The organism is Actinacidiphila acididurans, from assembly GCF_016918855.1.
GTDB lineage: Bacteria > Actinomycetota > Actinomycetes > Streptomycetales > Streptomycetaceae > Actinacidiphila > Actinacidiphila acididurans.
The window spans coordinates 57672-112744 of sequence record NZ_JADKYB010000007.1; the positions used below are offsets into that span (position 1 = coordinate 57672).

At 73.6% G+C, this 55073-nt stretch carries 52 protein-coding genes, 1 tRNA gene and 1 pseudogene (1 of these 54 only partly in view); 26 read left to right on the forward strand and 28 right to left on the reverse strand.

Annotation, left to right across the window (positions count from 1 at the left end; translation table 11 throughout):
* Window positions 1-20 precede the first annotated feature (20 nt).
* From ITX44_RS14600 to ITX44_RS14630, 7 genes are all read right to left on the reverse strand, one after another.
* On the reverse strand, window positions 21-848 hold the full coding sequence (locus ITX44_RS14600) for a DUF3152 domain-containing protein (RefSeq protein WP_205357640.1): 828 nt from the start codon (window positions 846-848) through the stop codon (window positions 21-23).
* A gap of 440 nt (window positions 849-1288) precedes the next feature.
* Window positions 1289-1702 (reverse strand): DUF3151 domain-containing protein, encoded by a 414-nt coding sequence (locus ITX44_RS14605; RefSeq protein WP_205357641.1) that lies wholly within the window; start codon window positions 1700-1702, stop codon window positions 1289-1291.
* A 278-nt stretch (window positions 1703-1980) separates the two neighbouring features.
* On the reverse strand, window positions 1981-3003 hold the full coding sequence (gene fbaA, locus ITX44_RS14610) for a class II fructose-bisphosphate aldolase (RefSeq protein WP_205357642.1): 1023 nt from the start codon (window positions 3001-3003) through the stop codon (window positions 1981-1983).
* A gap of 236 nt (window positions 3004-3239) precedes the next feature.
* On the reverse strand, window positions 3240-3782 hold the full coding sequence (gene pyrE, locus ITX44_RS14615) for an orotate phosphoribosyltransferase (RefSeq protein ID WP_205357643.1): 543 nt from the start codon (window positions 3780-3782) through the stop codon (window positions 3240-3242).
* Window positions 3783-3855: 73 nt separating this feature from the next.
* A complete protein-coding gene (locus ITX44_RS14620) occupies window positions 3856-4653 on the reverse strand; it encodes an aldose epimerase family protein (protein WP_205357644.1) in 798 nt (265 codons plus the stop codon).
* Window positions 4654-4672: 19 nt separating this feature from the next.
* Window positions 4673-5770 (reverse strand): SRPBCC domain-containing protein, encoded by a 1098-nt coding sequence (locus ITX44_RS14625; protein WP_205357645.1) that lies wholly within the window; start codon window positions 5768-5770, stop codon window positions 4673-4675.
* Between the two features lie 139 nt (window positions 5771-5909).
* On the reverse strand, window positions 5910-6884 hold the full coding sequence (locus tag ITX44_RS14630; RefSeq protein ID WP_205357646.1) for an aldo/keto reductase: 975 nt from the start codon (window positions 6882-6884) through the stop codon (window positions 5910-5912).
* Between the two features lie 228 nt (window positions 6885-7112).
* Between ITX44_RS14630 and ITX44_RS14635 the strand changes: the two genes are divergently transcribed.
* Complete coding sequence (locus tag ITX44_RS14635) at window positions 7113-7754, forward strand: class I SAM-dependent methyltransferase (protein ID WP_205357647.1); 642 nt, start codon at window positions 7113-7115, stop codon at window positions 7752-7754.
* Between the two features lie 127 nt (window positions 7755-7881).
* On the opposite strand, the gene ITX44_RS14640 is transcribed toward ITX44_RS14635, so the two are convergent.
* Both ITX44_RS14640 and ITX44_RS14645 read right to left on the reverse strand, forming a co-directional pair.
* Window positions 7882-9498: a sensor histidine kinase gene (locus ITX44_RS14640; protein ID WP_307795277.1), complete on the reverse strand. Its 1617-nt coding sequence runs from the start codon at window positions 9496-9498 to the stop codon at window positions 7882-7884.
* A complete protein-coding gene (locus tag ITX44_RS14645; protein ID WP_205357648.1) occupies window positions 9495-10163 on the reverse strand; it encodes a response regulator transcription factor in 669 nt (222 codons plus the stop codon). The genes ITX44_RS14640 and ITX44_RS14645 overlap by 4 nt, the downstream gene beginning before the upstream one ends.
* 92 nt (window positions 10164-10255) lie before the next feature.
* Between ITX44_RS14645 and ITX44_RS14650 the strand changes: the two genes are divergently transcribed.
* Window positions 10256-11056, forward strand: coding sequence for a COG4705 family protein (locus tag ITX44_RS14650; RefSeq protein ID WP_205357649.1), 801 nt, complete (start codon window positions 10256-10258; stop codon window positions 11054-11056).
* A 114-nt stretch (window positions 11057-11170) separates the two neighbouring features.
* Here ITX44_RS14650 and ITX44_RS14655 read toward each other — a convergent pair whose 3' ends face one another.
* Window positions 11171-15133, reverse strand: coding sequence for a S8 family serine peptidase (locus tag ITX44_RS14655; RefSeq protein WP_205357650.1), 3963 nt, complete (start codon window positions 15131-15133; stop codon window positions 11171-11173).
* Between the two features lie 521 nt (window positions 15134-15654).
* On the opposite strand from ITX44_RS14655, the gene ITX44_RS14660 reads away from it, so the two are divergent.
* On the forward strand, window positions 15655-16641 hold the full coding sequence (locus ITX44_RS14660; RefSeq protein WP_205357651.1) for a helix-turn-helix domain-containing protein: 987 nt from the start codon (window positions 15655-15657) through the stop codon (window positions 16639-16641).
* A 47-nt stretch (window positions 16642-16688) separates the two neighbouring features.
* On the opposite strand, the gene ITX44_RS14665 is transcribed toward ITX44_RS14660, so the two are convergent.
* Both ITX44_RS14665 and ITX44_RS14670 read right to left on the reverse strand, forming a co-directional pair.
* Complete coding sequence (locus tag ITX44_RS14665; RefSeq protein ID WP_307795278.1) at window positions 16689-18371, reverse strand: adenosine deaminase family protein; 1683 nt, start codon at window positions 18369-18371, stop codon at window positions 16689-16691.
* 211 nt (window positions 18372-18582) lie between these two features.
* Window positions 18583-19137, reverse strand: a complete 555-nt coding sequence (locus tag ITX44_RS14670) for a dihydrofolate reductase family protein (protein ID WP_205357652.1) — start codon at window positions 19135-19137, stop codon at window positions 18583-18585.
* Between the two features lie 212 nt (window positions 19138-19349).
* On the opposite strand from ITX44_RS14670, the gene ITX44_RS14675 reads away from it, so the two are divergent.
* Window positions 19350-19862, forward strand: coding sequence for a MarR family winged helix-turn-helix transcriptional regulator (locus ITX44_RS14675; protein WP_205357653.1), 513 nt, complete (start codon window positions 19350-19352; stop codon window positions 19860-19862).
* Window positions 19863-19952: 90 nt separating this feature from the next.
* On the opposite strand, the gene ITX44_RS14680 is transcribed toward ITX44_RS14675, so the two are convergent.
* The 5 genes from ITX44_RS14680 to ITX44_RS14700 form a co-directional block, all read right to left on the reverse strand.
* Window positions 19953-20360: a rodlin gene (locus ITX44_RS14680; protein WP_205357654.1), complete on the reverse strand. Its 408-nt coding sequence runs from the start codon at window positions 20358-20360 to the stop codon at window positions 19953-19955.
* 155 nt (window positions 20361-20515) lie between these two features.
* Window positions 20516-20860 (reverse strand): hypothetical protein, encoded by a 345-nt coding sequence (locus ITX44_RS14685; protein ID WP_205357655.1) that lies wholly within the window; start codon window positions 20858-20860, stop codon window positions 20516-20518.
* A gap of 132 nt (window positions 20861-20992) precedes the next feature.
* Window positions 20993-21928 carry a chaplin gene (locus ITX44_RS42610; protein WP_205357656.1) on the reverse strand — a complete coding sequence of 312 codons (936 nt, stop codon included), beginning with the start codon at window positions 21926-21928 and terminating at the stop codon, window positions 20993-20995.
* Window positions 21929-22082: 154 nt separating this feature from the next.
* Complete coding sequence (locus ITX44_RS14695; RefSeq protein ID WP_205357657.1) at window positions 22083-22328, reverse strand: chaplin; 246 nt, start codon at window positions 22326-22328, stop codon at window positions 22083-22085.
* Between the two features lie 456 nt (window positions 22329-22784).
* On the reverse strand, window positions 22785-23195 hold the full coding sequence (locus ITX44_RS14700) for a rodlin (RefSeq protein WP_205357658.1): 411 nt from the start codon (window positions 23193-23195) through the stop codon (window positions 22785-22787).
* Between the two features lie 247 nt (window positions 23196-23442).
* Between ITX44_RS14700 and ITX44_RS14705 the strand changes: the two genes are divergently transcribed.
* From ITX44_RS14705 to ITX44_RS14740, 8 genes are read left to right on the forward strand one after another with little or no spacing between them, the layout of a single operon-like run.
* Entirely contained in the window at window positions 23443-24816 is a 1374-nt protein-coding gene (locus ITX44_RS14705; RefSeq protein ID WP_205357901.1) for a glycosyltransferase, read from the forward strand.
* Complete coding sequence (locus ITX44_RS14710) at window positions 24813-26465, forward strand: sugar transferase (protein ID WP_205357659.1); 1653 nt, start codon at window positions 24813-24815, stop codon at window positions 26463-26465. The genes ITX44_RS14705 and ITX44_RS14710 overlap by 4 nt, the downstream gene beginning before the upstream one ends.
* Window positions 26465-27904, forward strand: a complete 1440-nt coding sequence (locus ITX44_RS14715) for an O-antigen ligase family protein (protein ID WP_236060612.1) — start codon at window positions 26465-26467, stop codon at window positions 27902-27904. Before ITX44_RS14710 ends, ITX44_RS14715 begins: the two co-directional genes overlap by 1 nt.
* The gene (locus tag ITX44_RS14720; RefSeq protein ID WP_205357660.1) at window positions 27901-29577 is read left to right on the forward strand and encodes a lipid II flippase MurJ; all 1677 of its coding nucleotides are present in this window, start codon (window positions 27901-27903) and stop codon (window positions 29575-29577) included. The genes ITX44_RS14715 and ITX44_RS14720 overlap by 4 nt, the downstream gene beginning before the upstream one ends.
* Window positions 29574-30365: a polysaccharide deacetylase family protein gene (locus tag ITX44_RS14725; protein WP_236060613.1), complete on the forward strand. Its 792-nt coding sequence runs from the start codon at window positions 29574-29576 to the stop codon at window positions 30363-30365. Before ITX44_RS14720 ends, ITX44_RS14725 begins: the two co-directional genes overlap by 4 nt.
* Window positions 30362-31591 (forward strand): glycosyltransferase, encoded by a 1230-nt coding sequence (locus ITX44_RS14730; RefSeq protein ID WP_205357661.1) that lies wholly within the window; start codon window positions 30362-30364, stop codon window positions 31589-31591. The genes ITX44_RS14725 and ITX44_RS14730 overlap by 4 nt, the downstream gene beginning before the upstream one ends.
* A 17-nt stretch (window positions 31592-31608) precedes the next feature.
* On the forward strand, window positions 31609-32403 hold the full coding sequence (locus ITX44_RS14735; protein ID WP_236060614.1) for a YveK family protein: 795 nt from the start codon (window positions 31609-31611) through the stop codon (window positions 32401-32403).
* Window positions 32404-32405: 2 nt separating this feature from the next.
* Window positions 32406-33605, forward strand: coding sequence for a GNAT family N-acetyltransferase (locus tag ITX44_RS14740; RefSeq protein ID WP_205357905.1), 1200 nt, complete (start codon window positions 32406-32408; stop codon window positions 33603-33605).
* 36 nt (window positions 33606-33641) lie between these two features.
* On the opposite strand, the gene ITX44_RS14745 is transcribed toward ITX44_RS14740, so the two are convergent.
* Window positions 33642-34712: a glycoside hydrolase family 26 protein gene (locus ITX44_RS14745; protein ID WP_205357662.1), complete on the reverse strand. Its 1071-nt coding sequence runs from the start codon at window positions 34710-34712 to the stop codon at window positions 33642-33644.
* Between the two features lie 430 nt (window positions 34713-35142).
* Here ITX44_RS14745 and ITX44_RS14750 point away from each other — a divergent pair, with 430 nt between their 5' ends.
* Together ITX44_RS14750 and ITX44_RS14755 are read left to right on the forward strand one after the other, a co-directional pair.
* On the forward strand, window positions 35143-35520 hold the full coding sequence (locus tag ITX44_RS14750) for a tyrosinase family oxidase copper chaperone (RefSeq protein WP_236060615.1): 378 nt from the start codon (window positions 35143-35145) through the stop codon (window positions 35518-35520).
* 172 nt (window positions 35521-35692) lie between these two features.
* Window positions 35693-36556 carry a tyrosinase family protein gene (locus ITX44_RS14755; RefSeq protein ID WP_205357664.1) on the forward strand — a complete coding sequence of 288 codons (864 nt, stop codon included), beginning with the start codon at window positions 35693-35695 and terminating at the stop codon, window positions 36554-36556.
* 87 nt (window positions 36557-36643) lie between these two features.
* Here the strand turns inward: ITX44_RS14755 and ITX44_RS14760 are convergent, their stop codons facing one another.
* Entirely contained in the window at window positions 36644-36892 is a 249-nt protein-coding gene (locus ITX44_RS14760) for a chaplin (protein WP_205357665.1), read from the reverse strand.
* Window positions 36893-37053: 161 nt separating this feature from the next.
* On the reverse strand, window positions 37054-37968 hold the full coding sequence (locus tag ITX44_RS14765) for a hypothetical protein (RefSeq protein ID WP_205357666.1): 915 nt from the start codon (window positions 37966-37968) through the stop codon (window positions 37054-37056).
* A 296-nt stretch (window positions 37969-38264) separates the two neighbouring features.
* On the opposite strand from ITX44_RS14765, the gene ITX44_RS14770 reads away from it, so the two are divergent.
* The gene (locus ITX44_RS14770; RefSeq protein ID WP_205357667.1) at window positions 38265-38765 is read left to right on the forward strand and encodes a DUF5949 family protein; all 501 of its coding nucleotides are present in this window, start codon (window positions 38265-38267) and stop codon (window positions 38763-38765) included.
* A 130-nt stretch (window positions 38766-38895) separates the two neighbouring features.
* Here the strand turns inward: ITX44_RS14770 and ITX44_RS14775 are convergent, their stop codons facing one another.
* On the reverse strand, window positions 38896-39159 hold the full coding sequence (locus tag ITX44_RS14775) for a hypothetical protein (RefSeq protein WP_205357668.1): 264 nt from the start codon (window positions 39157-39159) through the stop codon (window positions 38896-38898).
* 280 nt (window positions 39160-39439) lie between these two features.
* On the opposite strand from ITX44_RS14775, the gene ITX44_RS14780 reads away from it, so the two are divergent.
* Window positions 39440-40564, forward strand: a complete 1125-nt coding sequence (locus ITX44_RS14780) for a TolB-like translocation protein (RefSeq protein ID WP_236060616.1) — start codon at window positions 39440-39442, stop codon at window positions 40562-40564.
* On the opposite strand, the gene ITX44_RS14785 is transcribed toward ITX44_RS14780, so the two are convergent.
* A complete protein-coding gene (locus tag ITX44_RS14785; RefSeq protein ID WP_205357669.1) occupies window positions 40549-41139 on the reverse strand; it encodes a hypothetical protein in 591 nt (196 codons plus the stop codon). The two genes, ITX44_RS14780 and ITX44_RS14785, sit on opposite strands and share 16 nt — an antisense overlap.
* Before the next feature lie 106 nt (window positions 41140-41245).
* A pseudogene (locus tag ITX44_RS14790) lies at window positions 41246-41638 on the reverse strand (DnaJ family domain-containing protein); the annotation flags it as partial.
* A gap of 241 nt (window positions 41639-41879) precedes the next feature.
* Here ITX44_RS14790 and ITX44_RS14795 point away from each other — a divergent pair.
* Window positions 41880-42176 carry a type II toxin-antitoxin system VapB family antitoxin gene (locus tag ITX44_RS14795; protein WP_093712089.1) on the forward strand — a complete coding sequence of 99 codons (297 nt, stop codon included), beginning with the start codon at window positions 41880-41882 and terminating at the stop codon, window positions 42174-42176.
* Window positions 42177-42197: 21 nt separating this feature from the next.
* Window positions 42198-42875, forward strand: a complete 678-nt coding sequence (locus tag ITX44_RS14800) for a LytR C-terminal domain-containing protein (RefSeq protein ID WP_205357671.1) — start codon at window positions 42198-42200, stop codon at window positions 42873-42875.
* A 142-nt stretch (window positions 42876-43017) separates the two neighbouring features.
* Here ITX44_RS14800 and upp read toward each other — a convergent pair whose 3' ends face one another.
* Window positions 43018-43653: a uracil phosphoribosyltransferase gene (gene upp / locus ITX44_RS14805; protein WP_205357672.1), complete on the reverse strand. Its 636-nt coding sequence runs from the start codon at window positions 43651-43653 to the stop codon at window positions 43018-43020.
* A gap of 474 nt (window positions 43654-44127) precedes the next feature.
* On the opposite strand from upp, the gene ITX44_RS14810 reads away from it, so the two are divergent.
* From ITX44_RS14810 to ITX44_RS14835, 6 genes are all read left to right on the forward strand, one after another.
* Window positions 44128-44670 carry a tRNA adenosine deaminase-associated protein gene (locus ITX44_RS14810; RefSeq protein ID WP_205357673.1) on the forward strand — a complete coding sequence of 181 codons (543 nt, stop codon included), beginning with the start codon at window positions 44128-44130 and terminating at the stop codon, window positions 44668-44670.
* Between the two features lie 80 nt (window positions 44671-44750).
* Complete coding sequence (locus tag ITX44_RS14815; protein WP_205357674.1) at window positions 44751-45221, forward strand: nucleoside deaminase; 471 nt, start codon at window positions 44751-44753, stop codon at window positions 45219-45221.
* Window positions 45222-45259: 38 nt separating this feature from the next.
* Window positions 45260-45346: transfer RNA gene (locus ITX44_RS14820), tRNA-Ser, on the forward strand.
* Between the two features lie 316 nt (window positions 45347-45662).
* Window positions 45663-45827, forward strand: coding sequence for a hypothetical protein (locus ITX44_RS14825; protein WP_205357675.1), 165 nt, complete (start codon window positions 45663-45665; stop codon window positions 45825-45827).
* A gap of 197 nt (window positions 45828-46024) precedes the next feature.
* Window positions 46025-46882, forward strand: coding sequence for an RNA polymerase sigma factor SigF (locus tag ITX44_RS14830; RefSeq protein ID WP_372440913.1), 858 nt, complete (start codon window positions 46025-46027; stop codon window positions 46880-46882).
* 167 nt (window positions 46883-47049) lie between these two features.
* Window positions 47050-47910, forward strand: coding sequence for an RNA polymerase sigma factor SigF (locus tag ITX44_RS14835; protein ID WP_236060619.1), 861 nt, complete (start codon window positions 47050-47052; stop codon window positions 47908-47910).
* 37 nt (window positions 47911-47947) lie between these two features.
* Here ITX44_RS14835 and ITX44_RS14840 read toward each other — a convergent pair whose 3' ends face one another.
* On the reverse strand, window positions 47948-48145 hold the full coding sequence (locus ITX44_RS14840; protein WP_205357678.1) for a hypothetical protein: 198 nt from the start codon (window positions 48143-48145) through the stop codon (window positions 47948-47950).
* A 60-nt stretch (window positions 48146-48205) separates the two neighbouring features.
* Here ITX44_RS14840 and ITX44_RS14845 point away from each other — a divergent pair, with 60 nt between their 5' ends.
* Entirely contained in the window at window positions 48206-49144 is a 939-nt protein-coding gene (locus ITX44_RS14845) for an aldo/keto reductase (RefSeq protein ID WP_205357679.1), read from the forward strand.
* A 420-nt stretch (window positions 49145-49564) separates the two neighbouring features.
* Window positions 49565-50026 carry a PPOX class F420-dependent oxidoreductase gene (locus ITX44_RS14850; RefSeq protein ID WP_205357680.1) on the forward strand — a complete coding sequence of 154 codons (462 nt, stop codon included), beginning with the start codon at window positions 49565-49567 and terminating at the stop codon, window positions 50024-50026.
* Between the two features lie 242 nt (window positions 50027-50268).
* On the opposite strand, the gene ITX44_RS14855 is transcribed toward ITX44_RS14850, so the two are convergent.
* The 3 genes in view from ITX44_RS14855 to ITX44_RS14865 are tightly spaced (at most 25 nt apart) and all read right to left on the reverse strand, a layout consistent with a single transcriptional unit that may run on beyond the window.
* Window positions 50269-52740: an ArnT family glycosyltransferase gene (locus tag ITX44_RS14855; protein ID WP_205357681.1), complete on the reverse strand. Its 2472-nt coding sequence runs from the start codon at window positions 52738-52740 to the stop codon at window positions 50269-50271.
* Window positions 52737-54230 (reverse strand): bifunctional glycosyltransferase family 2/GtrA family protein, encoded by a 1494-nt coding sequence (locus tag ITX44_RS14860; protein ID WP_205357682.1) that lies wholly within the window; start codon window positions 54228-54230, stop codon window positions 52737-52739. The genes ITX44_RS14855 and ITX44_RS14860 overlap by 4 nt, the downstream gene beginning before the upstream one ends.
* 25 nt (window positions 54231-54255) lie before the next feature.
* Window positions 54256-55073: the 3' portion of a sensor histidine kinase gene (locus ITX44_RS14865; protein WP_205357908.1), read on the reverse strand. It continues 760 nt past the right edge of the window; 818 of the gene's 1578 nt are visible here — the last part of the coding sequence; the start codon falls outside the window, past its right edge — the gene reads right to left on this strand; the stop codon is at window positions 54256-54258.

The following is a 55073-nucleotide window of genomic DNA, read 5'->3' on the forward strand; positions in this document are numbered from 1 at the left end:
GGGTACATCGTCCCGGAGGTTCAGGAGACGGGCGGGCCCTGGATGTAGTGGCCGTGGCGGTCGTACGGCCAGGCGTTGGCGACGCAGCCGTGCAGCCCCTTGATCTGCTGCATCATCACGGGGGCGAGCTTGCCCGGGCCGGGGCAGCCCTCGTGGCCGTGGCCTATGCGGTGGCCGACCTCGTGGTTGATGATCAGGGCGCGGTAGTCCTGGATGGGGCCGTGGAACTGTGGAGAGCCGAGCGTCCAGCGCTTGAGGTTGACCACGACCGTCGGGCCGACGTCGCAGTTGACCTCGCCGCCGGTGTCCAGGCCGGCCGCGCCGCAGATGTCGTCCACGGTGTCCGGGGTGGCGATCTTGATCACGAAGTCGGCGGACCCGGAGGAGACGAGCTGGAAGGCGTCGTGACCGTCGGCCGTCCAGCCGCGCGGGTCGGCGAGGATCGCGGCGATTTCATGGGCGGCGGCACCGGCGGACAGGTCGATGCCACCCTCGACCTCGACCATGTAGCGGCGCACCTTGCCGTGCCCGGCGGGCGCACCGCTGGCGCGGGCCACGGCGAAGCGGCCCGTACCCGATTGCGGCACCCCGGGCCCGCCGTCCTCGCCGGCCGTGTCGCGCGGTGAGGACGTGGCCGAGCCGAGGTCGCGCCCGGGGCCGTCGTCCTCGCCGGCCGTGGCGCTCACGCCCGCCGAAGCAGCGGTGCCTGAACGGCCCGCGCTCGAGGAGGAGTCGGCCTGCTTGGTGGCGTGCCAGGCATAGCCCGCGACGGTCGCGATCACCACGACGGCGACCAGCGCGAGCGGCGCGGCGGCGCGCCGATTCGTCGAGCCGGACTGTGCTGCCAAGGCTCCCCCTGGGCGGTGGCAGCGCGGAACCGCGGGCCCCGTCCCCCGTGGCGCTTCCGTACTGCGTGTGGATGTGCGTGCGGTCGTCGGCGCCCCGCCGGCATGCCGTGGCCGTAGCCGCAGAGGCCGCCGTAGATCACCTTCGCACACGGGTACGGGGCAATCGCAAAGACCTGCGGTTTGTGGCAGGACTGCGACATTCGGCCAGGTCGGGGGGTACGTGGAGGGTGCCGGGATGGGTGACCCGGGGCGGGCGACGCCGAGGCTGGTGGGGGGCGCGGGCCGGGCCCGGATCAGGGGTGGGGGCCGGCGGAGGCGTACCGCCCGTACAGGCCGGGCCCGGCCTGTACGGGTCAGCGGGCCGACCGTCCGATCAGGCGGCCGGTCAAGCGCCGGGGTATTAAACGATCAAGCGATCGGACGACCAGGCGATCAGGCGATCACCGGAAGGTGTCGGCCGCGGTCGGGGAGCTGTCGCGCAGGAAGACGGTGCAGCGCTCGTACTCCTCCTGCTCGCCGATCGCCTGGGAGGCGCGGCCGAGGGCGTAGAGCGCGCGGAGGAAGCCGCGGTTCGGCTCGTGCTCGAAGGGGATCGGGCCCTGGCCGCGCCAGCCGGCCCGGCGCAGCGCGTCCAGGCCACGGTGGTAGCCGGTGCGGGCGTAGGCGTACGACTCCACGGTCCGGCCGGCCTCGAAGGCGTCGTCGGAAAGCTGTGCCCAGGCCAGCGAGGAGGCCGGGTACTTCGCGGCGACCTCGGCGGGGGCCGCGCCGGACGCGAGCAGCTCGCGCGGTTCCGGGTCGTCGGGCAGGTGGGTCGGGGCGGGTCCCCCGAGCAGGTTCTCGTGATTGGCCATGGGTTCCAGTCTGCCCGAGCCGGAATGCGCGAGGCCCCCGGCACATCTGCCGGGGGCCCGAAAGCACCGGGGACGCGGGCTCGCCGTGACGGCCGCACAGCCCGAGCCCGCACGCCGCACAGACCGGACACACGCACACGCACACACCTGCGCCCGCGCCCGCGCCCGAAACGGCGTTACCGTACGCAGGCGCCAGCCCGGAACCGCACCGACGCGCGACCGCTACCGGTCCGCCCGGTCCGCCGTACGCACAACGGCGTGGGCGGCCGGCCCGCGCCTCACTTGCGCTTGTTGCCCGCCGAGCGCAGGTTCTCCGCGGCGACCACGACGCGCGCGGCCATGCCGGCCTCGGCCGCCTTGCCCCACACGCGCGGGTCGTAGGTCTTCTTGTTGCCGACCTCGCCGTCGACCTTCAGCACGCCGTCGTAGTTGCGGAGCATGTGGTCCGCGACCGGGCGGGTGAAGGCATACTGGAGGTCGGTGTCGATGTTCATCTTGACGACGCCGTTCTCCAGCGCCTCGGTGATCTCGTCGAGGGTGGAGCCGGAACCGCCGTGGAAGACGAAGTCGAACGGGTTGACCTTGCCGTACTTCTGGCCGACCGCGTCCTGGATCTCGCGCAGGATGCTGGGCCGCAGCACAACGTTGCCCGGCTTGTAGACGCCGTGCACATTGCCGAAGGAGGCGGCCAGCAGGTAACGGCCCTGCTCGCCCAGGCCCACGGCCTCGACCGTGCGGTAGGCGTCGTCCACGGTGGTGTAGAGGGAGTCGTTGATCTCGTGGGAGATGCCGTCCTCCTCACCGCCGGTCGGGGTGATCTCCATCTCCAGGACGATCTTGGCCTTGGCCGCCTCGGCCAGCAGTTCCTTGGCGATGGCGAGGTTGTCGTCCAGGGTCTCCGCCGAGCCGTCCCACATGTGCGACTGGAACAGCGGGTTGCGGCCGGCGTCCACGCGCTCCTGCGAGATCTTCAGCAGCGGCCGGACGTAGCCGTCCAGCTTGTCCTTGGGACAGTGGTCGGTGTGCAGCGCCACGGTGACCGGGTACTTCTCGGCGACGACGTGCGCGAACTCGGCGAGCGCGACCGCGCCGGTGACCATGTCCTTCTTGTACTGGCCGCCCAGGAACTCGGCACCGCCGGTGGAAATCTGGATGATGCCGTCGCTCTCCGCCTCGGCGAGGCCGCGCAGCGCGGCATGCAGGGTCTGCGACGAGGTGACGTTGATGGCCGGGTAGGCGAACTTGCCTGCCTTCGCCCGGTCGAGCATCTCACCGTAGACCTCGGGGGTTGCGATGGGCATCGTGTCCGCTCCTCAATGACTGTGCGGGTGCTGGTGCAGGGGCTGTACTGGGGATGGCGACGTCATCGTCGCCCTTATCTTCCCATCCTCGTTCGGATCCACCACCTGGGTACGGGCCCGGCCCGGCACGGCCCGCGCGATGTTTCACGTGGAACACGCCGGGGACCGTAACGTCGCAGGTCAGAGCCTTAGCGATGAGAGCCGGGGACGGTATTCGGTACGGGCCGGACCGGGTCTCAGGCCAGGCCGAGGTCCGCCAGCGAGTACGCGGCCAGGTACGGCAGCCCCTCACCGGTGATCTTCGGCGCGGCGCCGCGGTCCACGATCACGGCGACGGCGACGACCTCGCCGCCCGCCTCGCGCACCGCCTCCACCGCGGTCAGCGGCGAACCGCCGGTGGTCGAGGTGTCCTCGACGACCAGCACCCGCCGCCCCTTGACGTCGGTGCCCTCGATACGGCGCTGGAGGCCGTGCGTCTTGGTGGCCTTGCGCACCACGAATGCGTCCAGCCGCCGCCCGCGCGCGGCAGCGGCGTGCAGCATCGAGGTCGCCACCGGATCGGCGCCCAGCGTCAGCCCGCCGACGGCGTCGTAGTCGAGCTCCGCGGTCAGGTCGAGCATCACCTGGCCGGCGAGCGGCGCGGCTTCCCCGTCCAGGGTGATCCGGCGCAGGTCGATGTAGAAATCGGCCTCCTGCCCGGACGAGAGGGTCACCTTGCCGTGCACGACGGCCTTGTCCTTGATGTGCCGCAGCAGGGCAGCGCGTACGTCGTCGCTCATGTGCTTGAGCCTAGCCCAGGGCCTGCGACCTGCCCCGATCCCGGGATCGGGTGGTCCCTGCGCTCGGCCGATCTCAGCCGATGCGGTGCCAGGTCCAGGTCGTGGTGATCTCCAGCGGGTCGATCGGGGTGACCAGGCGCGGCAGGGTGTTGAGGCCGTTCGGCGGCCCGGACTGCGGCTCCACGCACACCGCTTCCGGCTGCTCGGTGTAGACCACCATCCACTCGGTCGGGCTCTCCACCCGCACCCGCATCTCGCCCGGCCAGGTCAGTTCGACGTCCACGCCGTCCGGCATGCCGAAGCAGTCGTCCCAGGGGCCGGGCAGCGGGTCGATGCGCTTGCCGGTGGGCAGGTGGTTGTCGCCGCGTTGCTCCTGCCAGGCGGCGTGGAAGGCGAGTTCGACGTCCTGCCCGCCCTGGCCGAGGTTGCGCAGCCACCAGGGGTGCCAGCCGGCCTGCGCCGGGAAGGAGTCGACAGCGGCCTCAACGCTCAGCGTCAGCTTCACGGAGTGCGGCGCGAGTTCCACCTTATGAGTGACGCGGCCGGGGTACGGCCAGGGGTCCGCGAGGTCGTAGTAGTACGCCGCGTCGGTGTCGGTGGCCGGGGCGGCCTCCTGCCACACCGCGTGCCGGCCGGTGCCGTGGATGGCGTGCGGCGGGGCGTCGATGGGCAGTTGGTGCGTGACGCCGCCGTTGCGGAACACGCCGTTCTCCGTACGGCCGCACCAGGGCACCATGACGAAGGCGCCGAATTTGTCGCCCTGGCGCAGGAGTTCGGTCCCGCCGACCTTCAGCGAGGCGACCCGGCAACCCTGGTCCGGTCGCAGGATCAGTTCGGCGTCGCCCGCCGTCAGCTTCTTCTCGATGGCCACGGAACGAGCGTAGCGGCCCTCACCTGCGACGCCGCAGCACCCGGCCGACGACGACAGCGGATGCCAGCAATGCGGCGGCTGCCGGTGCGGCCCAGCGCAGCGTCGCCGCGCCGGCGCCGGGCTCCGGGGCCGGCACCGGGGCGTACCGGCCGCGCGGCGGCGCGTGGTCCACTTCCTCGGCGCTGCGGCCGATCATCGTGCGCCGGGCGTGGGCCGCCTCCGCCGGCGGAACGAGGTCGTCGAGCGCCGCCGCGCTCTCCGGCACCTCCACCTCGACCTCCACCAGCTCGAACTCCTCGAGTTCCTCACCGGAGGGCTCGCCGAGGTCGTCCACGACGTCGGACTCCTCGTCGCCCTCTGCGGGCTCGCCTTCGGCCGCCTCGCGCTCGGCGGCATCGCGCTCCGCCGCCGTTTCGCCCTGCGCCGCCTCGCGCGCGCCGGGTTCCTCGTCCCCGCCGTCCCCGGATTCCGGCGTGGCTCCTGCACGGTCCGTGGCTTCGTGGTCAGCGGCCTCTTGGTCAGGGGCCTGCCGGTCCGGGCCCTTCTCGTCCGGGCCCTTCTTCTCGTCCGGAGCCTTCTCACCCCTGCCCTTTTCCTCCGGCCGCTCCTTGGGCCAGGACTCCTGTGCGGGGACCGCGCCCGGGCCGCCCGTCTGGGCGCGAGCTTCTTCCGCGGCCGACTCCTGCACCGGGTACGCCGCGAGGTCGGCGCAGAAACGGTCCAGCAGGCGGCGGACCGCGGCACCCACGACCGCGTCCTCGTACGACGCGAGCCGCCCGGTGACGTCGGCGCGGCCACGCCAGTGCAGCGTGGTGCCGGGCTGGGGCTCCTCGGTGGCGGTGACCTCGAGCTCGGCGGTCACCATGGCGGCGCCGGAGCCGCGTACCTCGGTGCCCTCGGCCTGTACGGCGAAGACCGGGCCCGTACCCGTGACGGTCACCGTGGCGCGGTAGGTGATCGTCGAGCCGCCCACTCGCAGCCGGAGCCGTCCGCGGGGTTCGGTGCCCGCGTCCTCGTCCTGCTGCCAGCCGGGCAGGCTCGCGGTCACCGCGCCCGGGGTGCGCAGGGCGGCCATGACGCGATCGGCCGGGGCCGGGACGAATGAGTCGTGCTCCATGCGGCGGAGCCTACCCATGGTCGGCGCCTGCTTGACGTGTCCGGGCTGGTCGTTTTTCTCCGATCCGGGTCCGCCGGTGGCCTTCCGGCCGTCCCGTCCGCCGCTTGTTTCCCTCCTTCCTCCTGTCGGGCCGGTCCCGTCACGACCAGGGCAGCCGGGCGCGGTGCGACCAGTACGTCTCGGGGAGCTCGGCGAGCCCGGCGACCAAGCGGGTGACGTCATCGGCAGCGAGGGTGACGGCGCCGGCCCGGAGGTTCGCGGCGAGCTGGGATGTGGTGGCCGCGCCGGACAGCACGAGGTGCGACCAGGGCTGGTGGAGGACAGCGGCCAAGGCGAGGGCGTCGTAGGAGACGCCGGTGCTTTCGGCGATCGGGGCGAGGTGGGCCTCGACGGCGGGGTCGGGGCGGGCGAGCCGGCCGTTGGCCATGGCCTCCTTGACGATGACAGTGCGGCCGGATGCGTGCGCCTCGGCCAGGGCCGGCCCGGCGGACGGTTCGAGCAGGTTCCAGGTGGCCTGGACACTGCGGAACAGCGGCTCGCCGTCGACCGTGATGTCCAGGGCGGCACGGATCGCCTCGTGCTGCTGCGGTCCGCTGGTGGACAGCCCCACGGTCACGCCCTCGGCAGCGAGCCCGGCGAGCCGCCGCTGCAGCTCGGGGTCGGTCAGGACCGGGCTGCCGGGGGTGACCGAATGCACCTGATACAGCCCCAGCCGGTCGCCGAGCAGGTGCCGGGTCTCGGCGACCTGGCGGTCGTACGTGGCCGCGGAGTGGTCCTTGACCTCGTGCGTCTCGACGTCGACCCGCCAGTCGGCGGTGTACGTGTAGCCCCATTTGCTGCCGACGGCCACGTCCGGCCGGTCGCCCGTGGCCAGCCAGTGCCCGAGGAACTCCTCGGCCCGGCCGTACGAACGCGCCGCGTCGAAGTACCGCACGCCGTGCGCGTACGCGTAGTCAAGCAGTTCGAGCGCGCGCTCGCGCATCTCGGCCACCCCGCGGTCCGGCGGCAGGTCCCGGTCCCGGCCGATGGTGATGTATCCGGGCCTGCCCACGGCGGCCAGCCCGAACCCGATTCCCTTCGGTACCCGGTCCGGTGTCAGCGGCTGCGCTCCCATGAACAACGGCTCCTTCCTCGTGTGTTGCCGGCGTGCTCTTCTCGCTCACGCTCGCGAACCGCCCCCGCGGTCCCCGCGCGTGCTCTCCCGAGCATCCCCGACAAAAAGGCCCGTCGCAGAGTTATCCACAGGCCGCCGTGCTTTTCCCCGAGTTATCCACAGGTATCCACAGGCTGTCGGGCGGGCGGTTGCGCGCGGTGGAAAACTGATGTCCGGAGGCGGTCGCACATGGGCGTGTACGCGGAGCAGGTCGTGCCGAGGCTGGTGCACATCGCCTGCGGGACGAAGGACATCGGCAAGATGCGCCGGCGGGTGTGCCGGGATCTGGAAGGGAGGGTGCTGGAGATCGGATTCGGTTCGGGACTCAATGTCCCCTTTTACCCGGACGCGGTGGACCGGGTGGACGCGGTGGAGCCGTCGGACGTGGGGTGGCGGCTGGCGGCCCGACGGCTCGGGTCCGCGGGCGTGGACGTGCGGCGATCGGGGCTGGACGGGCAGGCCCTGCCGTTCCCGGACGACACGTTCGACACGGCGCTCTCCACGTGGACGCTGTGCACGATCCCCGACGCGGGCGCGGCGCTGCGCGAGGTGCGGCGGGTCCTGAAGCCGGGCGGGACCCTCCACTTCGCCGAGCACGGCCTCGCCCCCGAACAGGACGCAGGCGTCCAGCGCTGGCAGCGGCGCCTCGAACCCCTCCAGATACGCATGTGCGGCGGCTGCCACCTCACCCGCCCGGTCACCGGCCTCCTCCACGACGCCGGCTTCACCGTCACCGAGCTGGACGTCTTCTACGAGAAGGGCGCTCCGAAGCCGTACGCCGCGATATCCCTGGGCACCGCGACGGCAGCGGCCGAGGCGGCAGGGGCCTAGCAAGGCGGCGGCCTGGTGAGGCCGTGCCTGACCAGGCAGCGGCCTGGCCACCGGGCAAGGACACGGCGGCGGGTGCGGCGGGCCCACACCGGGAGGCGCGGGCAGCCGTCCCACGCGGCGCTCGTCCCTACCCCGGTGGCAGGGTCAGGCGGAAGCGGGCGCCGGCGTTGGGCGCGGTGGGAAGCAGGGCGAGTTCGCCGCCCGCGGCGCGGGCGAGGCGGCGGGCGAGCGGGAGGCCGAGGCCGGCGCCTTCGTGGCCGTCGTCCGGACGGAGGCGGCGGCCCGCCTCGAAAACGGCCTCCGCGTCCTGGGCGGGCACCCCGGGGCCGTCGTCGGCGACGTCCACCCGGACCTGGCCGTTCGGGGCAGCGCCGCACTCGACGGTGATGGCGCGGATGGCATAGCGGCGGGCGTTGTCGAGGAGGGGAGCGAGGATGCGTTCGACGACCTCGGGTGTGGCGCCGGCGTAAGCGGACCCGGTCACGGTGACGTGTACGGGCCCGGGAGAGGGGACAGCGGCCCGCGCTCCCGCCACTGCACCGGCCCCCGCACCGGCCAGGGCCCCTGCGCCGGGCCGAGCTCCGGCGCCAGCACCACCACCAGCACCAGCACCAGCACCAGCACCAGCACCAGCGGCCATCGCCCGCGCCACGCCTCCGACCTCGCAGCGCCCGGGTGCGGTTCCGGCCTCCGCTGCGGACTCCTGCCGCGCCTGACTGAGCAGGGTGTCGCAGATCTGCCGCATCCGCTGGGCCGCGGCGGCGATCGCGGCGTGGGAGTCGGCGAGTTCGGCGGTGTTGCGGGGGCGGGCGGTGAGCCAGTCGGTCTCGGCGGTGATCCGGGCCAGCGGGTTGCGCAGTTCGTGCGAGAGCTCGGCGGTGAGCTGCTGCTCGTGGCGGAGCAGAGCGGCCTGGCGGTCGAGGAGTTGGTCGAGGTTGGCGGCCAGCGCCGCCAGTTCGGTGGGCCGCGGCCGGGTCCCGGACTGGGCGCCGAAGCGCTGGGCGGTGCCGTGCCGGCTCCACCGGGACGCCTGGTCGCTCATCGCGGTGACCGGGCGCAGGGCGCGGGCCACTATGCCGCGGGTGAGCAGATGGACGCCGCCGACCAGAAGGAGGGCGAGGCCGAGGGAGCCGACCAGGGCGGAGCGGGCGGAGAGGCGGTACGCGTCCAGCCCGACCGACGCGACGACCGTACCCACCTGGCGGCCGTGCGCGTCGATGGGCAGGGCGTACAACCGCCAGGAGGAGGACTGGGTCACGTCGGCGAACCCGCTGCCGCGTCGGGCGAGGGCGTCCGCGCCGGCCTGGAGAGCGGGTTGGGCGGGGGGACGTTCGACGGGGGTGGTGCCGCGGTAGATCCAGATGCCGAGGTCGAGGGGTGCGTCGTCCCCGGTCTCACGGACGTTGAGGTCGTCGCCCGGGCTCACGTCCACGGTGGCGGCGACCGCGGCGGTCCGGGTGCGCAGTACGTCGTCGGCCTGCTGGCGCAGTTTGGCGGCGAGGGCGAGGTTGAAGCCGACGGTCAGGAGGCCGACCCAGACGATGGTCGTGACCAGGGCCACCAGGGCGAGGCGGCCGCGCAGGGTGGAGGGGCGAAGCCGCAGCAGCGCTGCCGCGGCGCCGTTCAGGGAGCGCTGAAAAGCCCGGTGCACAGCGCGCCGCGGAAGCCGTCCGGGGCCCGGCCGGTCCGCGGGGTGGGCCGGGTCGGGGCGGGGCACGGAGGTGGGGCGGCGCAGGGGGATCACGTGAAGCGGTATCCGATGCCGCGGACCGTGTCGATGCCCCGGGCGCTGCCGGCGCCGCGCAGTTTGCGGCGCAGCCGCAGCAGGTACTGGTCGAGGGTGTTGTCGCTGACCCGGGCACCGTGCGGCCAGGCGGCCTGGAGCAGGTGGTGGCGGCGGACCACGGCGCCGGGAGAGGCCATCAGGCAGGCCAGCAGGCGGAACTCGGTCGGGGTGAGCGGCACGGGCTCGCCCCCGGCCGTGGACACCGCGTGGGTGACCGGGTCCAGCCGCAGGTCGTCGATCGCCACACCGGGGCTGCGGCCGTTCCGCCGCAGGGCCACCCGCAGCCGCGCGGTGAGCTCGGCCAGGTGGAAGGGCTTGCCGAGATAGTCGTCGCCGCCCGAGGAGAAGCCGGACAACCGGTCCGGCAGGGTGTCGTGCGCGGTGAGGAAGAGCACCGGCGCCTCGATTCCGGCGGCCCGCATGGCCTGGCACACGTCGCGCCCGTCGGAATCCGGCAGGCCCACGTCCAGCACCACCGCGTCCACCCGCTCGCTGACCGTGCGCAGCGCGCCCGCGCCGTCCGCGGCGGTGAGCACGTCGAAGTCCTCCTCCCGCAGACCGCGGGCGAGGACGTCGCGCAGGCCGTGGTCGTCCTCGACGACCAGGACGCAGTGGGTGGTCATGGGCCCCAGTATCACCGAGCCGTTCACCCGGACAGCCGTAGCGGGAGCGCGCAGTCAGGTTGCGTTCAGGAGCGGCGTGCCAGCGTCGCGGCATGACCACCACGATCGAAGAACGTTCCGGATCCGCTCCGGGAGTGCGCCGGGCGCTCACCAAAGTGCCCGAGGTCACCGTCTACTTCTGGCTGATCAAGGTGCTGTGCACCACCGTCGGCGAGACGGCCGCGGACTACCTGGACACCAACCTCAACATGGGCCTGACCAACACCACCTGGGTGATGAGCGTCCTGCTGGTGGCCGCCCTGGTGGTCCAGTTCCGGGTCCGCGGCTACGTGCCGGCCGTCTACTGGCTGGCCGTGGTCCTGATCAGCGTCGTCGGCACACTCATCACCGACAACCTGACCGACAACATGGGGGTGCCGCTCACCACCACGACCACCGTGTTCGCCGTCGCCCTGGCGCTGTCCTTCGCCGCCTGGTACGCGGTGGAGCGCACCCTGTCCATCCACAGCGTCCGCACCCCGCGCCGCGAGGCGTTCTACTGGCTGGCGATCCTGTTCACCTTCGCGGAGGGCACCGCGGCCGGTGACCTGGTCGCCGAGAGGATGAACCTGGGCTACTGGGTCTCCGCGATCGTCTTCGCCGCGGTGATCGCCGCGATCGGGCTCGCGCACTACCTGTTCCGCCTGAACGCCGTGCTGTCCTTCTGGCTCGCCTACATCCTCACCCGGCCGCTGGGCGCCTCGCTCGGCGACTACCTGTCGCAGCACAAGAGCGACGGCGGCCTGGGCCTGGGCACCGTCGGCACCAGCGCCCTGTTCCTCGCCACCATCCTCGCCCTGGTCGTCTATCTGACCATCAGCCGCCGCGACCGGCAGGCCGAGCCGGCCCGGTGAACCGCGGGACACGAGCGGCGGGACACGAACGGTGGCCGGCCGGGGGTCCGGCCGGCCACCGTCGTCAGCCATCGATCAACGGAATCGGTTCAGCAGTTCGGCACAGCCACAACCTCAGTAGCTGAACTGCTGGATCTGCGTGTCGTACGGCCCGTACGTCCACCCCGTCCGTGTCGCCGGGTCGAGTTGGATCGCGTTCTGCGCCCCGCCGTGGCCGCCGATGACGAAGCCGGTCAGCGTGCGGATCACGGTCCCCGTGGTGAGGTCCACGACCGCGAGCTGCCCGGTGGCGTTGTTGTCCGGCACGAACATGCCCGCGCCGAAGTACGCCGTGCCCACCGGCGAGGCGTAGGACACCACGGCGATCTTGTGGACGCCGTCCACGGCCAGCCCGGCGGGCTTCCCCAGTCGCACCGAACTGGTGGTTCCGGCGGCGCCCGTCGTCTCGTTCACCGATCCGAGCGAGCCGGTCGGCACGATGTTGACGCTGATCGCGGTGGCGAACAGGTTGTACAGCGAGCCGTTGCCGTCCGAGGCGATGCCATGGCTGCACCCGGAGCTGGAGCCGGCCGAGGTCACCGTACGCGCGGTGAGGTCGATCCGGGCGACCGTCACACCGCCCAGGCAGTTGAACGCCCCGGCCTGCTTGGCCAGGAACACCTGCCCGGAGGAGGGGTCCAGGGCCAGCAGGCTGTACGTCCCGGCCGCGACGCCGGTCGGGTCGGCCGGGATCGGGTCGCCCGCCGCGCCGGTGGCCAGGTCGACCGGGAGCACCAGGTCGGCGTTCCCGGTGCCGTGCAGCAGCAGCGCGCCCTTCCCGCGCGTGGCGTCCACGCGACCGGTGACGTACGTGTCGCCGGCCGGCAGCGGCGCGGCCGCGGTCAGCGTGTCGGTGGCGGTGTTCCAGGTCTCCACCTGGAACTGGTTGCCCGCCGACCGGTGCACCAGCAGGGCGCGGTCGGCGGTGGCGCCCACCACCTCGTACGCCGAGCCGGCCGCCGGGTCGGCGGTGATGACGGCGCCGTAGCCGCCGGTCGCGGTGGCGTAGTGGCGTACCTCGCTGCCGCCGTCCGTGGTCGCCAGGGCCGCGACCGAGTGGTCGCCGGCCGCGGCGAAGCTCTCGACCGTGGCGTTGCCGGGCGGCAGGCCGTCGTCGAAGGCGAGAGTGGCGGCCGGTGAGGCCTGCCCGACAACGTTGCCGTCCCGGCCGAGGGCCAGCACCCGCACCCCGAAGGTGTCCGAGCCGCCGAGGCCCAGGGCCGCGGCGTCCAGGTGGACCGTGCCCGCGACGCCCGGCAGCACCCGGTGCAGCACCGAGGGGCTGTTCACGCCGTCGTTGTCGAGGCCGGTGCCGTTGGCGTTGGTGAACGTGTTGTACGAGCCGTACTGCGTGGGCGCGGCCGCGGAGAACTCGACCTCGGCGCCCGCCGCCCCTGCCACGCTCCGCGCGTCGTAGCGCAGATCGAAGCCGGAGGAGGCGCGGCTGACCTCGGAGGTGTAGGTCGCCAGACCGTTCGCGCCGGTCAGTACGGGTGCGGCCGGACGGTCGTCCGCCGATCCGCCAACGACCCGGATCGGGGCGAACTCGCCCCAGGAGATCCGCTGCGGGTTGCCGCCGAAGCCGGACTGCGCGATGCCGATGCCGTAGAGCCCGCCGCCGCCCGCGAAGGCGCTCGCCGGAATGGTGACGGTGCCCTTGGGCGCGGTCAGTTCCTGGTGCCAGCCCGCGCTGAAGATCGGCGCGGTCGAGGGGTTCCAGTGCCCGACGGTGGACAGCACGAGTTGCGGCGCGGAGGTCTGCGCCACGCCCGTCAGGTCGTACGAGACCGTGACCGGCGCTCCGGGAGCCACGGTCGCGGGTGCCTGCGGCGCGGTGGCCTCGGCGTACGTGCCGTCGCTGGGTCCGACCGCGAGGGTGCGGGTGACGGCGGCGCGGGTGCGGCCGCCGGTGAGCACCCGGAAGGTGACGGTGATCTGCCGGTCGGCGGTGGCGGTGACCGGCAGCCCGGCGGCGGTCAGCAGTTGCGTCGGGGTGACCCGTATCGCCGGGGTCGCGGACCGGAAGACCGTCGAGCCGACGGTGAGGGTGTACGTGGCCGGGCCGGGCACGCCCGTGACGTCGGCGGCGAAGGTCACCGGGCCGACCAGGCCCTCACCGGTGCCGCCCGAGGCGCGGTCGCCCAGGTCGATCCGGTCGGGGTCGGAGGTCTCGGTGAAGGCGCCGCCCAGGTCGCCGATGGTGACGCGGTGCGCGACCGACAGCCGCACGATCGCCGGGTTGCCCAGGCCGGTGCCGAGCGCGCGCTCCGCGGCGGCGGTCACGTCGATCTGCGGTCCGACGTGCAGACTCCGGTCGATCTGCGGCGGGGTGGACACCGTCCGGCCGGTCTGCTCCAGGATCTGGCGCACCTCGGCCGGGGTCAGCTTCTGCCCGTCGAGCCGGCCGGACTGGAGCACCACGGCCGCGGCGGCGGCGATCTCCGGCGCGGAGGCGGACGTACCGCCGTTGAGGGACACGTCCACGTCCTGGGCGCTGCCGCGCGCGGAGTGGGAGAAGGCGACGATGTTGTCGCTGGGCGCCGACAGGTCCACCCGGCTGCCGAAGCCGGAGGAGAAGGTGCCGAAGCCGCTGATCCGGGTCTCGGCGGTGGTGGAGTCGCCGCCGGGCCCGCCGGCCAGCGTGTCGTCCAGGGTGCTGCCGCCGGCCGCGATCGCGCCGCTGTCGGGCACCCGGGAGGGCGCGGTCGACAGGGCGTCGTCGTCGATCGTGGTCGCCGTGCGCGGGTCGGTGGCCAGGTCGGTCGGGGTGCTGCCGCCGTCCGGGCCGACCGAGGCCGGGGTGTACAGGCGGGTGCCGTCGTTGGAGGAGATCACCACGACGACGCCCTCGCGCACGATGGACGCGACCACCGAGCGGATGTACGGGTCGTCCTCCAGGTAGCGGCCGGGGAAGCCCTGCGCGTCGGTGCCGAAGCCGAGGCTGGCGGTGATCACGTTCGGCCGCGGCGACTGGTGGGCGGCGGCCAGCAGCGCGCCCGCGATCCGGTCGGTGGTGGGCTGCTCGGGCACCACCAGCCGGTAGTCGGCGCCGGGGGCGATGCCCAGCAGGTCGGTGTAGCCGCTGCCGGTGGCGTCGGTGCGCTGCTTGTCGTGCGGCAGCGGCGCCATGACGCTGAAGTCCAGCATGACCTCGCCGAGCGCGGGGTCCTGGTTCTCGGTGGACGCGGCGCCGTCCAGGCCGCCGGAGTCCTTGGCGACGTAGGTCGGGATCAACGGCATCGAGGGCAGGTCGAGGTAGCGCTGCCCGCCGCGCAGCACGGTCGTGGGACCGTACGAGTTCACGTACGCGTCACCGGCGTCGGCCATCGACTGGTCGGTGAGGTCGCCGATCGACACGTTGGTGATGGTCTCGCCGGCCCCGGGCTGCTGGCCGTAACGGCCCTGGAGCAGCGAGTACGCGCCGACCGCGTTCACCCCGCCGGCGTTGAGGAACGCCTGCGTGGAGGTGGTCAGGGCGTCGTTCGCCGGAAGGCCCGAGGCTGCGGAGCCGGTGCCGGTCCCGTCGGCCGTCAGGTCCTGGGGGGCCTTGACGTGCTTCGGGTACGCGCTCAGCGCCGCGGACGGCAGCGGCTGGGCGCCGGTGTTCATGGTGTTGACGTAGCGGTCGGGCTCGGCGAACGCGATGCCGGGTGTGCCCTGGAGGGCACGGGCCACGGCCGCGGAGTCCTTCGTACGGGTCTGCACCACGTACGTGTCCGGCAGTTCGGTGCCGGCCGCCTGCTGGGCGTCGGCCCCCTGGAGCGCCGGGTGCAGCGAGGTCGCGCCGACCGCGCGCAGCTTCGCGTCGAGCGCGGGGCTGCTGGTGTGCGGGGTACGGGCCGCCAGGCGGGTGCCGGGCACGGTGCTGCCGGTGACCGTCGTGCCCTGGGCGAGGGTCACCAGGACCTGGCCGGGCACGAGCCCCTGCCGTTGCTTCGGGGGTATGTGCGGGGACTGCTTGGCCGCCGTGGTGTCGAGTGGGGTACGGACGCTCGGCGGCGCGGCGCTCGCGGGGACGGCCAGGGCGGCCGAGGCCATGGCGAGGACGACGACGGCCGAGACGCGGGAGATGCGAGAGGCGCGGGATGCGTGAGATGCGTGGGATGAGTCGGAGGCACGGGAGGTACGGCCGAGACGGCCGCCGGGCGGATGGGCACGCGGCATGGGACACCTTTCGGTGATTTCCAGTCAGGCTGGTTGACGGAAGGCTTGGTGAAACGGCTCGACGCAACGGCTTGGCGAAGTGGCTCGACCGACCGGCGCGACGACGGGTCGTGGTGGACAGGGGATCGCCCGGACGGGCCGGTGCGGCGGGTGGTTGCGTTGACGGGCGGTCGGGGGCGGGTGCACACACACGACAGGGACGTGGGCCCGCGGGATGCGGCGCGGACACCCAGGCACGCCCCCATGACGTGCGTGGGCGCCCGCGGCGCATCACCGCAGGACAACGCCCCTTGTCACTGGGGAAGATGCCAACGGCCGCCGAAGGGGCGCAAGATTGCGAAGGTGGCCGACTTCCGCCAGGTGGCGGCCGGTGGCCAGGAACGACCGGAGCGCAAATGGAACTTGACGTCGTCGGACTCGCAGAGGAAACACAGATCGTCTACACCGCCCTGGTCGGGCTGCCCCGCAGCACCGCCTCGCAGGTGGCCGCGGTGTGCGGGCTGTCCGCGAGCGCCGCGGGCCGGCTGCTGTCCGCGCTGGTGAGGGACGGCCTGGCCACCCGGTCCGCGGGCCGGCCGCCGCACTTCACCGCCGCCGCACCGGACGTCGCGGTCACCGCGCTGATTCAGGAGCGCGAGCACCGGCTGGACACGGCCCGCTCCCTGGTGCAGCGGCTGGCCGAAACGCACCGCGAGGCGCAGCGGATCAACGACCCGGACATCGCGGTGGAACTGCTGACCGACCGGGAGGAGATCAGCGCCGCGGTGCACCGGCTCACCGACGGGGCGCAGCGCCAGGTCCGCGCCTTCGACCGGCCGCCGTACGTCGACCGGCCGGGCAGCAACCTCCAGACGCAGGTACGCCGGCAGCGCACCGGCGTGACCCACCGGGTGATCTACGACCGGGCGGCGATGGCCTGGCCCGGGCGGCTGACCGGCGACATCCTGCCGAGCGTGCGCACCGGCGAGCAGGCCAGGATGCGGGCGGAACTGCCGCTGAAGCTGGTGATAGGGGACGACTCGGCGGCGGTGATCCCGTTCAGCCTCGCGCCCGGCGGGCACTCGGCGGCGTACCTGATCCACCGCTCGCCGATGCTGGTCGCGCTGGAGGCGCTGTTCGAGGCCGAGTGGGAGCGGGCGGCGCCGCTGAAGGACCCGGGCGCCGCGGCCGAACGCCACCCCGGGCCGTCGGGTCGGCCCGACGCCGACACCCGCGCGCTGCTGACGCTGCTCGCCTCGGGGTGCACGGACGCGGCCATCGCCCGCAACCAGGGCTGGAGCCAGCGCACCACGCAGCGCCGTATCCACCGGCTGATGAGCGACCTCGGCGCCGCCACCCGCTTCCAGGCGGCGGCTCTGGCCGCCCAGCGGGGGTGGTTGTAGCCGACGCGCCGTGTTCGAAGGCGGGCACGGCGCCCGGTCACGGCGGATCAGGCGTTGTGCGTACGCTCGAAGGCTGCGAAGGCGAGTTCCTGCTGCCACTGGAGCGCGGCCTTGGGGTTGTCGGCCAGGAAGAGGCCGCAGGGGACGCTCGGCTTGCCGAGTGTGCAGGGGGCGGCCGCCTCGGTGAACCGGCCCGGGGTGCGCCACAGGCTGTGGCCGGGCAGGAAGGCGTATTCAAGCGAGGCCCGCGCCAGGTCCTTGAGCTGGGGATACGTCAGGCCGTAGGTGACTGCGGCGTACTCGTACTCCTGGGTGATGTCGGTGCGCGACACCCCCGGGGCGTCGGTGGCGAGCACGACGGGGACGCCGTAGGCCCGGTACGTACGGAAGGGGTGGTCGGCGGCCTTGACGCCGAGCAACCGGGCGTCGGCGGTGAACGGCACCTCGACCGCGATGTGCCGCTGCGCCATGGTGCGGGCCAGTGCCTGCCAGCCGGTCTCGTGGGTCAGGTCCACGCCGCCACCGACGCGTTCGGCGTGTCCGGTCAGCACCGCGTCGTGGATGTGGAAGGTGAGGTCCTCGGGCCGGTCCAGGCCGGGGACGAGTTCACCGGCGTGCAGGGTGATGTGCGCCCGCGGGTAGACGCCGTGCAGGTAGTCCAGCATGCGCATCTGCAGCCGGTAGTCGCGCAGCGCCACCGCGCCGTCCTCGGGCTGCGTCAGGTCGACGGCGACGAACCGCGGGTCGCGCTGCGCCAGTTGCATGCCCAGCGCCATCTGCGTGAAGACCTGCTGGGGCGTGCCGCCGCGCGGGACCTGGGCGATCCACCGGACGGTGACCCCGCAGCCGGGCGCGGCCTGCGCGGTGCCGCAGTGCCCGGTGGCGCGGAACTCCTCGTCCGCCGCGTCCGCCTCGGCCCGCGCCTGGTCCACGAGCGCGTCCATCCGCCCGCCGGCCAGCAGTTTGCCGCGCAGCCGGGCCAGGTCGTCGTCCCAGCCCACGTCCTTGGCGAGCGCCGCGGTCCCGCCGGACGCCGGGGTGACCATGGTCTCCAGATACAACTGGTTCTGCCGGGCCAGGTCGTCCGCGACCGCGGCGGCCATCGCGCCCCGGTGCCGCCGGGCCACCTCCCCGAACTTCCGGAAGGCGCCGAAGAAGTGGTCGCGCCCGGACCGCTCGGGGTCCCCCGACTGCCGGGGCCGCCCGGACCGCTTCGACTCCGCAGGCTGCGGGGCCGGGAAGTCCTGCATCGACCAGGCCCGCACGATCGCGTCGTGGAACGCCCGGTCGGTACGTGCCTGCGCCGCCGGCCGGGTGCCCGCCGCGCACGGCGGATCCACCGCGGTGAGGGTGGCCTTGTCCACGCACAGTCCGTCGCTCTGGGCCAGGCCCAGCAGGAAGTCCGTGCTCACCGCCCCCGGCAGGTCGCCGGCCAGGTCACCGCCCTTGGGCAGTGCCTGGAAGAACGCCCGCAGCGTCGCCGGCCGGCCCTGGATCCCGCGCAGGCGGGCGTCGACCCGCTGCTCGGCAGCCGTCACCGGGCGCACGTCGGCGGGTGACGCCGGGGGCACGGGCACCACCGGGACCGCCGCCGGGCGCAGAGTGTTGTCCAGGGGCGGCCGGGCGGCGGCCGGGGACGTCGTGAGCAGGGTCAGCAGCGCGAGACAGGCGATGCCCGCGGACGCCGCCGCCCGGCGCCGCGATACGGCCTGACGGATGTCGAAGATCACACGGCATGATCAGCACCGGCGCCGCGCTTCCCCGCCATGACAAGCCGGACCGTGGCTCGGCTTCCACCCTCCTGGGGGACGCCGGCGCGCCTCCCAGGCGATCGAGGTTCACCCTTGCCGGTGACCGCGGTCCACCCCGTCCCCGCGCGGACGGTCGGAGCCGCGGCCCCTCGTCAGGGTGAGCTGGCCGGCGCCGGGTTGACCACCGTGCTCAGCCGCGCCCGACCGCGTAGGTGAGCTGCGCGAACTGGCCGGACCGCGTGACGTCGGTCAGGGCGAGCCGGGCCGAGGTGAGCCGCCGGGGCAGGAGCGGAGCGCCGGCGCCGAGCGTCACCGGGGCGACCCCGAGGACGAGTTCGTCCAGCAGGCCGTGGTCGGCGAAGGCCCCCGCCAGTTCGCCGCCACCCACGATCCAGATGGTCCTGTCCCCCGCCGCCGCGGCCATCTCCGCGTGCACGGGCCGTACGTCACCGCGCACGAAGCGGATGTCCGCACCGGGCACCACCGGCAGTTCCCGGTGGCTGAACACCCAACTCGGCGTGGATCCGTACCACTCGCGCCATTTCTCCGGCCGTGCCACCACCTCCTCGTGTTCGAGCACCCATGTGTATGTCGTCGCGCCCATCGCGAACGCTCCCACGCCCGCGAAGAACTCCCCGAAGCCCTCGGCCCCGCCCGCCACTTCGAAGAGCCAGTCCAGCGAGTTCCGTTCGTCCGCGATGAAGCCGTCCACGCTCGTGGCCGTGTAGTACGTGGTCTTCGCCATCGCCGCAGACTAACCGGGCCCTCCGACAATCCACCCCGGCAATCCACAGGACCGTGATTACCCACCGCACGCGATGGTTACACACAGTTATTCTCGGGTATCGAGAGAACAGAGCCCGCGCGACCGCGCCGCCGCAGCCCCCGCCCGGCGGCCAGCGGTTCGCACCCGGGCCCGCACACACACGAGCACGTGAGAAAGAAGGAAGGTGAACGATGCCAGAAACGCCCCCGCTGGTGGCGGGGTCGGCGGCCGACCACACGGTCTGGCTGCTGCTGAAGCTGGGGCAGGCGGTGTTCCGGCTCTGCGAGGACGGCCTGGGCGGACTGGGCCTGCGGGCTCGCCACTACAGCGTGCTCCAGGCACTGGCCGACAACGGTCCGACCGTGCAGCTGGCGCTCGGGGCGCGTCTGCGGATCGACCCGGCCACCATGGTCAGCAGCCTGGACCATCTGGAACGCGCGGGATATGTGGCCAGATCCCGCGATCCACTGGACCGGCGCCGCTGTGTCGTGGCCGTCACCGAAGACGGGCGGAAGGTGCTGGGCGTGGCCAATGGCCGACTGGAGGGGCTCGGCGAGCGCGCGCTCGCCGAACTCACCGCGGCCGAACGCCGGGTGCTGCACCAACTGCTGACCGGGCTGGCGTCCGGGGCGATCCTGCCGGCCGCCTTCGACGCGGTACGGAACCGGCCCCCGACCGAGCGGACCGCGACTCCGCAGCCGTGAGCGGGGCCCGGGCAGCGGTCGCGCACATACGGAAAGCGGGCCGCCGGCAGAGGAAGAGGCCGGCGGCCCGCACAAAAAGGTGGCGCGGGATCAGTGGTTGGCGACACCGTTGGCGGAGAGCACCGGGATGTTGTCCAGGAGGTGGGACAGCGGCTCGTCGCCCTTGGCCTGGGTGGAGTTCTCGGCGCACTGCTCGTTCTGCGGCGAGGCCAGCACGTTGAGGTCCTGGGCGGTGACCGGGATGGCGCCGATGAGGGAACCGGCGTTCGCCTTGACCGGCAGGCCGACGCAGGGCTTGTTCAGACTGCCCTGGACCAGGCCGAGCTCCGGGCTCTCGGTGCCGCCGGTCGCGGTGTTGCCGTACGCCTGCGTGGCGCCGTTGCCGTTCACCGTCGTGGTGCCCTCGTCGTTGCCGATCGCCATGGCCGGGGACGCGGTGGCGCCCATGGCTACGACGGAGGCGGCGAGCGCAGCACCGGCAAGCATCTTCTTGATCATGGTTGTCCCTCGTTTGGTGCCTGAATGCATGGTTCTGGAAGGTCAGGAGCGATCTGGTCAACCGCTCACTGGGGGTTTGGTTCCGGCCTTTCACTCCGACGGAGGACCGGAGGGGCACGGCGGGTACGGGTTCGCGTACGGCCGCCGGCCCGGGGTCAGCCGGCGAGCGGGAGACCGCCGCTGAGCAGCGAGGCGACGGGCAGGCCGCCCAGCAGGGCGGGCAGCCCGCCCCGGGTGGCACCGGTCGCCTGGCTCAGCAGGGCGCCGGCGCCCGCGTTGCCCTGCAGGGTCCGCGCGGCCTTGCCGGCGGTGCCCAGGGCGCCCTCGACGTGCGTGCCGTCCACGGCCTTCTGCACCAGCTGGGCCTGGACGAGTTCGTCGACACCGCCATTGATGCTGGTGGGCACCGGGGCCGCGTGGCTGTCGGCGAAGGCGGGGGCACCCGCACCGACCGCCATCACGGAGCCGGCCACGACCACTGCAACCTTCGAGTACTTCACTTGCCACCCTTTCAGTAGCTTTCGGTAGCCGGCGCCCAGATCATTCGAGCCTTCCGACATGGACAACGACCGCGGGTGGCAACGGAGACGACGCGTTAACGACTATCCGGACAATCACCCGAAAGGCGCCGATCAGCGGGCGTGCGCGGCCCGGCGCCCCGCGCGCCGGAAGAGGAGCAGGCCGCCGGCCAGCAGCACCGCACCACTCGCGCCCGCGGCGTAGGCCGTACGACCGTCGAAGCCGGTGTCCGCGAGCCGCGGCTCATCGATCCGGTGCGCCGCCGGCGGGGCCGCGTACGGGGCGGGCTGGTGCGTCACCACCGGGGCGGGCACCTTCGGCCCGCCGGGGTTGACGGGCGGCGCGGACGGCTGCTGGGGCGTGGCCGGCGGGGTGCTCACCGAGGAGCCCTGCGAGACGTTCCCGCACGAGCTGCCCATGGTCGGGTTCAGCAGGCCGACGATGTCCACGGTGTCGCCGCACGCGTTGACCGGTACGTGCACGGGCACGTCCACCGAGTTGCCCGACAGCACGCCGGGCGATCCCTCGGTGAGGCTCTGGCTGGTGGCTCCCGCGCCGTACGAACCGCCGCCGCTCAGGGCGCCGGTGCCGGGCAGCGCGCTCTGTGCCGGCGTCCCGGAGTTCGTGGCCGGGCCGGAACCGGAGGCGCCGGAGGACCCGGTGGCCGAGGATCCGGACGTACCGGAAGGCGCCGGCCCCGAGGCCGCGGACGAACCCGAAGCCCCCGAGGACCCGGTGGACCCGGTGGACCCAGAGGACGACGTCCCGGACGGCGCCGAGGCCTGGGTGCCGGCGGCGTGGCTCTGCGAGACGTTCCCGCAGTTGTCGCCGAAGGCCGCGTTGCCCAGGCCGACCACGTCGATCGTGTCGCCACAGGCGTTGACGGGCACGTCGATGGGCGCCGAGACGGTGTTGCCGGACAGCAGGCCCGGCGAGCCGACGGCACCGGCCTGGGCGTCGGAATCCGCGGTGGCGTAGCCACCCGTCACGGCCAGGATGCTGCTCGCGGCAGCGACGGTGAGCATGCTCCGGCTCAGGATGTGTCGCATCGACTCTTTTCTCCGCTCAGGTGTGCCGGACAGATGACTGCTCGGCAGGACTGCGACGCACCGCCCCGGCGCCCGTACTTACCGGCGCTCCCGGGGCGGCCCGACCAGGGCCCGGTCGGCGGGCCCTGGTCGGGCCGCGCCGGGTGGGCAGGCGTCAGTTGGTGGTGCTCGCGTTGAGGCAGGTGCTGCCGAACGACGGGTTCAGCAGGCCGACGACGTCGACGGTGTCGCCGCACAGGCCGACGGGGACGTGGATCGGGGCCTGGACCTCGTTGCCGGACAGCACACCCGGGGACTGCGCGGCGGCACCCTGCGCGCCCGCGTCGGCGAACGCGGGGGCGGCGGCGCCCATCGCCATCATCGTGCCGGCAGCGACGGCCGCGATCTTCGAGTACTTCACGGTAGAACTCCCTTTTCTCAGCGGCGCCTGACACCGCCACGACTTTCGTGCCGGCCGGCCACGTACTCGCGTGTCCGTGAACACCGCTACCGCCGGGCTAACGACCACGGAAGTCGCAGGCAACTCCCCGGAAGGGCCAGTCGCACACGATCCACTCGAATGGAGGGTGGCCGGGTCGGCGTAATGCGCGGGCGCCGAAAAGGTCACGGGTGGAAGGAGGGAAATTACCGCGGATCGGCCGGGGAAAGGTGCCGGAACCACCGCGGGAACACCCCCGGGAATGGCGACGGGAATGGCATCGGGATCGGCCTCCGAAGGCCGGGAGAAAGGTTTCCGTACGCCACCGCGCCGACCCCGGCCGGCCGCTCGTCCGGGAAGGACCGCCGCCGACGGCGCATGTCGGCGGCGGGGCGTACGGCGGACCGGGACCGCCCGGGGGCGGTACGGAACCGGGACTCAGTGGTTGCCGGTGCCGTTGCCGGACAGCAGCGGGATGTCGTCCAGGATGTGCGAGAGCGGCTCGTCGCCCTTGGACTCGGTGGAGTTCTCCGAGCACTGCTGGTTCTGCGGCGAGGACAGCACATTGAGGTCCTCGACGCCGATCGGGACCAGACCGATGAGCGAGCCGAGGTTGGCCTTGGCCGGCAGGGCGACGCAGGGCTTGTTGAGCGAGCCGGCGATGAGCGCGAACTGCGGGCTCATGTAGCCGCTGGTGTTCGTGTTGCCGTAGTACTGCCCGGCACCGTTGCCATTGGTGGTGGTGGTGCCGCCTTCGTTGCCGATGGCCATGGCCGACGGCGCGACCGTGGCCGACACGCCCGCGATGGACGCGGCGACGGCGGCCGTGGCGAAGATCTTCTTGATCACGGAGGGGTCCTTCTGACGAGTACTTTTCCCCGGTACCAGGGTTGACCTGACCAACCCCCCGGATGGCCGTTGGTAATGGGGCGTCACCCGAATGGATACCGGTCGACGACCCCACGATTCCTGATCATCCGATCTTCATACGAAATCTCGATAGGCGTACCGGCGCGCGTCTTACGTGATTTACCGCCCGGCTCGTGCCAGCGTGCATTCCTGTTTCGCGGTGGTCCAGGAAAGCGAGAACGGCGCGATGCCGCACACCCACCCCGCCCTCGCCGGGCTGACGGTGCTCCACATGTCCCAGCCGGTCGAAGGCGGTGTCGCCCGTGTCGTCACCGATCTGGTACGCGCCCAGGTACGGGCCGGCGCGCGCGTGGTGGTCGCCTGCCCGCCGGGCCCCGGCCCCCTCACCGGTCCGGACCTCCGCCCGGACCCGCACGCTCACCCGCACCGCGGCCCGCTCGGTTCCCTGCCGGAGACCGCCGCCCGGGCCGGTGCCGAGGTCGTACGGTGGAACGCCCGTCGCTCCCCCGGCCCCGCCCTGCTCACCGAGGTCCGCGCCGCCCGTCGCCTGATCCACCGGCTGCGTCCCGACCTGCTCCACCTGCACAGCGCCAAGGCCGGCCTGGCCGGACGGCTCGCCGCCCGCGGCGCCCTGCCCACCGTGTTCCAGCCGCACGCCTGGTCCTACGAGGTCGGCGGCGCCGTCGGCCGCGCCGCCCTGCGGTGGGAACGCTGGGCCGCCGCCGGCTGGACCGACTGCGTGCTGTGCGTCAGCGGCGCCGAACGCGCCTCGGGCGAGGCACACCGCATCCGCGGCGCCTGGACCGTGGTGCCCAACGGCGTCGACACGACCCGCTTCACGCCCGCCGACTCCGGCGAACGCGCCGCACTGCGCGCCGCCTTGCCCGTCACCATGGCGGCGGAAAAGGCCGGGGGAGCGCGGAGAGCAGGGGCGGGTGAGAACGCGGCCGAACCCGGGCAGGCAGCCCACGCCCTCCCTGCCGCCGACACCGACACCGACACCCAGGCCGGCCCCGCCTCGGTCGACCCCGATGCCCCCCTCGTCGTCTGTGTCGGCCGCCTGTGCCACCAGAAAGGCCAGGACCTGCTGCTGCGCGCCTGGCCCGAGGTGACCGCCCGGGTGCCGGACGCCCGGCTGGTCCTGGTCGGCGACGGCCCCGACCGCGACCGGCTCCGGCTCCTGGCACCGCCTCAGGTGCTCCTGGCCGGGGCGGTGGACCCGCTGCCCTGGTACCGGGCCGCCGACGTGGTGGTGCTCCCGTCCCGGTGGGAGGGCATGGCGCTGGCGCCGCTGGAGGCGATGGCCTGCGGTCGTCCGGTGGTGGTCACCGACACCGCGGGCGCCCGCGAAAGCCTGCCACCGGCCGATGCCGCGTACTGCGTGGTGCCGGTGGACGATCCAAGCGCCCTGGCCGCCGCCTTGTCGCGGCTGCTTGCCGGTCCGGAGCTGCGCACCGCCGCCTCCTCCCGTGCCCTGGCCCATGTCCGCGAACGCCATGACGTCCGAAGATCGACCGCTGCGGTCACCGCCCTCTACGCCGGCCTGCTCGGCCTCCCCCGGCCGCGGGCCGTCGAGCGGGAGAAGGCCGCCCCGCGATGACCAGGGACACCACCCGCGTCCCCCCGCCCGCCCCCGGCCCGGCACCCGCGCCCATTGCCGCGGCCTCCCGGCGCGCACCCCGTCCGCCGCACCAACCCGTCGCCCCGGGTGCGTCCACCCCGCGCGGGCCGGCCGGACAGCGCAGGGCGGCGGGATTCGGCCTACGGCACCCCGGGCTCCCGGCGGCCGCCATGGACTGCGCCGCGGTGCTCGCCGGGGCGTGGCCGCTGGGCCCGGGCGCCGGGGCGTACGCCGTCGGTCCCACGGTGGCCGTGTTCCTGCTGGCGAACCGCCGGGCGGGGCTGTACGAGCGGACGTTCGCGCCCTCTGCGCTGGATGAGGTGCCTGCCCTGGCGGTGCGCGCCGCAATGGCGTGGGCCCCGGCCGCCGCCATGGTCGCGGCCGCTGACCCGGGCCGCGCCCTAGGCTGGGCCGCCCTGCTCGTCGCGGTCACCGTGACCGCGGTCGCCGCCTGCCTGCTGCGGGCCGTTTCCTACGCGATCCAGCGCGGGTACGCCCGCCGCCATCCCGGCGGCGCCCTGATCATCGGCCCGCTCCCGGCCGTACGCCGGATCGCCGCCGCCCTGCTCGCCCATCCCGAGTACGGGATGCGCCCGTACGGCCTGGTCGTCCCCGGCACCCCGGCGCCCGTACCCGCCGCCCAGATGGCCGCTTCCGCACCGGCCGCCACCACAATGGCGCCCGCCCCCGCGGCCGACCCACCGCTACGTCCCCTGGTCGCCGCCTTCCCCGCCCCCGCCGCCGAGCCGCAGTCGCAAGCCCATGCGCCGCAGTTGCCGCCCCTCCTCCTGCTGACCGGTCACGGTGACCTGACCAGCGCGGTCGTCCGGGGCGCCGTACGGCACGCCCTGGTGGTGGGCCCGGAGGCGCTGGATCACCGCACCGCCACGGCCGTACGGCTGCTGGGGCTGCGCGGCTGCCACCTGTGGCACCTGAGCGCTCCGCCCGCCGCCGGCACGGCTTCCCGGCACCGGCGCGGTCACCTGTGGGGCTTCGCGTGCCACCCGCTGGAGCCGTCGCCCTACCCGTGGCAGCGGACCGGCGCCCGACCCGCCCGGCTGGCCAAACGAGCCCTGGACGCGGCCGCCGCCGGGACCGCGCTCCTGGTGCTCACGCCCGTGCTCGCCGCCTGTGCGCTGGCCGTCCGCCTCGCCGACGGGCCCGGCGTGCTGTTCCGCCAGGAACGGATCGGGCTGGGCGGGCGGCCGTTCATCCTGCTGAAGTTCCGCACGCTGCGGCCGAGCGACGAGCAGGAGTCCGCGACCCGCTGGACGGTCGTCGGCGACCCCCGGATCAGCGCGGTGGGCCGTCTCCTGCGCAAGACCTCGATGGACGAGCTGCCACAGCTCTGGAACGTGCTGCGCGGCGACATGAGCCTGGTCGGGCCGCGCCCGGAACGCCCGCACTTCGTCCGCGAGTTCGAGCGGACCCACCCCGGCTACCGGGACCGCCGCCGGATGCCCGCCGGGATCACCGGCCTCGCCCAGGTCAACGGGCTGCGCGGCGACACTTCCATCGCCGACCGGGCCCGCTTCGACAACCACTACATCGACACCTGGTCCCTCTGGCAGGACGTCACCCTTCTGCTGCGCACGGTCGCGGCCGTCTTCCGGTTTGGCGGCAGCTGATGACGCCCACGGCTGCCGCCGCCCGCGCTTCCGCAGCGTCCATGGCGACGGGCGGGAATTCCGGCACCTGTGCGTCGTCCGGAGGCTCGGTACTCCCCCCTCCGATTCCCGCGACCGTACGGCTCCGGCTCGCCCGCCTGCTCCCGTTGCTGCCCGCGCTCGCCACGATCGCGCTGCTGGCCGTGCCGGTCGCGCCCGGTGACGTGTCGGCCTCGGGCAAGGTCACCCCGGCCGACGCGGCTTCCGCCGTCCTGGTGGTGACCTGCGCGCTCCGGCTGCTGCGGCAACGGCGGCGGGTGCTGAGTCCGGCCGCGGCGGCGCTGCTGGGGGCGCCGTTGCTGGGTTTCGCCGCCGCGGCGGTCACCGACGTCGACCCGGTGCTCGGGGCAGCCGGATTCCTGCGGTACGCCCAGGTGTTCGTCCTGGTGCCGGCCGCCATTGTGCTTACGGTGCGCGACCGGCGGGACGCCGACGTGCTCGCCACCGCCGTGGTGGGCCTGGCCCTCGTACAAGGCACGGTCGGCACGTGGCAGTACGCCACCGGCACCGGCGCCTCGTACATGGGCCGCGACGTACGGGCGGTGGGCACCTTCGGCCCCTCCGACATCATGGGCATGGCGACGGTGGTGGCGTACGGCCTGGTGATCGCGGTCTGTTACGCGCTCGTCCCAGGCCGCGCCCGCTGGGTGCGGCCCGCCGCGCTCGCCTGCGCTGTCGCACTCGTGGTGCCGCTGGCCGTCTCCTTCAGCCGCGGTACGTGGATCGCCACGGCTGTCGCCATTGCGGCGGTCGTGCCGCTGGCCGGGCGGCGCCGGGCGGTACGGATCCTGGCCGCGGCCGCCGCATGTGCGGTGCTGCTGACCGGTGGCCTGGGCGTCGGCTCGCGGCTGCTCAGCGACCGCCTCACCAGCATCACCCAGGTCACCGACGCCCCCGACCACTCCGTGACCGACCGTTACGCGCTCTGGTCGGCCGCGGTCGCCGTGTGGCGCGAACACCCGGCACTGGGCGTCGGCCTCAAGCGCTTCCCCGCCGAACGCGACACCCACGCCTCCCTCGCCCTGTCCGCGGCCAGCGACACCGCGGGCGCGGGCCAGTCCTTCGTCCGCGAGCCGCTGCTGTCCCCGCACAACATGTACCTGCTCGCCCTCTCCGAACAGGGCCTGCTGGGCTGCACCCTCCTCACCGGCTGCTGGCTGGGCCTGCTCACCCTGTCCGTCGCCCGCCTGGCGAGGGCCCGTGGCGGACCCCCCGCCGTACGCGGCCTAGGCGCCGACCGGCGCAATGGTGTCGGGTTGGCCGCGGTCGGGCTGCTGGTGTGGACCTGCGTGGACTTCCTCTACGCGGACATCGGCGGCCCCGTCACCGTGCTGACGTCCACCGTGCTGGGCCTGGCCGCCTGGTGGGCGCTCGATCCGCACGACGGGCGGGCGCGATGAGCGGTACGGATCTGGCCGCTGCCGCCGCTGGAGCCGCCCTCCACGAGAACCGGTCGCCCGGTGGCGAGAAGCAGCAGACTGCCCCGCCCCAGGGGCTGGCGCGGGCCGCGGGAGTCACCGCCGGGCTGACCGCCGCCGGTTCGGTGCTCGGGCTTTTCCGCGACCAGACCGTCGCGCACCTCTTCGGCGCCGGGGCGCAGAGCGACGCGTTCCTGGTCGCCTGGACGGTGCCCGAGGTGGCGGCGACCGTGCTCATCGAGGACGCCATGGCGCTGGTGATGGTGCCGGCCTTCAGCGGGGTGCTGGCCCGCGGCGGGGACGTGCGCGCGCTCGTACGTGCCACTCTGCCGCGGCTGCTGACGCTGCTGGGGGCACTCACGGCGGCTCTCGCGATCGGTGCGCCCTGGGTGGTACGGGTGCTGGCGCCGGGGCTGGCCGACCCTGCCGACGCGGTCACCTGCACCCGGCTGACCGCCGTCACCGTCCTCACCTTCGGCCTGGCCGGCTACCTCAGTGCCGCGCTGCGCGCCCACCGCCGCTTCCTGGCGCCCGCCGCGATTTACGTCGCCTACAACGCGGGCATCGTCGCCGCCCTGTTCGCCCTTCACAGCAGCCTCGGGGTCCGCGCCGCCGCCGCGGGCGTGGCCGTCGGGGGCGCCCTGATGGTGGCGGTGCAGCTTCCCGCCGCCGTACGGGAGCTGCGCGGCCGCACCCGGACCGCGCATCCGACCGCCACCGCTGCCGTACCCGCTCCCGGGCCGTATGCGGCCCCCGCCCCGCGACCGCTGCCCGAGCCCCTGCGCGCCGCCCTTCTCGCCCCGGTCCTCATCTTCACGCTCGGCCGGCAGGCGCAGGTGCTGGTGGAACGGTTCTTCGCCGCGCCCTTGCCCGCCGGGGCGATCTCGCACCTCAATTACGCCCAGAAAGTGGCCCAGGTACCGATGGTGGCCTCCCTCATGGTGTGCACGGTCACCTTTCCGGTGGTGTCGGGCGCCATGGCGGCGGGTGACCGGCGGGCGGCCCGGCGGCGGGTGGAGCGCGACCTGACGCTTGCCTGTGCGGTGGTGCTGCTGGGCGCCGCCTATGTGGTGGCGTGTGCGCCCCGGATCGTGCAGCTGCTGTTCCAGCGAGGCGAGTTCGGCGCGGCCGACACCGCCGCCACCGCGACCGTGATGCGGGTGTACGCGCTGGGCCTGCTCGGGCAGACCATGGTGGGCGCCCTGGTGCGGCCGTACTTCTCGGCCGCCCGCCCCACCTGGTACCCGGCCGCGGCCATGGGCGCGGGTCTGATGGTGACCGCGGCCGTGGACGCCCTCGCCGTCCACGCATGGGGCGCCTGCGGAATCGCGGCGGGCAACGCGGCCGGCATCTCCGTTGCCGCCGCCCTGATGCTGCGCGGCCTGGGCGCACACACCGTCGCCGTACGGGTGCGGGCGATGGCTCCGCGAACCGCCCGCGCCCTGGCCGCCGCCATTGCCGCGACCGCCGCCGGATGGGCGATGGCCGCGGCGGTCACCGATCCGTTCGCCGCCGCCGTCGCCTGCGCCCTGGTGGTGCCCGCCGTCTTCGCCGCCATGGCCGCGGCCACGCACCACGCCGTCCGGGCGACGCGCACCCGGCGCGACGCCGAAACCCGCACCCCTATGCCCCGGGAAACGGAGGCCCGCCCATGACCGCCGCGCGGCACGCGCCCTGGACGCTGATGTACCACTCGGTGGGGGACTGCCGGGACGACCCGTACCGGATCACGGTGAGCCCGCGCCGGCTGGCCCGGCAGTTGCGCTGGCTGGCCCGGCACGGCCTGCGCGGGGTCGGCGTCGGCGACCTGCTCGCCGCCCATGCGGCCGGCACCGCGGGGCGCCTGGTCGGCCTGACCTTCGACGACGGTTACGACGACTTCCGCACGCACGCCTTGCCGCTGCTGCTGGCCGGCGGCCACACGGCCACCGTCTTCGTGCTGCCCGGCCGGCTCGGCGACGAGAACGTGTGGGACCCGCGCGGCCCCCGCAAACGCCTGCTGGACGCGGCCGGCATCCGTGAGATCGCCGCCGCCGGGATGGAGATCGGCTCCCACGGCCTGCTCCACCGCGACCTGACCCGGCTGCACGAGGTGTCGCTGACCGCCGAGGTGCGCGGCAGCCGCCGCCGGATCGAGGACCTGACCGGCACCGCGCCGGCCGGTTTCTGCTACCCCTACGGCGCCCTCGACGCCCGCGTGCTGCCGGCCGTGAAGGCGGCGGGTTACGCGTACGCGTGCGCGGTCGCCCCCGGCCCGCTGGCCGGCACCCACGCCCTGCCGCGCGACTACGCCGGGCAGGCCGACACGGGCCCGCGCCTGGCCGCCAAGCGCTGGCGGCACCGGCTGCGCCGGCCCGTGCTCCACGACCCGCCGCCGGCCGACGGCCCGCAGCGGCACCCGGAATCCCCCACCCTGCCCGCTCTGCCAGGAGGCGACACATGAAAGTCCTGCACATCATCACCGGCCTCGGAATCGGCGGCGCCGAGCAGCAATTGCGGCTGCTGGTGCGGCACCTGCCCGCACAGTGCGAGGTGGTCACCCTCACCAACCCCGGCCCGGTCGCGGACGGGATCAGGGCCGACGGCGTCCCGGTCACCCACCTCGGCATGAGGGGCAACCGGGACGTGACGGCGCTCGTGCGACTGGCCGCCCGCATTCGTTCCGGCCGCTACGACGTCGTCCACACCCACCTGTACCGGGCCTGCGTCTACGGCCGGCTCGCGGCGCGGCTGGCCGGGGTGCGGTGCGTGGTCGCCACCGAACACTCCCTGGGCGCCACTCAGATGGAGGGCCGCCCGCTCAATTACGGCACCAGGGCGCTGTATCTGGCGACCGAGCGCCTGGGTCAGGGCACCTTCGCCGTCTCGGACACGGTCGCCCACCGCCTCGACGCCTGGGGCATCCCCGGGCCGCGTATCCACCTGGCGCCCAACGGCATCGACCCGGACCGCTTCCGCTTCTCCCCGACCGCCCGCGCCGCCACCCGGGAGGCGCTGGACCTGCCGGCGCACGCCTTCGTGGTCGGCGGGGTGGGCCGTTTCGTGCCGGACAAGCGGTTCGACCTGCTGATCCGGGCGGTCGCCGCGGTTCCCGACGCCCATCTGCTGCTGGCCGGTGACGGGCCCCAGGAGGTGCTCATGCTCCGACTGGTCCACGAACTCGGCATCGCCGGGCGGGTCCGGATCGCCGACCCCGGCAGCCACGAGGTGCCCGATCTACTGGCCGCCATGGACCTGTTCGTCTCGCCCTCTCGCGAGGAGTCCTTCGGCCTGGCGGTGGTGGAGGCCCTGGCGGCGGGCCTGCCCGCGCTGTACGTGTCCTGCCCGGCGGTGGAGGACCTGCCCGCGGCGGACGCCCCTGGAGCGCTACGGGTCCAGCCCGAGACCCTGGAAGCCGTGATCCGCGCCCGGGTCGCCGCGGGGCCGCAGCGGCTGCCCGTGCCGGCCGCGCTCGACCGCTACGACATCGCCCGCACCGCCCGCAGCGTGATGGCCCTCTACAGCGCGGCCGTCCCCGTGCCGGGCGGCCGCCGCCATCGCCTGCGTACGGCCGCGATCCCGCTCCCGGCCACCGGTTCGCCCGGCACCGCCCCGCCCGGCGCCCAGCCCGTCGTCCCGGCGCCCGCCGCTGCCTCGGCGGCGGAGCCGGTCTCGGGCGAGAGGAAGTAGCGGAAGTGAGGACACCGATGGACACCGCTTCCGCCGCGGCCGGCGATCCGCGCGTCCCGTCCGGCGAGGGACGGGCCCACGTGCCGGGTGCCGCGACGGACGAAACCGTCGCCATGGTGGCGGGCGGAACCGGCCGCCATGGCGACGGACACGCGGCCCGTCACCACGCCGCGGCACCGCCTGCCCGGCGCGCGAGTGGCCGGGGCCTGCTCCGAAAGCTGCTGGTGCCGCTGGGGATCGGGCTCGGGGCCGCGTGCGGGGTCGGGTACGGGCTGGTGGCGACGCCGGAGTACACGGCGACCAGCTATGTGATCGTCGTGCCGCAGGACACCGCGGACTCCGGGACCGCTGTCGGCTTCGCGCAGGCGTACGGCCGGGTGGTCGGCGGGGCCGCGGTGCTGGCCGGCGCCCAGGCGTCCTCCCACCTGGCAGTGGCCGATCTGAGGGCGAAGGTGAGTGCGCAGAGCTCGCCGGACGCGCCGATGATCGCGGTCACCGGGACCGACTCCCGGGCCGGGCGGGCGGCGCGGATCGCCAATGCTGTCGCCAAGTCGCTGGCCGACACCGGCAACCGGGAAGCGGCCGCCACCGGGGTGCGGCTACTGGTCTTCTCCCCGGCCGCCGCCCCGTCCGCGCCGTCCTCGCCCTCCCCGGCGCTGTCCGGCGCGGTGGGCGCCGCCGCGGGCGGCCTGCTCGCCGGGCTCGTCCTGCTGGTACGGCCGCGTGATCCGCGCGGGTCCCAGGAGCCGTACGGACCGCCCGCCGCGCCCGTGCCCGGCCAGGCGCAGGAGCCCGCCGAGGCGGCGGTGTGACCCTGCCGCGGGACCGTCCGGACGCCCCGGCCGCCGGACCGCACGTCCCGCCCGCTCCCGCCGTCACGGTCACGGTGTGCCGGGATCCGGCCCGATTCGGGGCGCTCGCGCCGCAATGGGCGCGGCTGCACCGGGCGTGCCCGACGGCGACCCCGTTCCAGAGCCACGCCTGGCTGCACTCCTGGTGGCTTTCCTACGGCGTGCGGGGGCGGCTGCGGGTGGTGCTGGTGCACCGGGGCCGCGAACTGGTGGGCGCGGCGCCCCTGATGCGGGTGTACCGGCCGTTTCCAGTGCTGGTGCCGCTGGGGGGCAGGATCACCGACTTCATGGACGTGCTGCTCGACGCCTCCTGCGCCGGGGAAGCGGCCGACGCCATGGCGGCGGGTCTGCGGCGGATCGCCGCCGGCACGGTGGTCGACCTCCGCGAGGTGCGGCCGGGTGGCGCGGCGGAAGTGCTGGTCCGGCACTGGCGCGGGCCGGTGCGCCGGCTGTCCGACTCGGTGTGCATGGAGCTGCCCGGGCTGCCGATGGACGGGCTGATCGCGCGGGTGGGCAGTTCGCGCGGTCAGCGCATCCGCTCCGAGTTGCGCAAGCTGGACGCGGCGGGGTTACGGGAACGCGACGTGCCGCCCGCTGAGGTGCCCGCCGCGCTGGCCGGCCTGCTGCGGCTGCACGCGCTGCAATGGCGGGGCCGGGGGATGAACCGGGAGCATCTGCGGCGGCGGTTCGCCGAGCACCTGAGCCGGGCGGCCGGGCTCATGACGACGAACGGGGAGGCGGCGGTCGCCGAGTACCTCCTGGACGGCGAGGTGGTCGCCGCGAACCTCACCGTGCTGTCGCCCGCCCTGGCCGGCGGCTACCTCTACGGCGCCCACCCGGACCTGCGCGGCACCAAGGTGCAGATGGGCACCTTGCTGATGCGCAACGGCGTCCGGCACGCGGCCGGCGGCGGGCGCGGCACCCTCAGCCTGTTGCGCGGCGCGGAACCGTACAAGGCGCATTGGCGCCCGGAAACGCGGGTGAACCAGCGGCTGCTGCTGGCCGGTCCGGGCGGCCGGACGGCGCTACTGGTGCGATACGTTCCGGCAACGGTCAGGACCGCGGCCGGGCGGTCGGCGCGTTTGCGGGCATGGCGGCAGGCGGTGACGCGGTGGCCGCGCCCATGGCGCCCGGTTTCCCGGCGCGGGAATCCGCCCCAATAGTGGCGGTCTCAGGCGCCGGGGCTCACGGCCGCGGGGTCAGGCGGGCGGCCGTTTGCCGAAGAGGGCGGCCCGGTAGACGGCCGAGGACTTGGGGTTGGCCCGGCACGACCACACGCCGTGCGGGCAGTAGTCGGTGATGGTCTGGTAGAGCGGGTGGTGGGCCTCGATCCAGCCGAGCATCTGACGCATCCACTGCGGGTCGTCGCCGTTGCGGAACAGGCCCCACTCCGGGTACGAGATCGCCTTGTGGTGCCGCGCGGCGAAGTTCACCTGCGCCTGGAGCCCGTACGGCTCGGTCACCTGCTGGTGGAAGGACGCGCCGGGCGGCTGGTCGTAGGAGTCCATGCCGATGACGTCCACGGTCGCGTCGCCCGGGTAGCAGGCGGTCCAGCCGATCGCGTCTCGCCCCCGGCTGGGCGCGAAGTCGAAGCGGAACCGCTGGCCCGGCACCGCGCGCATGGCGGCGACGATCCGCTTCCAGTACGCCTTCCAGCCCGCCGGGTCGGGGGCGCAGCGGTGGGTGTACGTGGTGCCGTTCATCTCCCAGCCGAGCACGATCACGGTGTCGGGCACGCCGAGCCGGACCAGCCGCCGCGCCAGCCGGGTGAAGTGCGCGTCGTTCGCACCGGCCGCGCCCGCCCGGATCAGCGCGCGCACCCGGGCATTGGACACGGCGCCCTCGTTGTCCTGCTGCATCGGCACGTTGAGCACGAACAGGCGGTGCGTGGCCGCCTTGCGCCAAGCCGCCCAGGGCTCCAGCAGGCCGGTGCCGCCCTCGATGCCCTGCCAACTGTCGCCGGGCAGGTACGTGTGGCCGACGCGCATCTCGGTGCCGCCGAGCCAGGTCTGCAGCGCCGCGATCAGGCGGATCCCGTCCGCCCCGGCGTCCGTGAAGGCCCCCATCGGCGGCAGGACGACGGTGCGGGCGCGGGCGGCCGCTACGGCGCTTCGTGGCGCGGAGACCGCCGCGGACGGTGCCGCGCGGGTGCGGCCGACTGCTGACGATGCGTCATCGCCCAGCGCGATACTGGCGAGTCCGGTGAGGGCAAGTGCGGCGGTGGCCACGGCCAAGCCCGCCCGCACCCGCCACGCGCGCCATTCGGCCATGGTCCCTCCTCGGTCGCCTGCCGTCTGCCACCTGCTTGTTCGTTCGGCTGCCGTTCGCCGGGCGCCTTGTTCCGCCGATGGCCACCGGCGGGTCCGGCGTTTCGGGCTGGTCAATCGCGCCCGGACGCCGGCATTCCGTCGTCGGCCCACCGGACAGTCGTAACGTACGACAATCCTGCTCGCGCGCTCGGATGGGCCGAACGGGCAGACGCCGAACGAAAGGCAGCGCCAATTGCCGATTCTCTGAATACTCCTGTCGGGGCGTCATATCGCGCCCATTGCGCCGGGAAACGTCGGACGCCATCCCCCGGGCGGAGGAATTTACGGCAGCGTGAGCAGATAATCCGCCTTACCTCACCCCTGCGGGCACATGATGAGGCGGCAATGCGATCGCGGCAACAGGCAGGCAAGGCGTCGGGAGGAGTCCGGCATGGTGACGCGCAGGAGAGTGCTCGGAACCGGGCTCACCACGGTCGTCGCGGTGGCCGGGACCGGGGCCGCGCTGTGGCCGGCCCTGACGGCATCGGCCGGCGGATCGGCCGCGGCGGGGCCGCAGGGCGACCCGTTGTTCGACGAGGTGTACCGGGGCCGGCGGATCCAGGGCTTCAGGGGCGCCGAGGCCGCCGGGGTGTCCGTCCTCGTCGACGGCCGCCCGCTGGGGCTGATGCGCCGGGTGGACGGCACCTGGATCAGCATGGCCAACCACTACCAGCCGTATCCCACGCCGCTGGCCACCGCCCGGGGCGCCGTCGACATCATCGGCCGGGCCGGGCTCGGCGCGGCCGCCGCTCCCCACGAGGGCCACTGAGCGGCTCCCGATCGATCACCGACCGAACGCCGACCGAACGCCGACCGGCCGCCTGTCGGCCACTGGCAGCACCCATGGCACCGACGCCACCGACAAGACCTCGCCGCCCGGAACCGGACGGCCGCCGGACCGCAGTCCGCCCGTACCCACCGCGACACCCGAGAGGCCGCCTGTGTACACCCGCCGCAACCAGCGGAATCTGACGAGCAGCCAGCGCCAGCGGTTCGTGGAGGCCGTGGTGGAGCTCAAACGCACCGGCGCGTACGAGAAGTACGTCACCACGCACGCCCAGTACTTCGCGGCGGACGGTGAGACCGGGCAGCGGGTCGCGCACATGGCGCCGAGCTTCTTCCCCTGGCACCGCTACTTCGTGCTGCTGTTCGAGCGGGACCTGCAGCTACTGGACTCCAAGATCACCGTGCCCTACTGGGACTGGACGGTGGACCGCGGCAAGAACGCGGCGCTGTGGGGCCCGGACTTCATGGGCGGCGACGGCCGCGACAGCGACGGCCAGGTGATGACCGGCCCGTTCGCGTACCGCTCCGGCCACTGGACCATCACCAACGGCGTGACCACCGAGCGCTATCTGACCCGGAACATGGGGCGCCCCTCGCAGCCCATCGCGCTGCCGACGGCGGCCGAGCTGGACGGTGCGCTGCGGACGGCGGTGTACGACACCGCGCCGTGGAACTCCGCGCCGAGCACGCAGGGCTTCCGCAACAAGATGGAGGGCTGGACGGTCAGCCCCGCCAAGGGCGGCTATCTGCACAACCGGGTCCATCAGTGGGTCGGCGGCCACATGGTGAGCGGCACCTCGCCCAACGACCCGGTCTTCTGGCTGCACCACTCCTTCATGGACCTGATCTGGGTGCGCTGGCAGCGGCGCCACCCCTCCTCGCGTTACCAGCCGCAGCGGCCGCTGGCCGGGAGGGACCCGGAGCACGGCCGGGTGATCAGCTCCGACGAGCCGATGCCGCCATGGGGCGTGCGCCCGTCGCAGATCATGGACCACCGGCGCTTCTACACGTACGAGTAGGGATGACCGTACGGGCTGACCGGCGCGGCCGCCCGCGCCCCTGGGGGACGGACGACCGCGCCGGTGAGCGGCCTACCGGGCCTCGCCCTAGTGCAGGGAGGCGTTGGTGCAACCACCGCCGAACGCCGGGTTCAGGACGCCCACGGTGTCGATCGTGTTGCCGCACAGGTCGACGGGGACGTGGACGGGGAGCTGCAGCAGGTCGCCGGAAACCAGACCCGGCGAACCGACCGTGGCACCGTCGGCGCCGGTGTCGGCCGCGGCCACACCGGCACCCACGGCGAGAACGGCTCCCGCTGCGGCGGTGACGGCCGCAGCCTTCGCGATACGCGACATCAAGATCTCCCTGAGACGAAAACCAGCCGCGGCGTGCGGCTTTTGACGCTGTGCGCAACTGGCGGGGATCTTGGATGGTCACGCAGGTTGAGCTGAACCGGTGACGGTCACGGCCGCCACCGCGGCCCTGGTCCGGCCGCGTCCCGCGGGCGCGGTGCGGCTCAGCCGGCCGGTACGGCGATCGGGCTCATCGTCGTGCCGGGATCGGCGGGCGAGGCCGGGATCGCCGGGGTCGCCGGAGCGGCGGGGGCGCCGGCCACCGCGGAAGTGTCGCCGGCCGCCGGAGCCGCGGGGCTCGCGGGCGAGGCGGGAGCCGCCGGGGTCGCCGGGGTCGCCGGGGTCGCCGGGGCGGAAGGCGTCGCAGGTGCGGCGGACGTCGAGGAGGTCGCCGACGACGAAGAAGCCGAGGAGGTCGAGGACGTCGAAGGCGCGGCCGGGGTCGCCGGGGCGGAGGGAGTCGCGGAGGCGTCCGGCGCCGCAGGGGACGCGGGAGCGGCGGGAGCGTCCGGCGTGGCGGGCGTCATCGTCGTGGGCAGGCTCGTGCCGAGGACGATCGCCACGACCGAGTCGACGAGGTCGGTGACCAGGGTGGTCGCCGCGTCGAGCAGGCCGGCGGAGTCCTCGCCGGTGACGGCGTCGACCAGGGCGTCGATGGCGTTCTCCAGGCCGGTCAGCGCGTCGGAGGCCACGTCGCGGCTGGAGGGCACCGCGTCCTTGCCGACCGTTCGGTGCCCGGCCAGGCGGCCGGCGCCGGACGCCTCCTGGGGGAGGCGGTTCTTCGCCGCGGTGATCGCTTCCTTGGCCGCGGCCGCGTCCTTGGTGACCAGTTCGGGCGAGCGGTTCGAGGCAAGCGCGTCGGTGACGAGTTTGCCGGCCGGACGGGCCACCTCGCTGGTGCCGGACAGCATCCGGGCCTGCTCGATCAGCGTCCGACTGTCGGGCGCGGCCTTGGCGGCGGTGAAGAGGGAGTGGTGCGGGGTCTCGGCGGACGCGGCGGTGGCCGCTATGGCGCCGCCGGCGACAGTGGCGACGAGCGCGGAGCAGACGGCCACGCCGGTGATCCGGGGATAACGCATGGAAAGGGATTCCCTTCGGGTTGGGGGGAGAACTTCCTGCTCCACCGTCAAAAACGTCCGGGGCGACCGCAACCGAAAGGACGGCCCGGGAATTGCCCGCCTGGGTGTCGGCGGGCGGCGCGGGCCGGGCGGATTCCGGCGTTGGAACGTCCGGGGATTCAGCGGACGCGGATCGGCCATCGGGGGCGGCGGAATCGGCGCGACACTCCTCGAACGGGGGAATCCTGGGCCGTTCCCTCGCCCGCCGGTGTGATTTCCGGCGCGCCGTGTCGGGGGTGGCGGTTAGGGTCCGGATCATGAGCCAGACCAATACCGCGTCCGCAGCGTCGATCCAGAGCCGGCTGGGCACTCTGGCGGTGATCCCCTGGGCCGGGGAGCACCCGGAGGACGGTGCGGACATCCCGTTCCTGATGGCCTATTCGCTCGGCGACGGGATCGAGGGCCCGTCGGGGACGGAGGCCGCGGTGCTGGCCGCCACCGAGGAGATCGGGCTGCCGGTGGGCGGAATGATCCTGGACCTCGCGTACGTCCCGCGGACCGACGTCAAGGTGCTGGTGGAGGGCGGCAAGGCGGTACTCACCATGCCCTACCTGCACGTCACCTGCCCGGTGCCGGACGAGTGGACCACCGCGGCCCGGCTGCGCGGCTCCGTCTACCTGATCTTCGCCAGCCGCCCCTGGCCGGAGGCCGCGCCCGGCGCCGAGGTCGGCGAGGAGGCGCTGCGTGCCTTCGCCGGCGACCACGACGTGCTCACCACGGCCGCCCACTGCCTGGTCCCGGTCGGCTCCGTCCGCTGAGGACGGCGCCCGCCGGGAGGTCGGCGGACGACGGCCCGGCCGCCGGACGTGCAGATGCGGACGAAGGGCGCCGCCGTCGCCCGGGCGCCCTTCGTCCGTGTCGCGGGCCGCACCGCGCGACGGTCGCCGGTCAGCCGCTGACCAGTTCGTTCCCGGCGCTCACCGCGTCGCTGCCGGCCTGGACGGCCTTCTTCACGGCGCCGACCTTCCTGGTCACCCCGGTCTCGTCGAGCACCTGGGAGGTGGCCGTCCCGGCCTGTTCGCCCGTGCTCGTGGCGGTCAGGGCCGCGCCGGTCAGGGCGGACCCGAGGTCGGCGGCGTGGGCGGCGACGGGAGCGCCGGCGGCCAGCAGAATCGACCCGGCCGCGGCGCTGAGGATGCGGAAAGCGTTCATGGCCGATACAACGGGTTGGCCCCGCCCAAGGGCACGGCCCGCCCCCGCCCTTCACCCGTACTCCAGCGCCCGTACGGTCGCGAGAAGGCCCGCTCACGGCGCCGTACGCCCGTCCGCCGGACCCGTACGCGCACCGAGTCCCCTGTTGCCGGACGGTGACAACGGCCGCACAGCGCGGCGATGTTGCCCTGTCACGCTGCTGCTGTCGGCCGAAGGGGCCGACCGCAGCAGAGCTGCCGACCGACGGACCGCCGTCACCGTTGCCCCGGGGGGAACCGCCATGTCCGCTCGTACCGGACGCCGTAATCGCCGCAGCCGCCGCAATGGCCGCGGCCATGCCGCCGCCGTCGCGCTGACCACGGGAATCACCGCGGGCGCGGCACTGATGCTGACCGCCTGCGGCCCGGACGGCTCGCTCTCGAACGGGCAGGCGCCGTCCCCGTCCGCCACCGGCAGCGTCAAGGGTCAGGCGGGCCAGGGCGGGCAGCAGGGCGATCAGGGCAGCGCGGACGGCAAGGGCGGCAGTGGCGCCGGCGCCCAGGGGGCGAGCGCCCAGCCGGCCGGTTCCGCGGCGCCCGCGAAGCTCAACGGGACCGCGGGCACCGGCCTGACCATCAGCGACGGCACCCGCTACGTGGTGATGAACGGCACCCGGGTGGACTTCGGCACCGAGGTGCGCGATCTGGCCTGGGCGCCCGACGGCCACCGGGCGGTGTTCGTGGACGGCGACGGCGACCTGGTGACGGCCGCCCCCGACGGCAGCGACCGGGTGGTGCTGGCCCGCAACCCCGGCGGCCAGACCTGGTCGCACCCGACCTGGCGGCACCGCGACGCGGACCCGCAGAACGGCTTCCCGGCCGCCGACGACATCTTCTTCGTGATCCGCGCGGGCGGCGTCTCGCGGCTCTACCAGATTCCCTCCGGCGCCCGCGACGGCCGGCCGACGCCATTGCCGCTGGCCGGCGAGCCGACCGAGGGCATGGCCGAGCTGCCCCAGACCGGCAACGTCTGGCCGAGCGCGGGCGGCCGGTACGGGGAGTCGGTGTACGCCAACAGCGACACCGGCAAGGTGTACATCCGCGACGACTACCTGCGCCAGCAGGGCTCGGCGATCACCGAGGGCTCGGAGCCGGCCGCCGCGGACACCGGCAACGACATCGTCTTCGTCCGCTCGGTCGGCGGCCACGACCACCTGTTCCTGGAGCACAGCGCCGACAGCGGGCCGCAGTACACGGACCTGACGCCGGGCGCCACAACCGACTACACCGAGCCCGCGTTCGCGCCTGGCGGCCGTACGGTCGCGGCCCGCACGCCCGACGGCATCGTCACCCTCCCGGTGGACGGCTCGCACGCCCCGGTGAAGGTCTCCGGCTACGTGGGCCTGCCCGCCTACCGCACCTCCTGAGCGGCCAGTTCGCGGCGCAGTTCGGGCAGGTGCGTGTCGGCCGACTCGTGCGGCAGGAACTCCACCACGTCCAGGAAGCGGAACAGCACCCGGTCCGGGGTGACCGCGAACTCGTAGTCCGCGAACCCGACCACCGCCCCGGTCGCGCCGCGCGCCGCGCCCCGGACGACGTGCGCCGTCAGGGCGTCGTCCGGGGTCTGCGCGGCCAGCCCGCGCCGCCCGCCCGGCCGGGCCAGGTAGGGGCAGACCATCGAGGCGTAGAGCATGCAGGCGCGGTGCCCCGGGCCCTCCAGGGTCGGCGCCATGTTGCGGTACGGGCGCCCCGCCGCGAGGGCGTCGGCGATCGCCGCGGTTTCCGTGCCGCCCACCACCCGCCACACCGGGCCGCGCGGCATCAAGGTGCCGCACACCGAGCAGAGGCGGCCCTGGGCGCATTCGGCGCTGCGGCCGTAGTCGGTGAGCGCGAAGCGCGGCCCGTCGTCCTCCCACGGGGTGATCGCCGGGACCGGGTAGCCGCGCGGGTCGTGGGGTCTGGCGTCCACGGCGGCGGGTTTGGGCACCGCGTCAAACCGCATGGCCACCGTCCTCGCCGCCGCCTTGTGTCCGGCCACCGTCCTGGTCACCTTGTGCCTGGTTCGAGTCCCGGCCGTCCCCGTCGCCCTGCGCCCGGTTCCGGTCCTCCCGCTCCTCCCGCCACCGGACGACGATCCGCTCGACGTCGAAGGGCTTCAGGTTCAGCAGCGGGCCCGGGGGCGGGCGGCGCAGGGCGGCCTCGATCTTCTCGTTGATCTCCGCCAGGATCTCCCGGACCCGGCGCTCGGAGCGGGCCTCGGCCACCGCAGCCATCGCGTCCTCGGCCTCCTTGCGCAGCCGCAGCGCCGGCGGCAGGTACGCCAGGCCCTCGCTCCGCATCTTCCCGCGGATCCACCACATCTCGTCGTACGGCTCGTCCAGCGACGGCAGCGGCTTGCCGGCGCCCGCCAGCGAGGCGAACTCGCCGCGCGCCTCCGCCTCACGGATCTGCTTGTCCACCCACGACTCGAAGGGGACGCCGGGCGGCTTGCGTTCGGTCATGGCTCACTCCTCGGCTGGGCGGTCCGTGCCGCGAGGTCGCTACGCCTTCGAGGTTACTGGGCCGGGGCGCGCGCCCTTCCGCCGCGATCGCCTTCTCACCGCGATCGCCTGCGCCGGGCATCGTGAGCTTGCACCTGCCCCAGGCGTTACCGGGGTGTTGATGCGCTTATGCCGTTTTCACCTCTCCCGCATCCGGGCGCCACTGCTGCGCCTGGACAAGGCGGGCCGGTAGGCTTTCCGTGTGATCTTCAAGCGCATCGGAAACGGGCGGCCGTACCCGGACCACGGCCGGGTCAGCACGCGCGAGTGGGCGGATGTCGCGCCCCGTCCCGTGCGGCTGGACCAGTTGGTGACCACCAAGGGACAGCTCGACCTGGAGACACTGCTGGCCGAGGACTCCACCTTCTATGGCGACCTGTTCGCGCATGTCGTCAAATGGCAGGGTGACCTCTATCTGGAAGACGGCCTCCACCGGGCCGTGCGGGCGGCGCTACAGCAGCGCCAAGTGCTGCACGCTCGGGTCCTGGAGATGGACTGACAATCCGCTTACGCTGCGCTCATGAGCATGCTGACCCCCTCCGGGATGGGTGGGAAGTACCGGATCACAGGGAACGCGTATCCCCGGATGCGCAGACCCCGGCGGCGCGGCCGCGTGGTGGCCGTTGTGGTCGCCTCGGTCGTGGTGCTCGGCCTGTTCGGCTGGGGCTCGCTGCAGCTCTACCACGTCTTCAAGGGCGACAACGGCAGCAAGTCCTCCGCGCAGGCAGGACCGCAGAGCCGTACGACCTGCAAGCCCGCGCCCACTCCTACGCACACCGGTAAGCCGGCGCCACTGCCGCAACCGGCCGGGGTGACGCTGAACGTGTTCAACGCGACCCCGCGGGGCGGGCTGGCGAAGAACACCGCCGACGAACTGGTCCGACGCGGCTTCAAGGTGTCGGCCTTCGGCAACGCGCCCGGCACCTACGACAAGAAGGTCACACAGTCGGCGGTGCTGGTCGCCGGGCCGGCCGGGGAGGCCGCGGCCCGCGAGGCGAGCACCCAGGTGGCCGGTTCCACCGTGACGATCGACCCGCACCGCAAGGGCACGTCGGTCGACCTGATGATCGGCAACGGTTTCAAGTCGCTGGCCACGCTGTCGGACGCCGCCAAGGCGCGGGTGGTCGCGGCGAACCCGCCGCCGCCGAAGCCGGTGTGCACGACGGTGAGCGCGTCGCCGTCGCCGTCGAAGAAGTAGCCCCACCCGCCGGGCGCCTGACGCCACGACCGGGCGCCCGTCACCAGGCGCCCGGTCGTCATGTCCGGCGGGGCGCAGCCCCTCGTCATGTCCGGCGGCCCGGCGGCACCCTGACGCGTACCGCCTGTGTGCCCTGCGACGCCTAGCTGACCGTGCCGTAGAGGCGGTCGCCCGCGTCGCCGAGGCCCGGGACGATGAAGCCGTTCTCGTTGAGGCGTTCGTCCACGGCGCCGGTGACGACCGTGACGGGCTGGCCGCTCAGCTCGCGCTCCATGGCCTTGACGCCCTCGGGGGCGGCGAGCAGGCACAGGGCGGTGACGTCGTCGGCGCCGCGTTCTATGAGCAGGCGGATGGCGGCGATCAGGGTGCCGCCGGTGGCCAGCATCGGGTCGACCACGTACACCTGGCGGCCGGACAGGTCCTCGGGCATCCGGGTGGCATACGTGCGCGCCTCCAGGGTCTGCTCGTCGCGGACCATGCCGAGGAAGCCGACCTCGGCGGTGGGCAGCAGCCGCACCATGCCGTCGAGCATGCCCAGGCCGGCGCGCAGGATCGGCACCACCAGCGGGCGCGGGTGGGACAGGCGTACGCCCGTGGTGGCGGCGACCGGGGTGCGGATGTCGACCTGCTCGGTGCGCACGTCCCGGGTCGCCTCGTACGCGAGCAGGGTGACCAGCTCGTCGGCGAGCCGCCGGAAGGTGGGCGAGTCGGTGCGCTCGTCGCGCAGGGTGGTGAGCTTGTGCGCGACCAGCGGGTGGTCGACAACGTGGAGACGCATGGGGACGACTGTAACGGGCACCTGCCGCGACGCGCCCGGGTGCGCCTGCCCGCCGCAATCTGTGCCCGCCACGACGCAAACCCCCCGTTCGGGGGAAGATGCCGGGATTGGGCCGGTGCGCCCGACGGGTGAAACGCGGCGGGCGGAGGGCCGTTCAGGTGTGATGCCTGTCGCATTTTGCCGCGCGGCGCGCAGGGAACGCAGGGTGACCGCGCCGGGGGCTGAGGTGATCGTTCGGCCCGCGGCGGGGTCCGACAACCCCTCGCACCGGCCATTTCAAGATCGCTCAGGGGGCCGGCCGGCCGTCGCCCTGTCGGCGAAAGTGACGAAGACCTGGCACGTCGGGGTGTCGAAGACCCTTCGCAACGCCCCGGTTTCTGCCACGATGCCGAGTGGGTGGGACCATCATGAGGCCATCATGAAACCAACGGCCCTACCCGGTCCGGACGGCCTGAACCCTGTGGGAGAGTCACGGTGTACTTCGCCGCACTGCTCGCGCGCACCGAGGACGGTTGGCAAGCGAGCGAACCCGATCTCGACGATGTGGAAACCCTCGCCGATCTGAGCGATCTGGCCCGCGAAGCCGGCGACGAGGAGGAAACGGTTCTGGTCTTCATCGAACAGGAGGACGCCTGGTTCGGCGTCATCCGTGTCGACGGTGAAGAGGACCCCAGGATCTATGTGTCCGACGCGGCCGCCGCCGCCCGCAGCTCGTACGGGGAGATCCTGCTCACCGACGAGGTGCTGGGCCGCGACCCGCAGGACCTGGACCGGCTGGTCGACCTCGACGGCACCGAGGACGGCGACAGCGAGGACGAAGAAGAGGAAGGGGTCGCCGGCCCCTCCGAGGACCATGTGCCGACCGGTCCGCTGGGGGACACGGACCTGCTGGTCGACCTGGGAATGAGCGGCAAGGAGCTGCTCGCGCTCAGCGGCGACGGGGCGCTGACCGGCGAGGCGCTCGGCGAGATCGCCGACGCACTCGGCGCCTCGGACGTGCTGGAGGCGGTCCGCTGACCTTGCCCCCGCCCCCGGCGGGGAACCCTGCCACGGGCTCCTCCGCGGGGGACCCCGTCCGTGACCCCTGGGTCTCCGCCATGCGCCTGGCGCTGGCGGAGGCGGAACACGCCACGCTCACCGGTGACGTGCCGGTGGGCGCGGTCGTGCTGGGCCCCGACGGCGAGGTGCTGGCGCGGGCGCACAACGAGCGGGAGGCCGGCGGCGACCCGACCGCCCATGCGGAGGTCCTGGCCGTCCGGCGCGCGGCGGAGGCGCTGCGCGCGGGCGCAAAGCCCGACGGGGACGACCGGGGGGCCGGCTGGCAGCTCACCGGCTGCACGCTGGTCGTCACCCTGGAGCCGTGCACGATGTGCGCGGGCGCGATCGTGCTGTCCCGCCTGGACCGCCTCGTCTACGGCGCCCGCGACCCCAAGGCCGGCGCCGCGGGCTCCCAGTGGGACCTGGTCCGCGACCGCCGGCTCAACCATCGTCCCGAGGTCATCGGCGGCGTCCTGGACACCGCGGCCTCGGCCCTCCTGACCCGTTTCTTCCGCCCACCGCGTTACTGATTTCTGACCGGCGCCTCCCATGGGCTAGCATCAGTCTCGGTAGCGTGTCCGAGCGGCCTAAGGAGCACGCCTCGAAAGCGTGTGAGGGGGCAACTCCTCCGTGGGTTCAAATCCCACCGCTACCGCTCTCAGCAGGACGGACGGCCCGCCTCTCGACACCGAGGGGCGGGCCGTCCGCGTACCCGGGCCGGTGCCGCCCTCGAGCGCCCGTACGGGTGCCCCGCTCAGGCGCCCGTACGCCGCCACCGCGCCCCCGACAGCGCCCGCCTGATCCCGTGTCACCCGGCCTCCTCCCTTCACCCCGGGACGTGGAGCGAGGCAGTAGGGATATCGGATGATGGGAGTGGCGGGCGGATGGTTGGGCTGTCCGGTGGATAGACTGCCCGGACTGCACAGTTGTACCGCCGGCGCGGGATCGCGGCTGGGGAGGGCAGGGCAGGCATGGCACAGGCGAGGAAGATAGCCACATATGTGCTGGTGATCTTCGTGCTCTACACGATCATCGACCAGCCCGCCCGGGCCGCCGATCTCGTACAGGTGGGATTCGTGGGGATTTCGAACGCCGCCAAGAGCATCGGCCAGTTCATGCACGACCTCGTCAACTGAGAGCGGCTCCGTCGCAGCGTCCCTCCACCCGGATCCGAGGCCGGTCCCGGGCCTTCCGCGCACACCTCCACAACCCTTGTCCGTACGCCCGTTCGTACAACACGGCAATATGCGGTGCTTGCACACAGGACGCATGAATTGTGATGCTATGACCGCTTTTGCCGGATGAGTGGACCGATGAGGGGTGTGGTGTGCCGGTGTCGGCCCGTACGGCGTCGACGTCGACGGCGGAGTCGACCTCGACCACGCCGCCGTCAACGTATCCCCGCGGCAGGACGCGGACGCCCAGCACCAACGCGGCCGACGCGCGGGCGCTCACCCAGGTGCTGTTCGAGCAGATCAGCGGGCTGGAGCCGGGCACGCCGGAGCACGCGCGGGTGCGGGCCGCGCTCATCGAGGTGAACCTGCCGCTGGTGCGCTACGCGGCCGCCCGCTTCCGCAGCCGCAACGAGCCGATGGAGGACGTGGTCCAGGTCGGCACAATTGGCTTGATCAATGCCATCGACCGGTTCGACCCGGAGCGCGGGGTGCAGTTCCCGACCTTCGCCATGCCCACCGTGGTCGGGGAGATCAAACGTTACTTCAGGGACAACGTCCGCACCGTCCACGTACCCCGCCGGCTGCACGAGCTGTGGGTCCAGGTCAGCGGCGCCATCGAGGACCTGACGGTGCTGCACGGCCGCTCGCCCACCACCGCCGAGATCGCCGACCGGCTGAAGCTCTCCGAGGAGGAGGTGCTCGCCTGCCTGGAGGCCGGCCGCGCCTATCACGCCACCTCGCTGGAGGCCGCCCAGGAGGGCGACGGCGCGCCCGGCCTGCTGGACCGGCTCGGTTACGAGGATCCGGCCCTGTCCGGCGTCGAGCACCGCGACCTCGTACGTCACCTTCTGGTCCAACTCCCCGAGCGGGAGCGGCGGATCCTGCTGCTGCGCTACTTCGCCAATCTGACCCAGTCCCAGATCAGCGCTGAGCTGGGCGTTTCCCAGATGCACGTGTCCCGGCTGCTGTCCCGCAGCTTCGCCCGGCTGAGGTCCGCAAACCAGCTCGAAGCGTAACCCAGCGGGATCAAGCCACCTGCACAGATATGTCGACATGGCGCTACAGCGTGTTGCCGACATGTGACATTCTGCGGATACAGCGTTTGTCGCGAGCGAGTGTCCGGTATTCCAGAGGTGGAACAACCGTCGCCCGCGACACCCGTCCGCGACCTCAAGGGGGTGGCATGTCCGTACAGGTGGGCAGTCCCAAGGTGCAGAGCAAGCCGGACGCCGACGGCGAGGCCGACTCAGCCGCAGCGCACGACGCTCTGCACAGCGAGGCCATCGACACCCGTACGCTGTCCCGTTCGCTGTTCCTGCGCCTGGCGGAACTGCCGGTGGACAGCCCGGAACGCACCTACGTCCGCGACACGCTGATCGAGCTGAACCTGCCCCTCGTGCGGTACGCCGCCGCTCGCTTCCGCAGCCGCAACGAACCCATGGAGGACATCGTCCAGGTCGGCACCATCGGCCTGATCAAGGCGATCGACCGGTTCGACTGCGAGCGCGGGGTGGAGTTCCCGACCTTCGCGATGCCCACCATCGTCGGCGAGGTCAAGCGGTTCTTCCGGGACACGAGCTGGTCGGTACGGGTCCCGCGGCGGCTCCAGGAGCTGCGGCTGGCGCTCACCAAGGCCAGCGACGAGCTCTCCCAGCAGCTCGACCGCTCGCCCACCGTGGCCGAACTCGCCGCGTGCCTGGGCGTCTCCGAGGAGGACGTGGTCGACGGACTCGCGGTCGGCAACGCGTACACCGCGAGCTCGCTGGACTCCCCGCCGCCCGAGGACGACGGCGGCGAGGGCACGCTGGCCGACCGGCTCGGCTACGAGGACCAGGCGCTGGAGGGCGTGGAGTACCGCGAGTCCCTCAAGCCGCTGCTGGCCCAACTGCCGCCGCGCGAGCGCCAGATCATCATGCTGCGGTTCTTCGCCAACATGACGCAGTCGCAGATCGGCGAGGAGGTCGGCATCTCGCAGATGCACGTCTCCCGGCTGCTCACCCGCACGCTGGCGCAGCTGCGGGAAGGACTGACCGCAGAGGTCTGAGGACGACGGGACGGAGTGGCCGCCGGAGCCGGTGGGCTCAGCGCATCGCCAGCGCGACCACTCCGATGATCACGACCAGCGCGACGACCACGCCGATGATCAGACCGGCCCGGCTGCGGCCTGCCGCCTGCTGCGTCTGAGCGGGCGCCGGGCGCTCGTCGACGAAGGCCCGGAACATCTGGGTGCTGCCCGCCGGGTCGTAGTTGTTCTCGGGGTTGGGCGTAGGGTTCGACATGCCGCCAGACCCTAGCGTGTCGGCGGAATAGCGTGCACCCCCCACCGGTTGCCGTTCCATATGACACGCATCGGCAATTCCGTTCTCGACGTTCACCCGCTGTGCCTGGGCGGCAACGTCTTCGGCTGGACCGCGGACGAAGAGCAGTCCTTCGCCGTGCTGGACGCCTACGCGGCGGCCGGCGGCGACTTCGTCGACACCGCCGACGTCTACTCCGCATGGGCGCCGGGCAATTCCGGCGGGGAGTCCGAGACGATCATCGGCAGGTGGCTGGCGCGCACCGGCCGGCGGGACGACATCGTGGTGGCCACGAAGGTCGGTTCGCACCCGGAGTTCAAGGGGCTCAAGGCCGAGACGATCAAGCAGGGCGCCGAGGCGTCGCTGCGCCGGCTGGGCACCGACCGGATCGACCTGTACTACTCGCACTTCGACGACCTGTCCGTGCCGGTCGAGGAGATCGTCACCGCCCTGGACGCGCTGGTGCGCGAGGGGAAGGTACGGGTGCTCGGCGCCTCGAACATCTCCCCGGAGCGGCTGGCCGCGTCGCTGGACTTCGCCGAGCGCGAGGGACTGGCCCGGTACGAGATCATCCAGCCGCAGTACAACCTGGTCGAGCGGGACGCCTACGAGGGCCCGCTGGCGGACCTGGCGCGCGAGCGCGGGTTGTCCGCGGCGCCGTACTACGGCCTGGCCCGCGGCTTCCTGACGGGCAAGTACCGGCCGGACGGCGACCGCACCGGGAGCCCGCGCGCCGGACAGGCCGCGGCCTTCCTGGACACCGAACGCGGCACCAAGGTGCTGGCCGCGCTGGACGAGGTGGCGGCGGCCCACGACGCCGAGCCCGCCACAGTGGCGCTGGCCTGGCTCGCCGCCCAGCCCACTGTCGTCGCGCCCATCGCCAGCGCCAGCAAGGTCGAGCAGGTGGCCGCGCTCACCGCGATCGCCGAGCTCAAGCTGACGGACGAGGAGCTCGACCGGTTGACGGCCGCGTCGGCCTGAGCCGGCCCGCCTCCATAGGGAGGGGGGCCGACTCCCTACCACGGAATCCGCCCCCCTCCCTATGGAGGCGGGGCGGATTTTTTTGCCCAAACTTTGCCGTCACTCGAAAGAAAAAGTTTGTCTTTGGCAACCAGTTACCCATACGGTTGCTCGAAGCAACGAAATGAGCGGAGTGCTCCACCCCGCCCCGCCCTCGGGTGACCGCGGCGGTTTGCCGCAGGCCACGGGGGGTACACCGGCTTCACCGGAAGCGGAATCGCCCCTCCGCGAAGGGGCGCGACACTCCGCGAGCTCCCGGCCGGCTTGCCTGTCCCTGCAGCGGAGAGGTCCAGGCACCGGCTGGGGTACGAGGTCCTGGCGGCGGCCGAAGCAGGGGACGGCGGACGCCGTCCGCCGGGACCGTTCGCGTAGGGTGCGGGCATGGCCCGGAACATTGCCACCAATACCAAGGTCACCCTCGACGAGTTGCTGGAGTTCGTACGGCCCCGGCACCGCGCGCTGCTGCTCACCCGCCGCGCGGACGGCGGGCCCCAGGCATCTCCCCTCACCTGCGGAGTGGACAACTCCGGACGGATCGTCATGTCCACCTACCCGGAGCGGGCCAAGACCCGCAACGCCCGGCGCGACTCCCGGGTCGGCGTGGTGATCCTGTCCGACGAGTGGAACGGGCCGTGGGTCCAGGTCGACGGCACCGCCGAAGTCCTCGACGTCCCCGAGGCGGTCGAGCCGCTGGTGGAGTACTTCCGCAACATCTCCGGCGAGCACCCCGACTGGGCGGAATACCGCGAGGCGATGCTCCGTCAGGGCAAGTCCCTCATCCGCGTGACCCCCGAGCGCTGGGGCCCGGTCGCCACCGGCGGCTTCCCGGCCCGGCTGGCCTGACGAAGCGGTTGCCGGTCCGACGGTACGTGCTGGCCTGACGGCCAGTCCGGCCGGTAACAGGCCGGCCCTGAGCGGACTCCGTCCCGGCGCATGACATGAGCCATGCGCCGGGACTGCCGGGACTGCCGGGACGGAGTCCCGGCAGCGGTCCGAAGCCCGCGAAGCGGCGCGAGGACCGCAGAAAAAACGGTGCCCGGCATGCGGTCCGAAGCCCGCGAAGCAGTGCGAGGGCCGCAGAGAACTCAGGACTGCGTTGCGGCCGTAAGGTCGTAAACCGTCGTGCCGCCGATCGTCGTGGCCTTGTAGTGGGCCTCGACCCATGAGGTGATCTGGGACGCCGTGCCCGAGGAGCCGGGGCCGCCGAAGCCGCCGCCTCCGCTGCCGTCCGCAGCCCCGAAGCCGCCGCCTCCGCTGCCGTCCGCAGCCCCGAAGCCGCCGCCTCCGCCGAAGCCACCCGCACCGCCGATGAAGTAGTGGATGCGGCCGGCCGCGACGTACGCCTGGAACTGGGCGAGCGTCGGGGAGGGGTCGGTGCCGTTGAAGCCGCCGACGGGCATGACGGGCCGACCGGTGGCGAGTTGGTAGCTGGCCTGGTTCTGCGAGCCGACGGTCGCCGCCACCCAGGTGTACTTCCCGGCGTCCTTCAGCAGGGCCGTCTTCATCGCCGCGCTGACCTGGGCACCGTCGAGGAGGCCGCCCATGCCGCCGCCACCGCCGGGCCGGCCGCCCATGCCGCCGCGGCCCGTACCCGTGCCACCCGGGGCCGTGCCGGTGCCGCCGCCTGCGGCCGTACCGCCGGGCGCCGTACCCGTACCACCGCCCGCGCCGGCCGTACCCCCGGGGAAGCCCGGGAAGCCGCCGTTGCCGCCGCCCGCCGCGCCCGTACCGCCGCCCGGGAACCCGGGGAAGCCGGTGCCGCCGCCCGGAGCGCCTTGAGGGAACTGGCCGCCGCGGCCGCCGAACGCCCCGCGCGGACCGCCCCCGCCGAAGCCGCCGAACCCACCGGGTCCGCCGCGGCCGCCGCTCACCGCGGGGCCGGCCGTGACGATGGAGCCGCGGTGACCGGTGTTCACGGTGTCGAGGGTGTAGCCGACCGGGCCGCCGAGGATCGCGGCGAGCCCCACGACGGCGCAGAGCACGCCCAGCCGGGCCGCCGGGCGCCCGGCGGGGGCGGAGGAAGCGGAGGGCCTCAGTCCGGGCAGGAGGGTCGCCAGGAGGCCGCCCGCGGCCACCACCGCGGCCGCCACGACGGCGACCCGCAGCCAGGGGTGGAAGGACGGCGAGCGGTCAAGCAGGTCGTACGCGAGCAGGGCCGTGCCGACGACCGTCGCCGCGAGGGCGACCACCGCGGCCGGGTGCCCGCGCCGCCGCCACAGGTCGGCCGCGCCCATGCCGACGAGCGCGGCGATGTAGGGCGCGAGGGCGATGTTGTAGTACTGGTGGAAGATTCCCGACATGAAGCTGAAGGTCAGGAAGGTCATCAGCAGGGAGCCGCCCCACACCAGGTAGGCGGCCCGCCCGAGGTCGGTGCGGGCGGCCCGGCGGGTGAGCCACAGGCCGGCCAGCAGCGCGACGAACGCGGCCGGCAGCAGCCAGGCGATCTGCCCGCCCATGTCGGTGCCGAACAGGCGGCCGATGCCGGTCGCGCCCCAGCGCCCGCCGCCGCCCGGGCCGCCGCCCCCGCCGACGCTCCCGGTCTCGTTGCCGGTGATCCGGCCGAAGCCGTTGTAGCCGAAGGTCAGCGACAGGAAGCTGTTGTCCTGGGAGCCGCCGATGTACGGGCGGGACGACGCGGGCCACAGTTGCACGATGGCCACCCACCACCCGCCGGCCAGCACCATCGCGGCACCCGCGGCCAGCAGTTGCAGCAGCCGGCGGCGCAGCCGGGTGGGCCCGCAGACCGCGTAGACCACGGCCAGCGGCGGCAGGATCAGCCACGCCTGGAGGGTCTTGACCAGGAAGGCGAGGCCGAAGACGGCGCCCGCCGCGACCAGCCACCGGGTCCGGCCGTCCTCCAGGGCGCGCAGCACGCAGGCGACCGCGACCACCATGAGCAGGGCGAGCAGCGCGTCCGGGTTGTTGAAGCGGAACATCAGGGCGGCGACCGGGGTGACGGCGAGCACCGCGCCCGCCAGCAGCCCGGCGCCGGGTCCTGACCGGCGGCGCACCGCGGCGTACAGGACGCCGACCGCGGCGACGCCCATCAGCGCCTCGGGCACCAGGATCTGCCAGGAGCCGAGGCCGAAGAGGCGTACGGACAGGGCCATCGGCCACAGCGCGGCCGGCGGCTTGTCCACGGTGATGGAGTTGGCCGCGTCGGAGGAGCCGAAGAAGAACGCCTTCCAGCTCTGGCTGCCGGCCTGGACGGCGGCGGAGTAGAAGGAGTTGGCGTAGCCGGAGGAGCTGAGGTTCCACAGGTAGAGGACGAGGGTGCCCAGCAGCAGGGCGAGCAGCCCGGGCCGGGCCCACGCCGGATCCCCGGGCCGGCCCCGCAGCCACCGCGCCGCGCGGCCGGCTGCGGCGGGCGGTTCCGCGACCGGACGGCCGAAGTCCGGCACACCGGGCTCCGCCGGTGCTCCCGGCACGCCGGGCGGCCCCGGCAGCCGGGCCACGCCCGGCGCCCCCTGCTCCTGCGGGGTCCCAGGCGTCGCGCCGCCCCCCGGCGCTGCGCCCGCGGCGGGTGCTCCGTACGGGATGTTGCTCGGCGCGGTCATCGGGAACTCCTGGAGTCGTCGGGTACGTCGGGTACGTCGGGGAGACCGGGTACGGGGGCGGACCGCCCGCCGCGCGGGGATACGGGGCCTGACCGCTGTGCGCCGCCCCGGCCGGCCACAGGACCGGTCACGGCGCCCGGCGCCGGGCCGGACGCGGAACCGGCGGCACTCGCGGGCGCCCCCGCGGCAGCCGGCACCACGCCGTCGGGCCGGACAGCGGCCGGCGCCCCCGCCCCGTCCGGGAACAGCCAGGCCCGGAACAGCAGGAAGCGCAGCACTGTGGCCGCCAGGTTCGCCGCGAGCAGGACGGCCAGTTCGGTGCCGTGGCTGGGGTGGGCGGTGGCGGTGTGCAGGGCGGCCAGCGAGCCGCTGGTGAGGGCGAGGCCGATGGCGAAGACCACGAGGCCCTGCGCCTGGTGGCGGACGGCGCCGCCGCGGCCGCGGACGCCGAAGGTGAGGCGGCGGTTGGCGGCGGTGTTGGCGAAGGCGGACAGCAGCAGGGCGAGCGCGTTGGCGGCCTGGGCGCCGGTGCCGGTCCGGAAGAGGGCGTAGAGGGCCAGGTAGAACAGGGTGCTCAGGGCGCCGATCACGCAGAAGCCGAGGAGCTGGCGGGCCAGTCCCGCGGGCACGCCGGGCAGGTCGCGGTCGCGCGGGTCGTCGCCGAAGGGGCGGCGCAGCCGGTCCAGCGCGAGCCGGCCGGTGGCCAGCGCCCTGCCCACCCGCCAGACGCCCTTGAGGTCGGCGGCGGCGGTGCGGACGATGTCGACACTGCTGTCGGGGTCGTCCACCCAGTCCACCGGGACCTCGTGGATGCGCAGGCCCGCGCGTTCGGCGAGCACCAGCATCTCGGTGTCGAAGAACCAGCCGGTGTCCTCGACCATGGGCAGCAGCCGCTGGGCCACGTCACCGCGGATCGCCTTGAAGCCGCACTGGGCGTCGGAGAAGCGCGCGGCCAGCGAGCCGCGCAGGATCAGGTTGTAGGCCCGGGAGACGAACTCCCGCTTCGCGCCGCGCACCACCCGCGAGGAGCGGGTCAGCCGGGAGCCGATGGCCAGGTCGGAGTGGCCGGAGATGAGCGGGGCGACCAGCGGCAGCAGCGCGTTCAGGTCGGTGGAAAGGTCCACGTCCATGTACGCCAGCACGGGCGCCTCGGACGCGGTCCACACGGTGCGCAGCGCCCGGCCGCGGCCCTTCTGCTCCAGCCGGAAGGACATGACCTGCGGCAGCTCGGCGGCCAGCGCCTTGGCGACGGCCGAGGTCAGATCGGTGCTCGCGTTGTCCGCGATGGTGATCCGGAACGGGTAGGGGAAGGTGCCCGACAGGTGCGCGTGCAGCCGCCGCACGCACGGTTCGAGGTCTTTCTCCTCGTTGTGGACGGGGACGACCACGTCCAGCACGGGAGGAACGGGGGCGCCGGCCGGAGGGGCGGGCGCTGCGGCCGTGACCGGCAGGTGCTGCCGGGCGGGCAGATCGCCGAAGTTGGTTCGCATGCCTCGACGGTCGGCGGCCGCCCTGTCACGAGCGTGTGGCGGGGCTGGGCAGGGCCTGTGAGTGCGCGGCCGCCCGCACGTCGCGCCCTCGGGGAAGGGTGACGGTGAACACCGTACGGCCGGGTGCGCTCTCGACGCCGACCTCGCCGCCGTGGGCGGTGACCACGGACCGCACGATGGCCAGCCCCAGTCCGGTGCTGCCGGCGGCGCGGGAGCGGGAGGCGTCGCCGCGGGCGAACCGTTCGAAGACGTGGCCGCTCAGTTCCGGCGGGATGCCGGGGCCGTCGTCCTGGATCTGCAGGCACACCGAGGCGCCGTCGTGGCGCACCCGGGCGGTGACGGTGGTGCCCGGCGGGGTGTGGGTGCGGGCGTTGGCCAGCAGGTTGGTGAGCACCTGGTGCAGGCGGTCGGCATCGCCGTGGACGGTGGCAGGCTCGTCGGGCAGGTCCAGCCGCCAGATGTGGCCGGTGCCGGCCGCGCGGGCGTCGCTGACCGCGTCCACCACCAGCGGCGACAGGTCGGTCTCGGCCAGGCTCAGCGGGCGGCCGGCGTCGAGCCGGGCAAGCAGCAGCAGGTCCTCGACGAGGGTGGTCATGCGGTCGGCCTCGGACTCGATCCGGCCGAGGGCGTGCCGGGTGTCGGGGCCGAGCTGTTCCGGGCCGCGCCGGGTGAGTTCGGCGTAGCCGCGGATGGAGGCCAGCGGCGTACGCAGTTCGTGGCTGGCGTCGGCGACGAACCGGCGGACCCGGGTCTCGCTCTCCTGCCGGGCGTGCAGCGCGGAGCCGACGTGGCCGAGCATGCGGTTGAGGGCCGCGCCGACCTGGCCGACCTCGGTGCGCGGGT

Excerpts from the sequence above, each read along its gene's own strand:
- ITX44_RS14605 (WP_205357641.1), bottom strand. The coding sequence starts at position 1,702 with ATGGCCAATCACGAGAACCTGCTCGGGGGACCCGCCCCGACCCACCTG.
- fbaA (WP_205357642.1), bottom strand. The coding sequence starts at position 3,003 with ATGCCCATCGCAACCCCCGAGGTCTACGGTGAGATGCTCGACCGGGCG.
- pyrE (WP_205357643.1), bottom strand. The coding sequence starts at position 3,782 with ATGAGCGACGACGTACGCGCTGCCCTGCTGCGGCACATCAAGGACAAG.
- ITX44_RS14625 (WP_205357645.1), bottom strand. The coding sequence starts at position 5,770 with ATGGAGCACGACTCATTCGTCCCGGCCCCGGCCGATCGCGTCATGGCC.
- ITX44_RS14630 (WP_205357646.1), bottom strand. The coding sequence starts at position 6,884 with ATGGGAGCGCAGCCGCTGACACCGGACCGGGTACCGAAGGGAATCGGG.
- ITX44_RS14635 (WP_205357647.1), top strand. The coding sequence starts at position 7,113 with ATGGGCGTGTACGCGGAGCAGGTCGTGCCGAGGCTGGTGCACATCGCC.
- ITX44_RS14645 (WP_205357648.1), bottom strand. The coding sequence starts at position 10,163 with ATGACCACCCACTGCGTCCTGGTCGTCGAGGACGACCACGGCCTGCGC.
- ITX44_RS14650 (WP_205357649.1), top strand. The coding sequence starts at position 10,256 with ATGACCACCACGATCGAAGAACGTTCCGGATCCGCTCCGGGAGTGCGC.
- ITX44_RS14655 (WP_205357650.1), bottom strand. The coding sequence starts at position 15,133 with ATGGCCTCGGCCGCCCTGGCCGTCCCCGCGAGCGCCGCGCCGCCGAGC.
- ITX44_RS14660 (WP_205357651.1), top strand. The coding sequence starts at position 15,655 with ATGGAACTTGACGTCGTCGGACTCGCAGAGGAAACACAGATCGTCTAC.
- ITX44_RS14670 (WP_205357652.1), bottom strand. The coding sequence starts at position 19,137 with ATGGCGAAGACCACGTACTACACGGCCACGAGCGTGGACGGCTTCATC.
- ITX44_RS14675 (WP_205357653.1), top strand. The coding sequence starts at position 19,350 with ATGCCAGAAACGCCCCCGCTGGTGGCGGGGTCGGCGGCCGACCACACG.
- ITX44_RS14680 (WP_205357654.1), bottom strand. The coding sequence starts at position 20,360 with ATGATCAAGAAGATGCTTGCCGGTGCTGCGCTCGCCGCCTCCGTCGTA.
- ITX44_RS42610 (WP_205357656.1), bottom strand. The coding sequence starts at position 21,928 with ATGCGACACATCCTGAGCCGGAGCATGCTCACCGTCGCTGCCGCGAGC.
- ITX44_RS14705 (WP_205357901.1), top strand. The coding sequence starts at position 23,443 with ATGCCGCACACCCACCCCGCCCTCGCCGGGCTGACGGTGCTCCACATG.
- ITX44_RS14710 (WP_205357659.1), top strand. The coding sequence starts at position 24,813 with ATGACCAGGGACACCACCCGCGTCCCCCCGCCCGCCCCCGGCCCGGCA.
- ITX44_RS14715 (WP_236060612.1), top strand. The coding sequence starts at position 26,465 with ATGACGCCCACGGCTGCCGCCGCCCGCGCTTCCGCAGCGTCCATGGCG.
- ITX44_RS14720 (WP_205357660.1), top strand. The coding sequence starts at position 27,901 with ATGAGCGGTACGGATCTGGCCGCTGCCGCCGCTGGAGCCGCCCTCCAC.
- ITX44_RS14725 (WP_236060613.1), top strand. The coding sequence starts at position 29,574 with ATGACCGCCGCGCGGCACGCGCCCTGGACGCTGATGTACCACTCGGTG.
- ITX44_RS14730 (WP_205357661.1), top strand. The coding sequence starts at position 30,362 with ATGAAAGTCCTGCACATCATCACCGGCCTCGGAATCGGCGGCGCCGAG.
- ITX44_RS14735 (WP_236060614.1), top strand. The coding sequence starts at position 31,609 with ATGGACACCGCTTCCGCCGCGGCCGGCGATCCGCGCGTCCCGTCCGGC.
- ITX44_RS14745 (WP_205357662.1), bottom strand. The coding sequence starts at position 34,712 with ATGGCCGAATGGCGCGCGTGGCGGGTGCGGGCGGGCTTGGCCGTGGCC.
- ITX44_RS14750 (WP_236060615.1), top strand. The coding sequence starts at position 35,143 with ATGGTGACGCGCAGGAGAGTGCTCGGAACCGGGCTCACCACGGTCGTC.
- ITX44_RS14760 (WP_205357665.1), bottom strand. The coding sequence starts at position 36,892 with ATGTCGCGTATCGCGAAGGCTGCGGCCGTCACCGCCGCAGCGGGAGCC.
- ITX44_RS14765 (WP_205357666.1), bottom strand. The coding sequence starts at position 37,968 with ATGCGTTATCCCCGGATCACCGGCGTGGCCGTCTGCTCCGCGCTCGTC.
- ITX44_RS14770 (WP_205357667.1), top strand. The coding sequence starts at position 38,265 with ATGAGCCAGACCAATACCGCGTCCGCAGCGTCGATCCAGAGCCGGCTG.
- ITX44_RS14775 (WP_205357668.1), bottom strand. The coding sequence starts at position 39,159 with ATGAACGCTTTCCGCATCCTCAGCGCCGCGGCCGGGTCGATTCTGCTG.
- ITX44_RS14780 (WP_236060616.1), top strand. The coding sequence starts at position 39,440 with ATGTCCGCTCGTACCGGACGCCGTAATCGCCGCAGCCGCCGCAATGGC.
- ITX44_RS14785 (WP_205357669.1), bottom strand. The coding sequence starts at position 41,139 with ATGCGGTTTGACGCGGTGCCCAAACCCGCCGCCGTGGACGCCAGACCC.
- ITX44_RS14800 (WP_205357671.1), top strand. The coding sequence starts at position 42,198 with ATGAGCATGCTGACCCCCTCCGGGATGGGTGGGAAGTACCGGATCACA.
- upp (WP_205357672.1), bottom strand. The coding sequence starts at position 43,653 with ATGCGTCTCCACGTTGTCGACCACCCGCTGGTCGCGCACAAGCTCACC.
- ITX44_RS14815 (WP_205357674.1), top strand. The coding sequence starts at position 44,751 with ATGCGCCTGGCGCTGGCGGAGGCGGAACACGCCACGCTCACCGGTGAC.
- ITX44_RS14825 (WP_205357675.1), top strand. The coding sequence starts at position 45,663 with ATGGCACAGGCGAGGAAGATAGCCACATATGTGCTGGTGATCTTCGTG.
- ITX44_RS14835 (WP_236060619.1), top strand. The coding sequence starts at position 47,050 with ATGTCCGTACAGGTGGGCAGTCCCAAGGTGCAGAGCAAGCCGGACGCC.
- ITX44_RS14840 (WP_205357678.1), bottom strand. The coding sequence starts at position 48,145 with ATGTCGAACCCTACGCCCAACCCCGAGAACAACTACGACCCGGCGGGC.
- ITX44_RS14845 (WP_205357679.1), top strand. The coding sequence starts at position 48,206 with ATGACACGCATCGGCAATTCCGTTCTCGACGTTCACCCGCTGTGCCTG.
- ITX44_RS14850 (WP_205357680.1), top strand. The coding sequence starts at position 49,565 with ATGGCCCGGAACATTGCCACCAATACCAAGGTCACCCTCGACGAGTTG.
- ITX44_RS14855 (WP_205357681.1), bottom strand. The coding sequence starts at position 52,740 with ATGACCGCGCCGAGCAACATCCCGTACGGAGCACCCGCCGCGGGCGCA.
- ITX44_RS14860 (WP_205357682.1), bottom strand. The coding sequence starts at position 54,230 with ATGCGAACCAACTTCGGCGATCTGCCCGCCCGGCAGCACCTGCCGGTC.